This is a genomic window from Vicinamibacterales bacterium (genome assembly GCA_035699745.1).
Taxonomy (GTDB): domain Bacteria; phylum Acidobacteriota; class Vicinamibacteria; order Vicinamibacterales; family 2-12-FULL-66-21; genus JAICSD01.
The window spans coordinates 1-56,617 of record DASSPH010000050.1 but is presented as its reverse complement, the minus strand read 5'-3'; the positions used below and the strand labels follow the sequence as shown (position 1 = coordinate 56,617).

Sequence of the window (56,617 nt, the reverse complement as noted above, 5' to 3'; positions counted from 1 at the left end):
CATCGGTTACGGATTCGCCGACCCGTCGCTGGAAGGATTGAGCGGCGCGCAGAAGCAGCTGCTGCGAACCGGTCCGCGCAACGTGCGCATCATCCAGACGTCGCTGCGCGACATCGCGCTCGCGCTCGGGATTCCGGCGGAGCGGCTGCCGGCCGCGCCGCGCTGAACCGCGAGCGGCGAGGCCCGAAGGAGCAGGGTTCGCTGCGGCTACCGCTCGGGCGGGCCGATGATCTGTCCCACGAAGCCGACCGACATCCCCACGGACGGCTGGACTCCGAACTGGTCGGTCGCGAGCGCCACGCCTGCCGCCTGTACGCTGCCGTCGACGTAGATCGTGCCGTCGCCGTAATTGGCGGTCTGGTCCTTGCGGATTTCGAGCAGCAGGTTGCCGGCGTTGCGCGCGTACACGAACGGCGCGGCGAGGGGAATGCGGAACGCACCGGTGAAGAACGTGCTGAAGTCCGAGACGGTGAACTCGGCGACCAGCCGCGCGTTCGGCCCGACGTTCTGGTCCATGTCGGCGCTCAGCGTCGCGGAGGAGGCCCGGGTGGTGGACAAGTACACCTGGTAGTGCGCGGGCTCGACGAAACTCTCGGCGGACTGCGTGGCGTCGTTGAACAGCTCGAGCGCGTCGATGCGCATGCTCGACGGGAACGTGGACGCATCGAAGATCTGCTGGATGCGGGTGGCGCAGTCGAACGGTTCGCACAACCCCGAGTGGCCATCGCTCTGCGGGACGACGACTTCGTCCTCCGCCGAAGGCTGCGCCGGCGGCGCCGCGGTCAGGGCGGCGGCGCACAAGGTCATCGCCAGAGCGAAGCTGACTTTCATCATGGTTCCTCCTTCATTGATCGCGCCCACGGGTTCCGCCGGACGGCTCTCCGGCGGCGGCTGTGACGTGCAACAGCCGCACCAGCGGCAGTACAATCGGAGCCGCCATGCCAGTGGCTGCCGCGAGGAGACGCTGATGCGCACCCTGTTGCTTCGCGGGTTCACCCTCGTCGTGCTGCCTCTCACCGCCGTTTCGTTCGATGCGGCGGGCGTCTTTGCCCAGGCGGCCGGACCACGGCCGGCGCCGATGGCCCTCGAGGCGATCGTCCCGACGCGCATCGAGACGCTGCTGACCACCCCGAATCTGGTTCTCGTCGCCGACTACTACCGCATCGACATGCGCTTCGGCCCGAACATGCGGATCGACGCGCTCGTGGTGGAGGCGGTCGGCTCGCGGGCGCGGCTGAAAGGGCTGCGGGTGCAGGTGAGAGACCCGGAGACTCGCGGCCGGCAAGAGGGGACGAGTTACATCGATTTCGATGAGCTGCAGGCGCTCTCGCGCGGTCTGACCTCGATGGCGGAGCTGGCGGAGAAGTGGAACCACGACGATCGTCAGGCAACCGAATTGTCGTTCACCACGTCCGGCGGGTTCCGGCTGGCGATCCGCCAGTCCGCCCGCATTCCGCGCGCCTACCTGTCGACCGGCCTGCTGGATCCGGTGGTGACCTCGATCGAGCTCGCCGAGCTTCCGACGCTCAAGCAGGCGTTCGATCAGGCGCTCACCATCCTGAACAGCAAGTGACCGGCCGACGCCGATGGCCGAGCTCGGCGAAACGCCGGACCGCGGCCGTTGTCGCGTCCCGCGTAAACGGACCAGGCACGGCGGCTTGCATCGCCGCCGCCGGAGGTCCCAACATGCGTGTGTTCCAGGCCCTGAGAGCGGCGCCGGTGTGTGCGGTTTTACTCTGGTTGCTCCCTGCCGTTGTCCATGCAGACCCGATCCTCGTCACGGGCGGCTCGACCAGCGGGTCGCTGTCGTTCAACCCGTCCTTCGTCAGCCTGACCGGCGAAGGGCTGCGGATCGCGGGCGAGGGGTACAGTTCCACGTCGGGGGGACCCGGGCAGGTCGGCACGACCGCGACGCTCGACGGCACCTTCTCCTTCGCCACCATTTCCGGTGCGCTCGCGCAGATGGCGGACGGGTTCACCGGCCCGGCGCTGCTCGACGGCGGGCTGACGTTCACCACGCAGCCGTTCGTCGTGCAGCCACGCCCCGGTGGCAGCGGCGAGACCACGTTCACCGTGCCGTTCACGATGACAGGGGCCATCCAGGGCTACGCGCCGTCCGGTCCGACCGGACGCGACTTCGGCGCGCTCCTGTTCAGCATCGACGTCTTCGGCAATGGCACCGCGACGCAAACCAAGACGTTCAACGCCGCCACCGGCTTCTACAGCTCGGTCGAATCGCCGATCGTCTACGCGTTCGCCCCGGCGGCGCCGGCAGCGACCCCCGAGCCGGCCAGCCTCCTTCTCTTCGGCACCGGCGTCGCCGGCATGATGCTGAGGCGATACCGCCAGGGATCGAAACGGCCCACGTAGCCACCGTTGCATAGCGCCGGAGCGGAGGTCCTCGTATGTGGCAACGTGCCGTCCGATGTGTGGCGTGTACTGTCGTTCTTGGGGCGCTCGCTTCCGCTCCGGCGTTCGCCGATCCGATTCAAATCACCGGCGGGCAGCTCACCGGGTACCTGCCGGGCTCGTCGTTCACCTTCACGGGCGACGGCCTGGCGCTGGCCGGCAGCGGCGACTCGGGGAGCGTATCGACGATCTTCCTGAACTGCAGGCCCTGCAGCGACGCCAATCCGGTGACGGTCGACTTCGGCGATCGGTACACCGCTGCGGTCTACAGCGGTCAGCCGGGGACGTTCGAAGGCGTGACCTACCCGGCGACGTTCCTCAACGCCAACCTGGAATTCACTGGCCCGTCGTTCAGCACGGCGATTCTCTCCCCGTCGAACCTGATTCTCACGGCGCCGTTCTCGATGATGGGCACCATCGACAACTACGCGTCGAACCCGCTCACCGCCGTGGGACCGCCGTTGTTCACCGCCTCGGTCTTCGGCTCCGGCACGGTCACCGCGCAGTTCACCGCGGTGCCGAACGGAGATGGTCAGGGGAACACGCTGTTCGACGTGACGCGCCTCACCTACCAGTTCGAGGCGGCCGCGCCGACGCCGGAGCCGGCGTCGCTGCTGCTGCTCGGCACCGGCGCCGCCGGACTGATCGCCCGGCGCCGCCGGCAGCGCGGACGCGCGTAGCCGTTCACGCGCCGTCGTTCACGGCGCCTTCGCGGGAAACGCGATGAGCTGGACCCAGGCGACGGCGCGCTCGTTCACGAGCGGCGGGGTGAAGAAGCGGAGCCGTGCGGCCTCGAGCACCGCCCGCTCGACCTGACGCTCGCCGCGGATCATCTCCGCGTTCATGACGACGCCATCCGGCCCGATCACGATGTGTCCGAGCGGCGCCGCCGCCGGGGCATTCGCATAGACGGGATCCAGACTCCAGTAGGACACGGGGCGCGGATAGAGCCGTCTCGTATCCTCGATCGCGCGCAGCCGTCGAACTGTGTCCTTGAAGGATTCGCCGAAGATCGCCGCGCTGAGATCCGGGGCGCCCGGCGGCGCGGGAGTCTGCGGCGCCAGCCGCAGCGCAACCGCACGGCGCCACAGGTTCTCCGCCTCCTGCCTCAACGCGGCGCGTCGTCGACGATCGGTTGTACGGCGCGCCTTGATTTCGAGCAGTCGGACCCGATAGACGAGCGTCCGCTGCGACGTGGGCGCCGCAGCGGCCGCCTGATGCGACGCCGCCAGCGCTTCTTCGAGCAGGCGCGGCGGAAAACTACCCATGCCATTCTCGCGTTCGATCATCTCCGCATGCTCGACTGTCGCGGCGGCCCGCGGACGCCGGTGAACCGCAATATCGAGCTCGGCGAGAATCGCGACGGTCTTCGCGACGTTCTGCGCGAGCCGCTCCTCGTCTGCCGGCAGGAACGCCATCTCCTCGAGCGCGACGACGCGGCCGTCACGCCAGACATCCGCCGGCAGCTCCCGCACGGCGGCCCGCAGTCGCTCGGCGGGGAAGAGGCCTCCGAATCCGCCGTACTGCGGGAACAGATAGACGCCTGCCGGCCGTACCACGATCCATGGGTTCGGCCAGCGCTCTTGCGGCGGAGCAGGGCCCGGTCCAGGTGCGATGATGAGGGAGAGAACCACGAGGGCCCGCAGCATAGGCGCCGATCATAGCGCGCGCGATGGTTTACACTGGCGGCCCATGCAGTCCTCGAATGCACGCGCCGCCCGTTTCACTGCCGCCGCGTTCGGCGCCGCGATTGCCGCACTCGCCGCTCTGGAGGCGGCCCAGTCGTCCGGCGTCACACCCGCGCCATCGCTGAAGTTCCGCGAGCAGGAGATCGCCAGGGAGTTCGGCATCGGCTACGCGATCGCCGCCGCCGACATCAACGCCGACAAGCAGGTCGACATCGTCGCCATCAACGCCACCGAGCTGGTGTGGTTCGAGGCGCCGTCCTGGACGCGGACGGTCATTCTGCCCGCCGGCGCGACGACCGCCGACAACGTCGCGATTGCGCCGCACGACATCGACGGCGACGGCCGTCTCGACATCGCGCTCGCCGCGGGGTGGACGCGTCAGAACACGGGCACGCTGCAGTGGGTGAAGCAGAACCCGCCCGGGACGCAGCCGTCCTGGGAGATGTTCCCGATCGGCGCCGAGCCGACGCTGCACCGCATCCGGTGGGCCGACGTCGACGGCGACGGCCGGCGCGAGCTGATCGCGGCGCCGCTGCACGGCAAGGGGGCGAAGGGGGCAGAAGGCCCGGCCGCGCGCCTGCTCGTCTTCCGGCCGCCGGCCAATCCGCGCAGCGATCCGTGGCCGATGGAAGTCGCCGGCGAAGTGAATCACATCCAGCACAACTTCCTGGTGATGAACGCCGATGCGGATTCGCGGGAGGAGCTAGTCACCGCCGCGCACGAAGGACTCCTGCTGTGGAAGCGCGCCGGCGACGGCGCCTGGACGCGGACGGTCATCGGGGAGGGCTCGCCGGGCGAAGTGAAGCTGGGGCGCGTCGGCGGACGCCGCATGCTCGCCACGGTCGAACCGTGGCACGGCGCGGGCGTCGCGGTGTACGTCGAGACGCCGGGCGCAGCGCGCTGGTCCAGGACGACCATCGAAACCGGACTGACGGAGGGGCACGCCCTCGGCTGGGCCGACTTCGACGGCGACGGCAGCGAGGAACTGGCGGTCGGCTGGCGCCGCGGTCAACCGGGGCTCGCGATCTACGTCGTGAACCGGGACGGCAGCCTCGCGGCAAAGACGATGATCGACGCCGGCGGGATGGATACTGAAGATCTCGTCGTCGCGGATTTCAATCGGGACGGCCTCCCCGACATCGCGGCGTCGGGCCGTGCGACGCGCAACATCAAGATCTACTGGAACGAGAGCCGGAAGCCGGCCAGGTAGCGCCGCGCTCCATCCGGAGACGCTCGGCTGCCGGCGGCGTTTCGCGCTACACTGCGCACCGTACCCCGGGGAACCCCGATGTCGAGCCTGGCGTCCCTGTTCGACCCGCCGCCCGATGCAACCCAGGAGGAACTGCGCGCGCGGCTGCGCGCGCTGGCCGATCTCATCGCCCGCGCCCCGGTGCCGATCGCGATCGCGCACGATCCCGAGTGCCGGGTCATCTCCGCCAACGACGCGCTTGCCCGCCTCCTTCGGCTGCCGGCGTCGGCCAACATCTCCCTGGAGCCGCGCCCGGGCGGCGATGCCGCGCCCCCCTATCGCATCCAGCGCGACGGCCGGGACATCCCGGTCGAGGAGCTGCCGATGCAATACGCCATCGCGCACCGGACGCACGTCGCCAACGCGATCGAAATCGTTCGCGGCGACGGCTCGGTCGTCCACGTGCAGAACGACGTCGAGCCGCTCTACGATCGCCACGGGGCGGTGTGCGGCTGCGTCAGCGTCTGCGTCGATCTGACCGAACACCGGCAGGCCGAAGACGTTCTGCGCGAGGCGGACCGCCGCAAGGACGAGTTCCTGGCGACGCTGTCGCACGAGCTGCGCAACCCGCTCGCGCCGATCCGCAACGCACTCGAGCTGATGCGCCGGTCGGGCCACGATGCCTCGCTGAGCGAACGCGCCCTGGCGATCATGGAACGGCAGGTGCGTCAGCTGGTGCGGCTCACCGACGACCTGCTCGACGTGTCACGGATCACCCGCGACCGCCTCGAGCTGCGCCGCGAGCGGATCGATCTGCGCGGCGCGATCCGCAGCGCGCTGGAGACGATCGAGCCGCTGAGCGAGGCCGCCGGCCACGAGGTGGTCGTGGACCTGCCGGACGATCCGCTGTGGGTCTATGCCGATCTCACTCGACTCGCGCAGGCGTTCGCCAACCTGCTGAACAACGCCGTGAAGTACACCGATCGCGGCGGCCGCATCACTCTCACCGCCGCCGCGCACGGCGGCGAGGCGGCGGTGACGTTGACCGACACGGGCATCGGCATCGACCCGATCCATCTTCCGGTCATCTTCGACATGTTCGTGCAGATCGAGCCGACGGCGAGCCGTGCCCGGAGCGGGCTCGGCATCGGCCTCGCGCTGGCCAGGCGCCTGATCGAGCTCCACGGCGGACACATCGACGCGAGCAGCGCAGGCGCCGGGACCGGCACCACGTTCGCCGTCAGGCTGCCGCTGGTGGCGGCGGCGCGGCGCGAGCCGCGCCCGCCCGGGTTGCCGCGCGCGCTGGAGGGGTGCCGCGTGCTCGTGGCGGAAGACATCCCCGACGCCGCCGAGATGCTGCGGTTGATGATCGAATGCATGGGCCATGAGGTGGTCGTGGCCGCGGACGGCGTTCAGGCGGTGGAGCTCGCCGCCAGGGTCCGTCCGCAGATCGCCGTGCTCGATATCGGCATGCCGCGCATGGACGGCTACGAAGCGGCGCGCCGCATCCGTGCGGCGCTCGGCCGCGAAGTGGTGCTCGTCGCCTTGACCGGCTGGGGGCAGGAACAGGATCAGCAGCGGGCGTATGCCGCCGGATTCGATTACCACGTGACCAAGCCGGCGGAACCCGACGCGCTCGAATCGCTCATCGCGTCAGCCGTCGATTGCCGTTGACGGGGCGGCGTATTCCGGCTCGACGTGAGCCGCCCGGCGTGTACCAACTTGTTGACAGGACGGGGTCGACCAGCTTTCCTACGGCGAACCCGAGCCGACCGTGCCTCCGCGGTTCGACGACGCGTTCGTGGCGACGCTCGCGCCGTCGGGATTCGACCGCCGGCGTGCAGTGAATGGTGTGTGAGGGAGACTCAGCGCCGCCGGCGGAGCAGCCAGCTGCCCAGGCCGAGACCGATCGTCGCGGCCACGGCGCCCCCCTTGAGCCACTTCCGCGACGAGGGGGACTCCGGGTTCTCTTCGAGGAGCTCGCGATAGATCTCGGCGTCGGTCGAGTCGGGGCGCGGGCGGGCGCGGCGTTCCGGCGCCGGCACCCATCGGCTGATCAGCGCGAACGTCTCGGACGTGCAGCGGGGGCACGTCCGCGCGGCGTGAATCTCTTCACAGTCGAGGCAAAGCCTGGCCACACGAAGCTGCATGGCCCTAAGTGTAGCCTGCCGCCGCACGCCTCTTCACCGGGCGGCTCGAGCGCCGACGGTCCCCAGGAGGCCGCCCGCACCAGTGAACTGTCTGTCCGTCAGCGGATGACTATCCGCGCGCGGAGGTTGCGATTATCGGCATCGTCGTGATCGTGGACGCCGCAGGTGCGCACCGCCACCAGGTTCCCGGTTTCCCGCCGCTGACCCGCCCCGAGCAGGCCGACCTGATTGATCTCCGGACAGTCGTTGTGCTCGGGATGAGGATCCGAGGTCATGTTGTGCGGCTGCGAGTGATTGTTGACGAACAGCACCCGCGTGCCCGGGGAGACGACGAGCTCGGACGGGGTGAGCACGCCGGCGGGCGAGATCGTCATCTGGTTGGGGTTGTTCGGCGAGGGGCCCCCGGGATTCCCGCCGCCCCCGCCGCACGTCAGCAACGCGGGCAGCGCGCACACGATCGCCAGCGCTCCGGCCCGGCGCACGTCAGAACCTGAACCCGGCGGTGACGGTGATCGTCCGCGTCCTCAATTCGGCGTCGTCGGTGCGGTCCTTGTCGATGTCTTTCAGCCCGAGCGAGTAGCGGCCGTCGAACACGGCGCGGCCCCACTCGAAGCCGCCGCCGGCCGAGATCCCGAAGTCGAGGCGTTCGACCGCGTCGCTGACGTCGACCTCCTCGGTCGTGTCGCCGAACGTGGTGCGCGTCCGCGCCCGCAGCCGCACGGCCACGTAGGGACCGCCGGCGACGTAGAACCCGGTTCGTCCGTTGCCGCGCCGCGAGACGCGCGCCAGCATCGGCACCTCGAGATAGTCGACGAGCGCCTTCGACGTATAGGTGCGCTCGTCGATCTGGGTGCCCTTCACCGAATAGAGCGCTTCGGGCTGGAACTCGAGCCACGAGGCGACCCGGAACGTGGTGAACGCACCGGCGACGAGCGCGGTCAGGGAGCTGAACCCGGCGTCTTCCGAGCCGCCGCCGGTGCTCTTCACGGTGGCGATGTTGACGCCCGCCTTGACGCCGAGTCCGGGGATTTGCGCGAAGAGCGGGGAGGCGGAGCCGAGGACGACGAGCAGCGCGGCTGCCGCGCGGGTGATGTGTCTCTGGATCATTACAGGATGGCGGGTCCGCCGCCGAAGTTGCCGCCGAGGATCCCGTTCGCGTCGCCGCCCAGCCATCGGTCGATTACGGTCGCGTACACGGATCGGAAGTCGGTCTCGAACCGGACGTCGCGCGTCGCGTTCTCGAGGGTGGGGTTGTCGGCGGTCGGGCGGAGGTCGGGCGCGGTGCCATAGATGCCGCCGCGGACGGCGCCGCCCATCGCCAGCATGATGCCCGCGGCTCCGTGGTCGGTGCCCTGGCTGCCGTTCTCGTCGATGCGGCGGCTGAACTCGGAGAACTGGAGCACCAGTGTGTCGCCGAGCAGCCCCTGGTTGACGAGGTCGGCGTAGAACGCCGACAACGCGCCGTCGAGCGCGCCCATCAGGTTCGCATAGGTGCCGTTGGCGGCGTTGGTGCCCTGCCCGGCGTGCGTGTCGAATCCGCCGGTCTGCACCCAGAACACGCGGGTGCCGATCTGGTTCACCATCGCGCCGGCGACGGCGCGCAGCGCGAGCGCGAGGCCGTTGTTCGGATAGGTGACGGTCGGCCGGTACGCGGCGACCTGCCCGACGCGATCGAGCGTCGCGAACGCCGCCTGCGAGGTGGCGTTCACGAACGCGAGGTGCGGCTGATCGACCGGCAGGTGCGACGCGATGCGCAGCGCGCTCTGCCGCGCGAACGTGGCGTCGGCGCCGCCGTTCGGGCTGAGGAACGCGTACGACGCGGCGTCGGGAATCGCCGGCACGCCGACCGTACGCGACAGCAGCGTGCGCGGCAGTTCGCGCACCGTCGACCAGCCGGCCAGCGGGTCGACCGGCGACGGCAGGCGATCGAGGTAGCGTCCGAGCCAGCCGGTGCCTTTCGTCGACACCGGATCGGCGGTGGACCAGATGTCCGTGCCTTCGAAGTGCGATCGGCTCGAGTTCGGATAGCCGGTGCGCTGCACGATCGCGAGCCGCCCGGCGTTGAAGATCGATCGCATGCCGGCGAGGCGCGGGTGCAGGCCGAGCGGACGGCCGGCGCTGTCCGAGCCGACCTGCAGCACGTTCGCCGCCGGCACCGCGAGCGTCGGGCGCCGCGCGAAATACTGCGGATCCGTATAGGGAATCAGCGTGCTCAGCGCGTCGTTGCCGCCGCTCAGATAGAGCACGACGAGGTTGCGCCGCGACTGTCCCTGCGCGATGGCGAGATCGGAGAGGAACCGCGGCGCGGCGAATCCGACCGTGAAGGCGGCCACGCCTCCCCGAACGAAATCGCGTCTGGTCATCGACATGTTCGCGGCGTCTCCTAGATCAGCTGATACTCGCCGGACCCGATGATGAGGTGGACGACCCCCGCTCCCTTGTTGGCCACCTGCGTGTCGGACGCCGTGTACGTGCCGCCGGCATTGATGTAGTCGATGAGCGCGGAGCGCGAGGTCGCGGTGTAGGGCGCCGGCGTCAGCCGCGCCATCGCCGTCTCGAGCAGCGCGTCGGGCGATGCGGCCCGGCCGCGGAACGAGTCGCGGAGGTTGAACTTCTGGTTGGTCGCGAGCTGCGAGGCGAAGTTCATCCGCGCCAGCATCGCGCCGGTGGTGAACCAGCCGCGCCCCAGCTCCCAGCCGTTCACGTCGGGCGGCTCCAGCAGCTGCTGGCCCATGTTGACCATCGGCGTCAGCGCGGTGCCCACCGAGAACCCGCTCCACCCCGCTTCCTTGATCGCCCGGACGACGAATTCCGCCGGCCACGAGAAGCGCTTGTAGTAGTTCGCCGGATCGCGGAACTGCGACGAGAGCAGCAGCCGCCTGACCATCGGCTCGATCTCGTAGTCCCGCGCGTAGTAGATCCCCGCGATTTCGTCGATCAGCGCCTGGTCGGGCGGGTCGGTCTCGTTGATGAAGTAGTTATAGAGCTTCCGGGCGAGCCGCGGCCCGGTCGCCGGGTGCCGCGCCACGGCCTCGATCAGGTCGAGGCCGTCCTGCAGTCCGGCGGCCCCCGAGCGCGCCGGAATGACGCGATCGCCGTTGGGATAGATGGGGAAGCTGAATTCCTTCGCCGCCGTCTCGTGCTGCGCCGCGTTGTAGTTGAAGACCCACTTCGCGGCGGCGCCGCTCCCGCTGCGCAGCAGGTTCCATCCGGTGAACACACGCGCGCCGGCGTAGACGTCGTTCTCGGTGAAGGTGTCCACGCCCATCGTGAACAGCTCCATCAGCTCGCGCGCGAAGTTCTCCTGCGGCCGCGCGCGCACGTTGGTGCGCCCGTCCAGCCAGTAGAGCATCGCCGGATCCTGCGCGATGGCGACGAGCAGGTCACGGAAGTTGCCGAGCGCGTGCTCTCTCAGCAGCTCGAGGTGCCCCTTGACGCTCCCCGCGTCCTCGGACGGCTTCGCCGCCATCATCCGCGCCGCTTCCGTCGCCCCGACGTCGCCGGCGATCTTCGAATACGCGGTCGCGAAGTGGTTGTGCCAGAAGAGGGTCATCTTCTCCTGGAGCGGCCGCTTCGAGTGGACCATGCGGAACAGCCAGCGCTGCCGCGCGTCGTTGATGTTGACGGCAGGCGCGAGGCGCCCCTGCGCCGCGGTCACGCCGACGTAGCCGACCGATCCAATCGCATCGTCCACGTCGTCGGGCAGTTCCTGGTAGGTGAGAAGGTGCGCGGCGGCGCTGCTGAACCCGAGCAGCCCGCGCCGGGCATACTGGTCGATCTCGGCTTCGCTCGCGCCGAAGCCGGCGCGGCGCAGAAGGTGCTGGAGCTCCTCTTCTCTCGAGGGTGCCATGCCTGGTGGTCAGAGAGTATACTTCCGCCCCCGCTGGCGCAAGTTTTTCAATGCCGGGGGCGGCCGACCGGCCAGCCGCGACCGGGGGCGCGTGCGCGGATCAGCGCGGGCGATCGATGGTGAGCCGCCAGCAGCCGTCCCCCGTCCGCACGTGGAACACCGTGTTGCCTCGCTCCAGGAACGCGTTGATCTCCTGGCTCGTCGCGTAATCACGGTGCGTGACGTAGGCGCCGATCGACTTGTCCACCTGCTCGCCGGGAGAGGCGATCGCCTGCGCGATGTCCTGGAACAGCCCGGCGGCGAACTCCTCGCGCGCGATGCGGAATAGCGGCGACGCCGACGCGCAGTCAGCCGCGGCCGCGGCGAGGGTCGTCGTCCTCGGGTAGAGGCCGAGCCGGCTCATTTCCTTGTTCGCCGCCAGCATCGCCTGGCCTTCCGAAAGCCCCGACTGCCGGCCGCGTTCGACCAGGTCGGCGTATGTCCTCCGTACCAGTTCCGCCCGTTCGATGTCGCCGCGCCGGCTGAGGGGCGTGACGACGTCGGCGCCCAGGCCTCCCGGAAACTTCCTGGCGCACGTGCCGGTCTGGATCAGAGACCGCGGCCCGGGCTCGCCGGTGCGCAGGACGGCGATTGCGCAGGGCATGAGCTCGTCGCCCGGCACCGCGATCACCTCCAGATCGCCGTGCAGTTGCGCCGGTTCATCGCCGGTCATTGCCGGGTGGCGCTCGGTCCACCCGGAGGCGTGCGCCGCCCGCCCGGCGTCCGGCTCGTAGCCTCCCTCGAGAACCAGGGTGCGCGAGAACGGTATCTCGCTGCGCGTGACCGCCACCTCGTACTCGATGCGGCTGCCCGTCCGGCGCAGATGCGCGTGCGGCGTGCCGAAGATCGCGCCGTGATATTCGGTCAGCGATGCGCCTTCGAGCGGCGAGTGGGGCAGTTCGTCCAGCACGGACACCTGGCCGTCCGGGAGGCGCAATGCCACGAGACTGAAGCGATCGCGGTGTATCCACACGCGGGCCGGCGGCGTGAAGAACGACTGGCCGGGGCCAATCACCGTCGCCGTGACGACGCGCCGGATTGCGTAGATCGATCGGCCGTCGGCGGCGAAAACGGGCGAGAAGTAGCCCGTGCGGCGGTGGACGCCGGCGAGTCCGAGCGCCCGGACGAGCAGCGCCGCCAGCAGGAGCACGGCTGCAGCCGTTCCGACGACCCACCGCCACATGTGCCGGTTCATTCAGCGCTATCGAGGATACCGCTCAGTGAATACCGCTTGCATCCTCCCAACCCAGGAGGTCTTGCATGAACCGCAACGAATCAAGCCGACTTGGCGAGCGGCAGGCTGAAGGCAATCTCGGCAATGAACGGCAGCGCAGCTCCAAGCGCGGCAGCCGGGACGACATGCGGAACCGGTCGAGCGAGGGCAGCATGCGCGAGCGGAGCCGCGAAAGCGAGGATCGCGAGAGCAGCCAGGACTGGAGCCCGTCCGACGTCCACGACAACAACGACGCGCGGCGGGGCGGCGAGGGTTAACGCCGGGACTCGCTGGCGACTCTGAAGAGCGCCGCGACGGCGGATTTCACCTTGTCGAGGGGCGTCTGCGGACTGTCGTCCGCGGGCGCTTCCGGTACGGGGTCGACGGGCGGGGCGAACGCCGGGTAGCATTCCACGAACATTCCCACCGTGTGCTCGGGGTCGAGGCCGACGGCCTCGGCGTAGGCGCGGATGTATCCGCGGCTGTAGATGCCGCCGGGCCAGCGCGAGCAGTCGCCGGCCTCCATCGCGCGGAGCAGGCTGGCGCCGACCTTGGTCCGCGCCGCGAGGTGGTCCAGGCCGAGGCGCTTCTTCTCGCGCTCGCGGCGGAGCTTCTGACCGAACGTCTGCGGGGTCACCAGGGATGGTCCTCGCGGGAGCGTGCTTCCGCGAGCCACTGCCCGCTGACCGGTTCCGAGGTGGGGACGTGATGCGACTCGCCGCGGCGGCGGAAGCGTGCGACCAGACCGGCGCCGGCGAGGAGGACGAGAGGGAGGGCCCACAGGATGCGCATACGGATGCGGACCGCGCCAGCAAAACCGGATCCATCTCATCTGTCGAAAGTTCCGCCGGAATTTGCGCGCGCGGTTGAAATTGTCGCGTTCGCAGACGGTAAGATCTTCCGAGTCCATGACTTTTTTTCCCTATGGCCGACCCCGCCGCTGAGCCCGCGCGCGTCACGGTCACGCGCACTGAACCGAATGACGTCCGCGACCGTCAGATCGTGGTGTCGATGGACGGTGAGCGGCTGGGGACGCTGCTCTTCGGTCAGCAGGCGACGAAGAGCGTCGCGCCTGGCCGGCATCGTCTGAAGGCGCACAACACCTTGTTCTGGAAAAACATCGAGGTGGACCTCCAGCCGGGCGAGCACGCCCGGTTCGTCGTCGTGAACCGCGCCGGGAGCGGCACCCTGTCGCTGCTCGGCATTCTCGGTGTCGGTCCGCTCTACCTGACCTTCGAGCGCCGGGACCGCTAACTTGATCACGGCCGACCCCGACGGTAGACTGCGGGCTGCCCCGATGCCAATCTGCGCGCCGGTGACTCAGACCGCTTCGAGCAGGTCCGGCTTCATCCCGCGCCGAAAAGGGGACAGTCCCCTTTTTCTGCTGCTGCTGACGGCCCCGCGCCGAAAAGGGGACTGTCCCCTTTTTCTGGGCGTGCTGCTGCTGACGGCCGCGCTTGCGGCGTGCGAGGCCAGGCCGCGCGAGCAGCCGCCCGCGGCGGTTTCCGAGCCCGAGTCCTCCGCGCCGTATCAAGCCGAGGTCGAAGAGGGGCTGGGCGCCGCGGTGGCGATTCTCGTCGACACCTCCGGTTCGATGAAGGAGTACGTTCCCGGCGACTCGCGGCGCAAGCACGCGGTCGCGCGCGAGGCCCTCGAGGCGATGCTCGACGCCACCGACGCCTTCATCGCCAGGCGGCCGGATTTCCCCATCAAGATCGGCGTCTACAGCTTCTCGAGCGGGGTCCGTACGCTGCGGCCGATTCAGCCGTACGATCGCGCCGGCGTGCGCGCGGCGCTCGCCGAGCTGCCCGCGCCGGGCGGCGGCACCGCGATCGGCGACGCCATGCGCGAGGCGCGCCCGGATCTCTACCGCGCCGGCGTCTTCCGCAAGTACCTGATCGTGGTCACGGACGGCGAGAACACCAACGGCCGCAGCCCCGAGCGCGTCGCGCGCGACATCTGGAGCAAGAGCCAGCGCGGCGTGCAGGTGTACTTCGTCGCCTTCGACACGTCGCCCGACAAGTTCGGCTTCCTCAAGGAGGTCGGCGGCGACGTCATCGGCGCCAACACCGGAGCCGAGCTGCAGAAGGCGCTCGACGACATCTATCAGGGCAAGATTCTGGCGGAAGCCGTCACCGGCGCGGAAGCGCCTTTGAAGAAATAGCCGGAAGCCGGCAGCCGGAAGCTGGGAGCTGACATGATCCTGCAAAAGTTCTGGTCCGCCTTCGTCGCGCAGATCAACAAGGTCGCCAACCTGTTCTGGGAGGCGGATCCGATTGCGCAGATGCGTTACGAGTACGACCTCGCCGTCGCGCAGTTGAAGGAGGGACGCACCGGCCTGGAGCAGTACCGCGGCCTGGTGGAGCGCGTCACCCGGCAGGTGGCGGCGAACCGGTCGCACGTGCAGAAGCTCGAGGCCGAGACCAAGGCGTATCTCAAGGCCGGGGATCGCACGACCGCGGCGAAGTTCGCCCTGGAGCTGCAGAAGGCGAAGCAGGAGCTTGCCGCCAACGAGGGGCAGCTCCAGATGCACGAGACCGCCTACGGCAACAACCTGAAGAAGATCCAGCACGCCAACAGCAAGCTGATCGAGCTGCGCGAGAAGATCCAGAAATACGACGCCGAGCTGAAGATGAGCGCCGCGGAAGCGGAGATCGCCAAGCTCTCCGAGTCGTTCGACGTAAATCTCACCACCGACTTCGGCGAGATCGAGTCGGTGATCCAGCAGAAGATCGATCAGAACCGCGGCAAGGTGCGGGTCGCCGCCGATCTGTCGCAGAAAGGGATCGCCGAGATCGAGGCCGAGGAGCGCATGCAGGGCATGCTGGCGGAGCAGGCGCTCAGCGACTTCGAGGTCGAGCTGGGGCTGAAATCCCCCGACACCGCGCCGATGTCGAAGGCCGCCAAGGATCTCGGACCCGCGGTCGAGAATGCCGACGTCAAGGCTACCGACACCCAGACCAGCTAAGGAGTCGATCAGATGTCGAACGGACAGCCCAGGCCCGCGTTCTACGTCGCCGTTCTGCTCGTCGTGCTCGGCCTCGTCGGCCTCGCCCTGTGGCGCTACGGCGCGATCGGGCCGAAGCAGACGACCGGACAGTTCACGGCCGACGAACTGGCGAAGATGAAGACCGGCGCCGAGGCGCCGGACAACAGCGGCATCACGACCGTCAAGGAGTACAACTTCGTGCCCTCGGCGCGGCTGCCCGAGGTCAAGGGGATCTCGAGCTACACGCCGATGGCGGATCGCACGGTCCGCTTCGCGATCAACGTCTGGGCGGGGTGGAGCCCGATCATCTACGCCAACAACGGCTTCAAGCCGGGCAAGCTGTGGAAGACGCCCGGCGGCAGGGACTTCAAGGTCGAGCTCGTCCTCATCGACGACCCGATCGCGATGCGCGACGCCTACGCCGCCGGCAACATCCACATCGGCTGGGCGACGCTCGACATGGTGCCGCTCTTCCTCGAGGGGCTGCGCAAGGACTCGCGCGTCATGCCGCGCATCTACCAGCAGGTCGACTGGTCGAACGGCGGCGACGGCATCGTCGTCCGCGAGAACATCAAGACCATGGCGGACCTGCGCGGCAAGACCGTGGTGCTGGCGCAGAATTCGCCGTCGCATTTCTTCATCCTCAACGCGCTGATCAATGCCGGCGTGCAGCCGTCGGAGGTCAACTTCAAGTTCACCCAGGATGCGTTCCAGGCGGCCGCCGCGTTCAACGCCGACAAGAGCATCTCGGGCTGCGTGAGCTGGGCGCCGGACATCTACAACCTGGAGAAGGCGCGGGGCAACCGCATGCTGGTCACCACGTCGACGGCGAACAAGCTGATCGCCGACATCTGGTTCGCGCGCGCCGACTTCGCCAAGGACAACCCGGACGTCGTCGAGGGGATCACCCGCGGCATCTTCGACGCGATGATCGATCTCAAGACCCAGGAGGCCAAGCAGCGCGTCGCCAAGCTGATGGCCGCCGGCTACTCGATCCCGGAGACCGACACGCTGGGGATGCTCGGCGACGCCCACTCGACCAACTACGCCGAGAACCGCGACTTCTTCCTCAACCAGAACAATCCGACCAGCTTCGAGCGGACCTGGAACACGGCCTACTTCCTCTACAAGCGGATCAACGCCGTGACGCAGCAGACGCCCTTCGATCAGGTGATGGATTTCTCCGTCATCCAGAAGCTCGGCGCCGAGCCGAAGTACGCCAGCCAGAAGAACGAGTACGACATCCAGTTCGCGCCGGCGAGCGCCGGCGCGGTGAAGGGGGAGAAGGACGAGATCCTGACCAAGACGGTGGTGATCCACTTCTTCCCGAATTCCTGGGATCTGAACAAGAAGATCACCCGCAACCAGGACGGCAAGGAGGTCGAGGAGCTCTACGATCCGAACGTCGCGTTCGTGGTCGAGGAGATCGGCAAGCTCGCCGGCCAGTACGGCGCCGCGCGGATCGTCGTCGAGGGGCACACCGACGGATCGATGAAGGCCTCGGTGCCGAAGAGCCTGGTGCAGGAGCTGTCGTTGAATCGCGCCAACGCGGTGAAGGAAGCGATCCTGCGGAAGTTCCCCTCGCTGCAGCCGAACCAGTTCTCGACGGCGGGGATGGGCTGGGATCGCCCGGCGGATGCCTCGGATCCGGAGAACAACGCCAAGAACCGCCGGGTCGAGATCAAGGTGTATCCGGCGGAAGCGACGCCGGCCGCCAAGTAGATGGCGCACGCCGGGCGCTCGCTGCTGGCGCTGCGCCTTTCACCGCCGCGGATGACGCGGCGCCTGATCGGCGCCCTCGCGCTGGCCGTCGTCGTGCTCGCGTGGTGGCTGGCGACGCTCGGGGCCGACGTCGAGGACCGGCTGATCTCGCCGGTGATTCTGCCCAGCCCGATTGAAGTGCTGCGCTCGTTCCCCGTGCTGCTGAAGGAGCGCGCGCTGCTGCAGAGCATCGCGGCGACGCTGCAGCGCGTCATGGTCGGCTTCGGCCTGGCGGCGCTGATCGGCGTCCCGCTGGGCATTCTCGCCGGCGCCTGGCGCGTCATCGAGTCGGCGGGCGCGCCGCTGGCGCTGTTCGGACGCAACCTGCCGGTGGCGGCGCTGATCCCGCTCACGATCCTGTGGTTCGGCATCGACGAGACGCAGAAAGTGATGTTCATCTTCATCGCCTGCGTCCCGTTCGTCTATTCGGACACCGTCTCGGCGATCACCGGCGTGCCGGACCGCTACGTCGAGACGGCGCAGACCCTCGGCGCGCGCCCGTGGCAGGCGATCACCAAGGTGCTGGTGCCGCTCGCCCTGCCGGAGATCTACACCAGCCTGCGGCACCTGTTCGGACTGGCGTTCGGCTACATCATGCTCGCCGAGCTGATCAACGCCGAGCACGGGCTCGGCTACCTGTTGATGGCAAGCCAGCGCCGCGGACTGTCCGAGCACATCATTCTGATTCTGATCATCATCGGCCTGCTGGCATTCGCGATCGACCGCGTGCTGCTCTGGTTCCAGCGCGGGCTGTTTCCGCATCGCGTGGTCGAGGAATGACCCCCAGCATCGTCGAGTTTTCCAACGTCACCAAGCGGTTCGGCAAGCTGACGGTGATCCGCGACGTGTCCTTCAGCGTGCCGGATCTGCCGGGGGCAGGGGAGTTCATCTCGATCCTCGGGCCTTCGGGCTGCGGCAAGTCCACCGTCCTGCGCCTGATCGCCGGCCTGGCGCCGCACCACCCGCCGACGGAGGGGACGGTGCTCGTCGGCGGCAAGCCGGTGTCGGCGCCCGGATCCGACCGCAGCATGGTCTTCCAGGACTACACCTCGTTCGACAACCGCACGGTCGAGGACAACGTCGCCTTCGGCCTCGAATGCCGCGGCATGGCACGCAAGGAGCGCCGCGAGCTGGCGCGCGAGTGGATCGCGAAGGTCGGCCTCGACGTGGCGCGCGACGCGGGGAAGTTCCCGAGCGAACTGTCCGGCGGGATGCGGCAGAGAGTCGCGATCGCGCGGACGCTGATCCTGTCGCCGCGCATCATCCTGATGGACGAGCCGTTCGGGGCGCTCGATCCGGCGACGCGTCTGAACATGCAGGCGCTGCTCGTCGATCTCTGGCACGACGCGCAGGCGACGGTGTTCTTCGTCACCCACTCGATCGAGGAAGCCGTCTACCTCGGCGACCGCGTCTACATCTTCTCGGCGGCGCCCGGCACGATCCTGCGCCAGATGGAGGTGCCGAAGCCGCACCGTCCTCCGAAGGAGATGCAGCGCGAGCCCGAGTTCCTGGCCAGGGTCTTCGAGATCCGCGACATCGTCGAGGGGCTCGCTTCTTCCACGCGGGCGGGCGATGACTGAGCCGCGCGGCGCGGGATTGAAGGACTACCTGCTGGAAGCGTTTCTCTTCCGGTGGAACCTGCTGCTGTTCTTCGGCGGGACGGCGGCCGCCGCGCTCACGCCGTTCCCCGATCTGCTGTTGCCGATCGTCGGGGCGATAGAGGCGACGTATCTCGCCGGCCTCGTCTCCATCCCGCGATTCCGTGCCGCGATCGACGCCAGGGTGCACGCCCGCCGCACCGGCGCCGGCACGGCCGACGTGCCGCAGCAGCCGGCCCCCTCGCTGGTGACGATGCTCGCCGGACTGCCGGCGGCGGAGCGCGCCCGCTTCGAGCGGCTCCACGGGCGCTGCCTCGAGATGCGGAAAATCGCGGCGGGCGTGCGCGGCGCCGCCGGCGATCACCCCGGCGCGGCAGAGGACATCCGCACCCCGGGACTCGATCGTCTGCTCTGGCTGTTCCTGCGCCTGCTCGTCTCACGGACGGCGCTCGACCGGTTCCTCGCCGCCATGGACGAGAAGGATCTGAACGCCCGGCTCGCGGAGCTGCGGACCCGGCTCGCCTCGGCCCAGACCGGCGGCGACGAGCGTGTGGTCCGATCCCTCCAGGACAGCATCGCCAGCGGCGAACTGCGGCTCGACAACTTCGCCCGCGCGAAGAAGAACGCCGAGTTCGTACGCATCGAACTGGATCGCATCGAAGGCAAGATCCAGGCGCTCGCCGAGATGACGGTCAACCGGCAGGATCCCGATTTCCTCAGCAGCCAGGTGGATTCGGCCGCCGAGAGCATGCGCCAGACCGAAAAGACGGTGAGCGAGCTGCAGCATCTGACCGGGCTCGGCGATCAGTTGGAGGAGCCTCCCCCGATCCTCGAGTCCGATCTGCGCGAGGTTCTCAAGCATGGCGCCTGAGAACGGCCGGCCCCGTCCGGGCGGCGCGGGGGAGCTGCCGGTCTGGTTTCCGGTGTGGGCCTCGCAGCTCGCGGACCTGTTCTTCTCCGGGACGACGGCGGCGTTCGTCCTGCACGGCAATACCTACGATCTCTTCCGCATCGACGGCGAGGATGCCGCACCGGCGTCGCCCGGCACAGGGAGCGCCGAGCCTGACGGAGGGCGCTACGGCGTCCTGGCCGAGTTCCTGGCCGAACAGGTCTTCGGGCGATGGTCGCTGGTCCTCCACTACGACCTCGGACGGGGACTGCGTGCCTTCGCCGGCCGGGACGAGAAACGGCTGAAGCAGATGGTGACGCTGGCCAATCGTAAGGTCGGCGATCTCAGCGCGCTGCCGAAGGAGCCCGCGGCGGCGTTCGCGGTGCTCGATCGGTTCGTCCGCGCCAACATCATGGCTGCCGAGGACGATCGTCTCAGTCTCGCGGTGGTCATGGACCACGCCTCTTACGTCTTCCCGTCAGGGGAGCCGGGACGGCTGAACATGCAGGCCTCGTCGCACCTGGTGACGATGCTGAACTGGGCGATGAGTCCGCACGTAAAGCGGATGAACATGGCGTTCGTCCTGATCGACGAGAAGAAGTCCGACCTGAGCGAGCGTCTCATCGGCAATCCGCACGTCGCGGCGATCGAAGTGCCGCTGCCGGACGAGCGGGCGCGCGCATCGTTCGTCAGCGCCGCTACCGCAGGGACGCCGATCGGGGCGTTCTCCGATTTCACGGCCGCGGAGCTGGCGAAGCTCACCGCGGGCATCTCGCTCACCGACCTGAACGTGCTGCTCCAGTCGGCGCGCGAGAGCGGCCGGCGTCTCGACGCCGCCGCGTTCCGTGCGCTGAAGAAGCGGCTGCTCGAGCGCCAATGCCAGGGGCTGCTCGAGTTCATCGAGCCGAAATGGACGCTCGACACCGTCGTCGGTCACGAGGCGGCGAAGACGCGGCTGCGGGAGGACGCGGCGCTGCTCGCGCGCGGCGCGCTCGACAGCCTGCCGATGGGATATCTGCTGTGCGGCCCCGTCGGCACCGGAAAATCGTTCCTCGCGCAGTGCGTCAGCGGCGAAATCGGCGTGCCGTGCGTGATGCTGAAGAACTTCCGGTCCAAGTACGTCGGCGAGACCGAAGGGAACCTCGAGCGCGTGCTCGCGGTGCTGCGCGCGATGGGGCCGGTCGTGGTCGTCGTCGACGAGGCGGACGCGGCGCTCGGCAGCCGGGAGCAGGAGGGGGACTCCGGCACGTCGAGCCGCGTGTTCGCGATGATCGCCTCGCAGATGGGGGACTCGCGGTATCGCGGACAGATCATCTGGATGCTGCTCACCGCGCGCCCCGACCTGCTGCCGATCGATCTCAAGCGCCAGGGGCGCGCCGAAGTGCACATCCCGCTGTTCTATCCGACCGACGAGGCCGAGATCCGCCAGATGTTCGTGATCCTGGCGAAGAAGCTCGGATCGCGGATCGCCGTCGAGGACGTTCCGTCCATCCCGCAGCGCGGCCATCTCTCCGGCGCCGATATCGAAGGGATGGTCGGCCGCGCGCTGCGCGCGTCGATCCTGGCCGGCGCGGACCACGTCACGAAGGAGGCGCTCGCCACCGTCGTGGCGGAGTTCATGCCGTCCACGCAGGGATTGGAGCGGGAGCTGCAGGAGACAGCGGCCATTCTCGAGTGCACGGATCGGCAGTTCCTGCCGCCCGCCATGCTCCAGAAGACCGACGCGGCCGGCGGCCGCGCCGGGCTGCAGGAGCGGCTGACCGCACTCAAACAACTCGTCCGGAATCTGTAGGAGGACACCGGTGGCACGTACGAGCTGGTTCGACGAAAACGCGGGCTACGACGGCATTCAGGAGCGCGCGAGCAAGCTGGAATCGTTCACGAGCGCCCTCGCCGACGGCGAAGTCTCGCGCAACGAGCTGAGCGCGCAGGAGCAGCGGCTGCTGACGGCGATGCGCGGGCTGGAGGCCGCGCTGAACGACGACCAGCACGCCAAGGTGACCTCCGTGCTGGTCGAGCTCACCGCCTACAACATCATGCGGACGCTCCACGAGCTGCAGGCGGAGCGCGCCCGGATCGCGTTCGGCAAGCCGTAAGGGGCCAGACCCGGGTCTGACCCTTTACGGCCGCCGCGGACCCTTACCAGTAGAACCTCGGCGGCAGGATCGTCGCGTCGTTCTTCGCTGCGCCCGGCCGCGTCGTCCGGTACTGCTCGGATGACAGCACCACCTGGTCGACCGACACGCCGTCTTCTCGCGTCTGGATGCGCAGCCGCTGCCAGCCGCTCCTGGTGAACCGCACCGTCAGCGTGCCGATCGCGTCGCGCTGCCCCCACGCCTCGTCGCGCCAGCCCCAGCCCGAGACGCCGCAGCCGGAGCACTCTTCCAGGTTGACTTCGATGCCGGCGGAGGTCCCCGGTGCGATCGAACGGCCGGCCGAATCCACCGCATTGGTCAACTGCAGCCAGAGCGAATCGTTCGACCAGGCATTGCCGTCGGCCTTCAGCCGTACCCACAGCTTGTAGGTCTGCGTCGAGTCCGCGGCGAAGCCGACGTCGACGTAGTTCGCCGGCGCCGGGCTCGGGCTGGTGACCTTGGGCAGTCCGGCGTTCAGATCGTGCAGCGCCTTGCCGCTCGCGGCCGACGGATCGTCAACCACCCCCCAGTTGCCCCGTGCGGTCGTGTCCCATCCGGCGGCGCCGACGTGGAGGACGATCTCTTTCTCCGGCAGGATCGTGATCACGATCGATCCAGTGGCCGTGCCGCCGCGTCCGTCGCTGACCTCGACGAACACCTCGTGCTGCCCCGGCTCCATCAGATATCGCGGCCAGAAGAACGGAAACGTCCCGCTGTCGAATTCGCCGCGCGCATCGCGGAACGTGTATCTCAACTGGTGCAGATCCGGATCGTCGCCGTGCGCCCAGATCTCGTTCTGACTTCCGCCGTCGCCGAACTGTCCGCTGTACGGCAGGGTGAGGCCGGGTCCGATGTTGGCGGTCAGGCTGACCGTCGGCGCTGCGTTGTCGCTGCCTCTCTGGTTCAGGATCAACTCGACGGCGCCATGGTTGGATCCGCCAACCAGATCCGGCAGCCCGTCGCCGTTGAAGTCGGCCACCTCCCCCGGTGCGTAGAAGTCGAACCTCTCCTCGGCCTCGAACGTCCCGTCGCCGCGTCCCTTGAACAGGACGCCTGCGTGCGTCATCGCATCGAGGTGCCCGTCGGCCGTGAAATCGGCGATCGAGAGGCCCAGGCTGTATCCCGTGATCTTCAGGTAGGCGGGGGAGCCGAAGCCCGCCGGGCCGCCCAGCATCACCGCGACGTCCTCCTGGCTTTGCCAGTCGACCGATGATCCGGCGACGACGACGTCGAGGAAGCCGTCGTGATTGAGGTCGCCGAGATCGCTGTAGCTGATGCCGAGCAACGCGGGCGCGGCCGTCTCGCGAGGCGCGCTCAGGGTCCAGTTGCGATCGTTGAGACGGGTCACCACGCGCGCCGCGCGCGACGCGCCGCGATTGCCCGCGGTCACGAGATCCGGATCGCCGTCGCGGTCGACATCGCCGATCCTCAGCGTGAACGGAAACTCGTCGGCCGGATAATCCGCCGCGAGGGCGAACCCGCCGTTCCCGTCGCCGGCGAACAGGTGGATCCGCGTCGGTCCCGACCACTCCGTCTGGCCGACCAGGACGATGTCGGCGCGGCCGTCGAGATTGAGGTCCGCGGTTTCGATGCTCAGCGCGTGCAGCGAGGTCGCGACCGTGCGCCGTCCCGGGAAATTGCCGCGCCCATCGCCCATGAAGACGCCGAGGCGGCTCGGCCCGCTGATGCTCGACCCTTGCGACACGGAGACGATGTCCGGATGCCCGTCACGATTGGCGTCCAACTCCACCACATCGACGCCGTATTCCCCCAGCCGCAGGTCGCTGCCGTTGCCGAACCGGACGTGCAAGCCCTCCTCGCTCACGGCATCGAGCCGGCCGTCGTGATCGAAGTCCGCGATCGCGACGTCGTCGGCGCCCGAGGAGTTGTGGTCGCCGGGTCCCAGCCACTGCCGGCGGAACTTGAACGCCGCCTGCGGGAACGCGGTCACGTTCGACAGCACGGTGGCCGCCGCTACGTACTCGTTGGCGGTGGCGATGTCGATGCGTCCGTCGCGATCGAAATCCCCGACGGCAACCGCGCGGCTGCCGGTGCCGGCGGCCACGCTGACCGGCGCGCCAAATCGTCCGGCGCCGTCGCCAGGCGCGACCTGCACGGCGTTGGATCCGCGCGCAGCTGTCACCAGGTCCGGCGCCCCGTCGCGATTCAGATCGGCCGCCGCGATGCCGCGGGGCGAGCTGCCGCCGCTCGGGAACGTGCGGATCGAGAACCCGGCGCGCGTGTTGACGAGGGTGGTGATGTTGCTCGTTGCCGATCCGGCGGCGGCGACGTCAGGCCGTCCATCCTTGTCGAAGTCGCCGAGCGCGACGACGTTCAGCGCCGGCGTTCCCTGGACGTCCCAGCGCGTGAACGCGCCCGGGGCGGCGTCCGCGAAATGGAACGTCACGCCGATGTTGAAGGTGCCGCTCGACACCGTGACGAGGTCGGGCCGCCCGTCGAGGTTGAAGTCGGCGACGGCGACGCCCTGCGGATTGGCGGAGACGCCGAGGAAGATCACCGGACGCGGACCGCCGAACGAGCCCGCACCATCGCCGAACGCGATGCCCACGCGCGCGTTGGTGAACTCCGTGAACACCAGATCGGGATTGCCGTCCCGGTCGACGTCGGCGATCGTCACCCCCCGCGGATTCATGACGCCGCCTGCCGACAGCTTCCACTGCAACCGTCCGGTGCCATCGTTGTAGAGCAGGTCGATCGCGTCGCGGTCGGCGTTGGCCACCGCCACGTCGGGCGCGCCGTCCTTGTTGACGTCGGCGGCCGCGACGTCGAACGGGCCGCCGGGCAGCGGGATGAACGACGAGTCGTAGCCGCCGGCGCTCCCGCGGTTCATCAGCACGGAGATGCCGTCCGGATTGTTGTGCGCGGTCACGATGTCGAGCCAGCCGTCGCGATTGAAGTCCGCGCTGGCGATCCCTCGTGCGCTTGCCGTCGATGTGTGATCGTCACGCTGAAAAGTGAGCGGCTGAGCCGACGCGGTCCATGGAAGCAGCGCGAACGCGATGAAGGGAATCGAGCAACGCGCGACAGACATTGTGTAAGTCCTTCCACCCCCCGGCGGGGCGAGCGCGCGTGCTGCAATCGAGCAGCCAGCTCCGAGCGCAACCGTAAGGAGCGCAGCTGTTTACGAGCGCAGCCGTTCGAGGAGGGCGTTGAAGTCTGGGGGCAGCGGCGCTTCGAACTCGCACCGTGCGCCGTGCTGCGGATGATCGAACGCGAGCCGCCACGCGTGCAGCGCGTGACGCTCGAACTGGATCGGCCGGACGCCGTCGGGACCGAAGGTGTAGCGCTTCTCGCCGACCAGCGTGTGCCCGCGCAGCCGCGCCTGAACGCGGATCTGATTGCGGCGTCCGCTGTGCAGCCGCACTTCGATCAGCGAGGTGTCCCGATACCGCTCCCGCACCCGATAGTCGCTGACGGCTTCCTGCGCCCGCGGATCGCGCGGGTGCGTCTCTTTCTGGATCAGCGCCTTCTCGTCCCACACCAGGTGATCGCGCCAGCGCCCTTCGGCCGGCGAGGGATGGCCGTAGACGACGGCGAGGTACACGCGCTCGGCTGCGCGGCGCTTGAACTGCGCCTTGAGCCGCGCCTGCGTGCCGGCGTCCTTGGCGAACACCACCAGCCCCGACGTGTCCTGATCGATGCGGTGGACGACGAGCGGCCTGCGCTTGCCGAAGCCGCGAAGGTAACGCTCGAGCTCGCTCTGAACCGACGGGGCCGCCGCCTTCCGCTCGAGCGGGACGGTAAGCAGCCCCGCAGGTTTGTCGATCACGATCAGGACGGCGTCCTCGAAGAGGATCTCGAGATCGCCGACCGCCTGGGGTCCGCCGCGCTGCGGCTTCGCGCTGCCCGGCCGATCCATCCAGACGCGAACCGCGTCGCCGGCGCCGACGCGGCGGGCGGCATCGGCGGCGGTCATCTCGGCGCCGTTGACGAAGACCTTGCCGCGCTCCAGCGCCGCGAAGGCCCTGGCGCGCGAGCCGATCCGGTCCGCCGACGCGAGGAACTTGTCCAGGCGCAGGCCGGCATCCGCCGGTCCGACCGGCCACTCGGTATCTGCCATCAGCACCCGTACGTTACAATAGGAGGTTGCTCCTATGATTTCAGTCAGTAACGTGTCGATGCGCTTCGGTTCGAAGATCCTGTTCGAGGACGTGACCACCACGTTCTCGGCCGGGCGGCGGTACGGCCTCACCGGGCCGAACGGAGCGGGGAAGTCCACCTTCATGAAGCTGCTCACCGGCGAGCTGCCGCCGCAGCAGGGGACGGTGGTCCGGCCCGAGAAGCTGGGCGTGCTGCGGCAGGACCAGTTCGCGTTCGATCAGTACCGGGTGATCGACGCCGTCATCATGGGCAACGCGCGGCTGTGGAAAGCGCTCGACGAACGCGAGCAGCTCTACGCGATCAGCGACATGACCGACGAGCAGGGCATGCGCCTCGCCGAGCTCGAGGGGATCGTCGGCGAGGAGGACGGCTACACGGCCGAGAGCGACGCCGCGGTGCTGCTCGACGGCCTCGACATTCCCGAGCCGCTGCACGGCCGGAAGATGTCCGAGCTGCAGGGCGGACAGAAGGTCCGCGTGCTGCTGGCGCAGGCCCTCTTCGGCGGGCCGCAGGCGCTGCTGCTCGACGAGCCCACCAACCACCTCGACCTCGAATCGATCCACTGGCTGAGCGATTTCCTGAACCGCTACGCCGGCACGCTGATCGTGATCTCGCACGACCGCCATTTCCTGAACGGGATCTGCACGCACATCGCCGACATCGACTACCAGACGATCATCACTTACACCGGCGGCTACGACGACATGGTCCTGGCCAAGACGCAGATCCGCTCGCGCGTCGAGTCCGAGAACGCCCAGCGCGAGAAGAAGATCGCGCAGTTGAACGACTTCATCGCGCGGTTCTCGGCCGGCACCCGCGCCAGTCAGGTGCAGGCGCGGCGCAAGGAAGTCGAGCGGCTGCAGACGACCGAGCTGGCCCGCTCCAACATCCAGCGGCCGTACATCAACTTCAAGCAGGCGCGCCCCTCGGGCCGCATGGCGATCGAGATCAAGAACGTCAGCAAGGGGTTCGAGAACCACCCCGTGATCGACGGCTTCGACGCGATCGTCAATCGCGGCGAGAAGATCGTCATCGCCGGCCGCAACGGCGTCGGCAAGACGACGCTGCTCAAGGCGCTGCTGTCGGATGCGCCCGGCGCGATCGGTACCTCGCCGAACGACATCGACGGGGGATCGGTGCGCTGGGGCCACGAGGCGTCCGTCGGCTACTTCCCGCAGGACCACACCGGGGTGATCGAAAAGGGGATGACCGCGGTCGAGTGGCTGCACCAGTTCGATCCGGACGCGGCGCGCCAGGACATCCACGGACTGCTCGGACAGATGCTGTTCAGCGGCGAGGAAGGACTGAAGCCGACCCACGCGCTGTCCGGCGGCGAGACCGCGCGCCTGCTGTTCTGCCGCATCATGCTGCAGAAGCCGAACGTCCTGGTGTTCGACGAGCCGACCAACCACCTCGACCTCGAGTCGATCAACGCGCTGAACATCGCGCTGCAGAAGTTCGAGGGCACCGTGCTGCTGGTCACGCACGACCAGGACCTGATGGAAGAGGTCGGCACGCGCGTCTGGTACCTGGAGCCGGGCAGGATCACGGACTTCAAAGGTACCTATGAAGAATTCAGCTCGTCCGTCGTCTGAACCCCGGCTGTCCGCGAAAAAGGGGTCAGACCCGGGTCTGACCCCTTCTGTCCTCGCGGCAGGACAGGACGCAGGTTCTGCCGGGTTTGCCGGACTTGGCCTGTCGCAGGATCTGCTCGCCGCGATCACCGGTCTCGGTTACGAAGAACCCACCCCGGTGCAGCGCGAGACGATCCCGCTGCTGCTGGCGGGGACGGATCTGCTCGCGCAGGCCGCCACCGGCACGGGGAAGACGGCGGCGTTCGCGCTGCCGATGCTGCAGCGGATCGCCGAGGCCGGCGACGCGGGCCGCCGGCAGCCGTCGGGGCTGATCCTCGTGCCGACGCGCGAGCTGGCGATGCAGGTCGCGGAGGCGGTGCACAAGTACGCCCGCGGCACCGGCCTGACGGTGCTGCCGCTCTACGGCGGCGCGCCGATGCCCCAGCAGATTCGCACCCTCGACCGCGGCGCCTCCGTCGTCGTCGCCACCCCCGGACGCGCGCTCGATCACATCCGCCGCGGGACGCTCGCCCTCGATCGGCTGCGCCTGCTGGTGCTCGACGAGGCGGACGAGATGCTCGACATGGGATTCGCCGAGGATCTCGACGCCATCCTCGAAGCGACGCCGGCGGCGCGGCAGACGGCGCTCTTCTCGGCGACCATGCCGGCGCGGATCCTGGCGATTGCGAACCGGCACCTGAAGGATCCGGCGCGCGTCGCCATCGCGCGCGAGAAGCCCGCCTCCGGCGTGCCGCGCGTGCGGCAGATCGCCTACCTCGTCGCCCGCGCGCACAAGGCCGCGGCGCTCGAGCGCGTGCTCGAGACCGAGAACGCCGGGTCGGCGCTGGTCTTCTGCCGCACCCGGCTGGAGGTCGACACGCTCGTCGAGACGCTGAACGCGCACGGCCACAGCGCCGAGCCGCTCCACGGCGGGATGGAGCAGCGGCAGCGCGATCGGGTGATGACGCGGTTCCGGGAAGGGAAGACGGATCTGCTCGTGGCCACCGACGTCGCGGCGCGCGGCCTCGACATCGAGCGGCTCTCGCACGTCATCAACTACGACGTGCCGAACTCGGCGGAGACCTACCTCCACCGGATCGGCCGTACCGGCCGCGCCGGCCGTGAGGGGACGGCAATCACGCTGGTCGAGCCGCGCGAGCACCGCCTGGTGCGCAGCATGGAAGCGGTCACCAAGCAGAAGATCGAGATCGCACCGGTTCCAACCGTGGCCGATCTCCGTGCGCGGCGGCTCGAGCTGACGCGTGCGTCGCTGCGCGAGCAGCTGCTCGCCGGCGATCTCGAGCACACGCGGGTGGTGGTGGAGTCGCTCGCCGCGGAGTTCGACATCGTCGACGTGGCGGCCGCGGCGGTGAAGCTCGCGCACGCCGCCGTCGCCGGCGATCGCGAGGATCAGGAGATTCCGTCGGCCACCGCCGCACCTTCTCCGGCAGGCCGGGGCGGTGAGGCGCGGCCGCTCAAGCCGGCCCGCGGGCGGCTGCCGCGCGAACGTGGACGCGTGGAGCCCGGCGACATGGTGCGGCTGTTCGTCGGCGCCGGGCGCCGCGGCGGGATCCGTCCCGGGGATCTGGTGGGGGCCATCACCGGCGAGTCCGGACTCGACTCGCGCTCCATCGGCGCGATCGAGATCAACGACGCGTTCTCGCTGGTCGAAGTGCCGCGCGATCGCGCCGACGAGGTCATTACTGCGCTGCGGGGGACCAAGCTGCGCGGGCAGAAGGTCACCGTCCGTCACGAACGGTAGTCCGGCGGCCTGAACCGTTCGGGAACCGGTCTCGGGTGTTCCACTTGGCCGGGCGGCGACGACGGGGACTTCAATTCGGCACCCGCCACGGCCGGCGACACGGGCTCGTTCGATGGAACGCCCGCTGCCGGCGTCGTGCAGCGATCCGAGTCAGGAGTTGGCTAGATTGCCGCCGGTGCGAGACGGGCAGGGATGCGTGCGCCTCTGGACAGCCGCACGATGGGAATGTGCGCCGTCGCAGGACACGTCGATAACAGTTCCGTCGTTTCGCGCACCTGCTCCTCGCCGAGCGAGGCGGCGACGAGAATCAAATCGGGCAGATGACACGACGCCTTGACGATAGTTTCGAACACCGTCCGGGCAACGGCGACGCGAAACCCGCGATGCTGCAACTGGCGCAGTCGGCGCGACCGCGACGCGGCATCCGCATCGGCGACGAGGGCGAGCGGGAGACCAACGGCCGCCGCCTGGCGACCGCGTAAGTTTGCCGTCTCAACCGTCTGCAATTCGGACATCGATCCGCCCCTTTGCGAGTTCCGGCGCGTCGCACAGCAAAAACGGCGCCGGAAAATGCAGCCCGCCAGCGGGCCTCAGCCTCCGCCTACGACCGCAGCATGCGATTGATCCCGACCGCGACGATCGCGCCGGCGACCGCGGCAATTGCGTCGAGGTCGGTGGCCTGGTGGAACGGATCGAAAAAGGCGAGCAGCAGCATGCTGGCGACCGCGCCGCCGATGGCGCACGCCGCGATCTCGATGACAACGAGTCCGCGGCCTCGCGGACATCGGTGCCCGTCTGTAAGGTGGCCCTTGCAGCGGGGACAGGTCGCCATGTCTCAGCGTATCGGCCGGGACGGGCGCCGCAATAACAGAATCAGTCCCAGCAGCACGACTCCGAGCGAGAAGATGTGTGCAACCGTGAGCGGCCCCAGCACACGGGTGTTGACCCGCAGGAACTCCAGCAGGAAGCGGAATCCCCCGACCCCGACGAAGTAGCGCCCGAGCACCACGCGATCGTCGACCTTCACGCGCCGCCAGCGGATCAACATCCACGCGAACACGCCGAGGAAGATCGCTTCGTAGATCTGCGTCGGATGGACGCGCTCGGTGGTCGGCGGCAGCCCTTCTGGGAACGCGATACCCCACGGAAGGGAGGTCGGATGCCCATAATCGTCGCCGACCAGGAAGCAGCCAATCCGTCCGAGAAGCTGTCCGACGGCCAGCGCCGGCGTCGCGGCCGAGAGCACCGTGACGACCGGCCATCGCTTCGCCAGTATCGTCGCGTATCCAGCCAGCAGGCCGCCGGCAAAGCCGCCGAACCAGCTCATCCCGCCGCGATCGAGCAGCAGTCCGAGGAACGTGCCCTCGTCCAGATGCTCGAAGACGTAGAGCAGTTTCGCGCCGGCGAGCCCCCCCACCAGCCCGTAGATTGCCGCGTCCATCGCCGCTTCGGGCAGTCTGCTCCGGGCGATCTCGCGGCGGAACACCCACAGGCCGGCCAGCGCGCCGAGCGCAACCAGGACGCCGAAGCTGGTGACTTCGAAGGATCCGATTCGGAACAGGACGGGGAACACGCCGCTTCAGATTACCGCAGCGAGAGGACGTTCCCGCGGACGCCGCCTGCCGGGTGCCGGAGGCTCACGCACCCACCGGCTTCTGCCCGGCGAGGAAGCGATCGACGCGGCCGGCGACGTCCTTCAGGTACGCCGCATCGCCGCCGGACACCTCGGTGGTCACGTAGCCGGCGTACTTGATCTCGTCCAGCGCGCGCCGCACCTCGATCCAGTCGATGTCCCCCTCGCCAATCGGTTTCCAGGCGAACGTGCCGTTGCGGCGGTCCAGCGTGAAATCCTTCAGGTGCACTTTGACGATCCGCGAGCCCAGCGTGCGGATCCAGTCCTGGGGGAAGGCGAACAGGACGACGTTGCCGACGTCGAAGTAGGCTTTGACGAACGGCGAGTCGAACTCGTCGACGTAGCGCGCGAACTCGATCGGGCTCAGCAGGAACTTGTTCCAGACTTCCTCGACGGCGATGACGATCTTCCGGTCGCGCGCGATCGGCAGCAGCCGCTCGCGGATGACGCGCTGCGATCGCGTGTAGGCATCGCGATAGCCGGTCGTCGCATCGACGACAGCGGGGACGAGCAGGACGGCGTCCGCTCCCCACAGCGCCGCGTTCTTCAGCGAGGTTTCCATCCCGGCGACGCTCTTGGCGACCACCTCGGGATCGCCGCTCGAAAGCGGGAACCGCCAGTGATCCATGTTCATCACGGAATGAATGCGGAGGCCCGCCTTCGCGGCGGCTTCCTTGATCTCCGCCGCTTCCTCGTCGCGCGCCACCGTCTGCATCTCGATCGCGTCGAAGCCGGCGGCGCGCGCCATCGCAAAGCGCTGCGCGTAGGGGGCCTCGCGCGGGAGCATGTTGATCAGGATCGACTTGCGAATGCCCGGGCCGGGCGGTTGCGGCGGCGCCGCGGCCCCGGGCCGCGCCGCAAGCACCGGAGCCGCGGTCGCGGCCAATGCGGTCCCCAGCGTCTTCATGAATGTTCGGCGGTCGTTCATGGCAGCCTTATACTACGTTCCCCAGCCGGCGCAGCCGAATATCGCGCAGCGCCGACTTCGTCTTCCACGACGCGACGCCGAGCGGTTTCGAGTGCTCCATCTCGAGCCTGATGTCGATCCTGTTGCCCTTCAGATCCTGGTTGATGATCTGGCGATCGTCGAGCCAGACCTCGATTCTCGCGGGCGTGACGCGGAGGCGGACGTTGTACCAACGGCCGTTCTCGAACTCCATCGATTGTGACGTCTCGTTCTCCGACGCGTCCTGGCCGTTGATGCTCGACAGCCCGACGACAGACCCGCCCCAGCCGCCGAGAATCAGCGAGCAGAACGAGCCGTCGACGGGGAAGGTGACGCCGGCGAAGAAGTCGCGCCCCTCGACGCGCATCGCCTGCAGGGCGATCTCGTAGTTGGTCGTCGGCAGCGGGGCGCCGGCCCAGGTGACGCCGGTCATGTTCTTGCCGGTCTCGAGGACGATCCGGCCGTCCTCTACCTTTACGGCCCCTCCGCCGCTGAATTTGCCGGGCTGCCAGTTGGTCAGCGTCCGCCCGTCGAAGAGCGGCTGCCACTGCGCCTCCGGTTGAGCCAGCGCCAACGCGGCCAGTACTGCCAGTACAGGAATCCTCATGCCGCGATTCTAGTTTGGTATCATCCGCCTTTATGGCGACCACACCGAAGAAAGACGCGAACAAGATCGAACGGCGCGATTTCCTCAAGCAGACGGGCACGGTCGCGGGCGTCCTTGCCGCCGGGTTCCCCGGCATCATCTCCGGCCAGACGGTCACCAATGCCGTCAAGGTCGGCCTGATCGGCGCCGGCGGGCGCGGCAGCGGTGCGGCTGGTCAGGCGCTGACCGCCGACCCGAACAACGAACTGACCGCCATCGCGGATATCGACGATCAGATCGTCGAAGCGGCGGCGACGCGGCTGAAGGGCAGCCAGCGGTTCGGAGACCGCGTCAAGATCGAGCGGACCTACGCCGGGCTCGACGCCTACGAGAAGGTGATCAACAGCGGGGTCGACGTCGTGCTGCTGGCGACGCCTCCCGGATTCCGGCCGCAGCATCTGACGGCGGCGGTGAACGCGAACAAGCACGTCTTCTGCGAGAAGCCGTGCGCGACCGACTCGCCCGGCGTGCGCGCCGTCATGGCGGCGCAGAAGCTGGCGCAGACCAGGAACCTGGCGCTGGTCTCGGGATTCTGCTGGCGCTACAGCAACATGATCCAGGAAGCGGTCCAGCAGATCCGCAGCGGCGCCATCGGCCGGCTGGTGTCGCATCATTCGACCTACTACACGAATCCGGTGAAACCCATGCCGCCCGAGAGCGCACGCCCCACCGGGATGAGCGACATCGAGTGGCAGATTCGCAACTGGTACAACTTCACGTGGCTCTGCGGCGACAGCCTGGTCGAACAGGCCGTGCACAACGCCGACAAGATCATGTGGATCATGAACGATCAGCCGCCGGTGAGCGCCGTCGCGGTGGGCGGGCGTGCCGTTCCGGCGAACGGCGGCAACATCTACGATCACTTCAGCGTGAGCTACGCGTTCCCGAACAACTACCGCGTGTCGCTCGTCAACCGCCAGGCGACCGGCTGCTTCAACGGGACGCTGGACTACGTCATGGGCACCGAGGGCACGCTGCTGCTCGGCTCCGGACCGCCGCGCATCGAAGGGCCCGACGGCCAGATCAAGTGGCAGTTCCAGGGCGAGGCGAACGACATGTATCAGCAGGAACATGACGTCCTCTTCGCCTCCATCCGCGCCGGCAAGCCGAAGAACGACGACCTGAACCTGGCGACCAGCACGCTGCTCGCCATCATGGGGCGTCAGGCCGCGTACACCGGGCAGCAGGTCACCTGGGAGCAGGCGCTGAATTCGCAGGTGAGCCTCGTGCCGGATCCGATCGACTGGAAGGGGAAGCACGAGGTGCCTGGCCTGGCGATTCCGGGCCGCTCGACTGTCGTTTAGATCCGAGGGGCTTTGCCCCTCGGACTCCCCTGCACGCTCTCTCGCGCGCCGCTTCGCCGGCGCGCTCCGTTCGCGTGGCTTCGTTCGCTACGCTCACTCGCAACGCGGGAACCACGTCCGCTTCATGAGATAGATTCTAGTGAAACCAGCCCTCGGTACCGCATTCCTGCTGAGTCTCTCGATGGCGGCCTTGACGCTCGCTAAAGCTGCAGCGGACACGCCGGCATTTCAGCCAGCCGAGAAGCCGGCCGATGCGAAGGAGCTGGCGGTCGTCCAGAAGATCCGCGCGCGGATCGAAGAGAAGGCGGCGAAGGCTGGCGCGGGACGCGCAGCCGCCTATAAGGTCACCATCCCGAACACGACAGTCAGCTACGGCATGGCCCCGATCCCCGCTGGCGAGTTCCTCATGGGATCCGCGGGGCCGGATGCGGCGCCCGACGAGCAGCCGCAGCACACGGTGAAGCTCGATGCGTTCTGGATGCAGACGCACGAGGTCACGTGGGACTCGTATCTGATGTTCATGTTCGCCGACCAGGCGAAGGAGACCGATCGACCGGATGCGATCGTGGACGCGCTCAGCCGTCCGACCGCACCGCATCTCGAGATGAGCTTCGGGCGCGGCAACAACGGATTTCCGGCCATCAGCATGACGCAGCACGCCGCGAACAAGTACGCGCAGTGGCTCAGTGCGAGGACAGGCGAGTACTACCGGCTGCCGACCGAGGCGGAGTGGGAGTACGCCTGCCGCGCGGGCGGTCCCGGGATTCCCACGGCACAGCTCGGTGACTACGCCTGGTTCCTCACGAACTCGCCGACGGCGAATTTCTCCGGCGGGACCTATCATCCGATCGGCACGAAGAAGCCGAACGCGTGGGGCCTCTACGACATGCTCGGCAACGTGATGGAGTGGACGCTCGATCAATACAAGCCGTACGCGAACGCCGCGGCAGAGAATCCCTGGGTCAGATCGACCACCTCGTACCCGCATGCCGTTCGCGGCGGATCGTGGAACGATCCGGCCGCGAAGGTGAGCTGCACCGCGCGGGTCGCGTCGCAGGCGGCGTGGAAGATGCTCGATCCTCAGCTGCCCAAGAGCGTCTGGTACATGACCAACGCGCAGTGGCTCGGGTTTCGTCTCGTCCGCCCCGCGAAACTCCCGACCGCGGAAGACATGTACCGCGCGTGGAACAACGGCGTAGAGGTGGATCCGTACTAGATGACCCGCGTGGTTCCGGCGCTGTGCCTGTCGGTCGCCGTGCTGGCCGGCGCACCGCGGGAGCTGCACCGGTACGAGGCGGTCGAGCCCCTGATGGGCACCCTCGTGCGCGTCACCGTCTATACGCCGGACGAGCAGACCGCGAAGACCGCCTTCCGCGCCGCCTTCGATCGTCTCCGCGATCTCGACGGCATCCTCTCCGACTACGAACCGGGCAGCGAGCTGAATCGGATCGCGAAGACGGCTGCGGGCCGCGCCGCGCGGGTGAGCGAGGACCTGTTCACGGTGCTCCGTGCCTCTCAGGACCTTGCGGCCGCGACGGGCGGCGCCTTCGACGTCACGCAGGCGCCGGTCATTCGACTGTGGCGCGAGGCGCGACGGACCGGACGGATGCCCGATGCTGGCGCGTTGCGGGACGCAGCCGCGCGCACCGGTTTCCGCAAGCTCCGCCTGGACGGGGAGCGGCGCACGGTCCGGTTCGACACGGCCGGCATGGCGCTGGACGTCGGCGGCATCGGCAAGGGGTACGCGGCGAGCGAGGCGATCGCGGCGCTCGGCGCGCGCGGCGTCCGCAGCGCGCTGGTGGCGGTGAGCGGCGATTTGGCATTCAGCGACGCGCCGCCAGGCGAGCGAGGCTGGCGCATCGGCGTCCACTCCGGTGATCCGGCCGTGCTCGGTGTTCCCGCCGTGCTGGAGTTGACCAACGGCGCGGTGTCGACGGCCGGGAGCAGCGAGCAGTACGTCGACATCGGCGGGCGCCGCTACTCCCACATCATCGACCCGTCGTCCGGCATGGGGCTGCCCGGCGGCGTCACGGTCACCGTCGTCGCACCGCACGGTCTCGAGGCGGACGGACTCGACACCGCGGCGAGCGTTCTCGGCGTCGAGCGCGGCCTCGCCCTCGTCGAGTCGCACTCGGATGCCGCGGCCCTGTTCCTCGAGCAGACGAGCACGGGGATCCGCGTCCGGCAGTCCTCGGCCTTCGTGAGACTTGCCGCGGCGAGACGCCCCGTTCCCGATCGCTGATTCCCCGTCCTCGATCGCCGGTTGAGGTGCCGGCGCCGTATACTGCCGCGCATGACACCATCGCGCGCGCAGACAGCGACGGTGCCGCTCGGCCTGATCCTCGCGGCGGCGATCGCGGTGCTGACGAGCGATCGTCCCCTCGCGCAGCGGCAGCCGCTCGCCCCCGCGGATTTCGACGGCGACGGCCGGACGGACGTCGCCGTGTTCCGCCCGTCGACCAGCGTCTGGCACATCCTGCGCAGCTCCGACGGCGGCGAGACGCAGGCGTACTGGGGCACGCCGTTCACCGATCAACCCGCACCGGGCGACTACGACGGCGACCGGCGCGCCGACTTCGCGTTCTTCTGTCCCCCGGACGGCTACTGGTACATCACGCACAGCGCGACGGGCCAGCCGCATTACGTGCTCTGGGGCAACTTCACGCACACGCAGGTGGCCGCCGACTACGACGGCGACGGCCGGACCGACATCGCGTTCTTCAATCCGGGCGACGGCTTCTGGTACATCATCGAGAGCGCCACCGGCGCGGCGCGCTACGTCTACTGGGGCACCGTCGCGGATCGCGCCACGCCCGGCGACTACGACGGCGACGGCAAAGCGGATCCGGCGTTCTACCGTCCGCGCACCGGCATGTGGCATCTCACGCTGAGCGCGAGCGGCCTCACGAGAGAGATCCTGTGGGGGCAGCCCGGCGGCACGGACGAACCGGTGCCGGGCGACTACGACGGCGACCGCATCACGGATGTCGCGTTCTTCCGCCGCGCCGACGGCTTCTGGTACATCCTGCTGTCGAACGCAGGGCAGTACCGCCCGCACTACATCTCGTGGGGCGGCGGCCCGGCGGACCTGCCCGTCATCGGCGACTACAACGGCGACGGCCGGACGGACCCGGCGTTCTTCCGTCCGTCGGACGGGTACTGGTACATCCTGCCGAGCGGCAGCGGACCGCAGTACGTCCGGTGGGGTGCGACCGGCGATCAACCGGTGCCGCAGAATTCGCCGCCGGGGCTCCAGTGCGGCACGATCGAGATCCCGTGCTGATCGGGGACCGGGAAGCGGCAAGCGGGCCGCGCATTTTCGATCGTGCTACGATCGCAGGCTGCGTGACCTGGTAGCTCAGTGGTAGAGCATGTGACTTTTAATCACAGGGTCGTGGGTTCGATCCCCACCCGGGTCACCACGATTTTCTGAGGAATCTCGCAGTTTCCACTCTCCACGACAAAGCGCCGCGCCGCCGATTTGCAACGGATTTGCAACGGCGGCCGGCGCTGTCCTTCCTGCCCCTCCTTCTCGGTCCTCGCGATGCTTTCCTGCCGGAGAGGGGCGCGCATGCCAGTAGTTGGCACGTTCGTCAGGGCGGACCGTCCGCTGCGCTGGCCGGCATCCTGCGAGTGCTGCCATCGCGATATCACGCCCCCGTACTACTTCCTGGCGCCGCCGGTCTGACCCGGGCGCCGGGGTCGAGGTACTGCCGCTCCATCCGGCGCCCGACTTCGATTCCCATCAGAAACGCGGCGGCCTCACGGCCGACCGCCTGCAGGTCGTAGATCGTCCTGGCGTCCGTCAGCAGCGGCCGGAAGTGGGGCGGCAGCTGGTCGGCAATCCCTGACGTTCTCACGGTCTGACCATCTGTAGGAGAAAAGGCGACTTGACGGGTTCCGTGACGACGCCCAGAGTGATGCGGGTTGCAAAGGAGGCGTTCGATGATCACTTGGTTTGTGGTGGCCGTATCGAGGACAGGCCTGTTGTCTCGAGTCGTAGGGGCCGTCGCGATCATGCTCCTTCTGGCTCCAATGGTGAACGCGCGCCAGACGTGCGTCACGGTTGGCAACGTGTCGGATGAGTCGACTCCCCGCAATTTGCGAGTTCAAGCTAGTACCACGGCGCAATCGAGCTGCAACGGCCGTACAGTCCAAGTCTTCGCTCGGATTTCGGGCGGCGTCTCGTATACCTGTGCGACGCAAAACTATCAGTCATACTGTTATGACATCCAGACAGATTCCAATGCGATCACGCAGGCGTATAGGTCGTCGTACGGGACCGCGGGGTATTCCACCGTCCACAAATTCCGGGACGGTGACGTCGAGTACCAAGACATCGCGCCGACAGATCCACCAGCCCTGTTGAACGCGGGTGAGCCGGATCCCGAAGAGGCCTGCGAAGCGGCGTACAATAACTGGATTGAACCTGATGGTCCCTGCGAGTACAACCCTGACGGTGAGGGGTCGCCGATCGTTATCGCGACTGGAGGCGACAGCGCCTACAAACTGACCTCTGCAGCGCAGGGTGTATTGTTCGACCTGAACTCAGACGGCGCGCTTGAATGGACGGGATGGACGGAAGCAGATAGCGAGGTGGCTTTTCTCGCGCTAGATCGCGACGGCGATGGCCGGATTACCAGCGGTCGCGAGCTGTTTGGCAACTTCACGCTGCCGGGGGTCGGGAATGGGTTTGCGGCGCTGCGGCGAATGAATCTTGCAGAGAACGGCGGGCGGGAGCGTGCATCGGTGTCGTCTGAGGACCCGTTGTTCGCCCGGCTCCTTCTGTGGACCGATCGCAATCACAACGGCATCAGCGAACCCAATGAGCTTCGTCCAGTTGGCGAAAAGATAACGGACATAGGGCTGTCGTACAGCGACCACAAGCGTCGAGACGGGCACGGTAACGAGTTCCGCTATATGGGTTGGGTTCACGTGCGGACGGCGCCCGGTCGGAATAAAGCCAAGGGACCCGAAGAAGAACAGTTGCGGTATCGCCAAGTGTACGACGTCTTTTTTACCCGCAAGTAGCGTCGAGGGTGGCCGCTGAGCGGACTACCGGCGGCGTAGGGTCCCCCGCAGATCGCGCGCCGCGACAGGCCATCGGATTGTGAGGTCCTGTTTTGACGATCGAGGAATCGTCGTCATGAGGCGGTCGATCTGCCTCACCTACCGTTGACGACTATCCAGGCGTGGCTCGGTCATGCGAACCTTTCGCAGACCTCGACATACCTGCAGGCGCACACGATCGGCCAGGGCGACATCATGCGTAAGCACGACGAGCGGCGAGCCGCTTTGCAACGGCTTGCAACGGCCGCCGTGAAACGCGGGAAAAATCGGGCACAGGATGGCACGGCGCGGGAAGTTCGACCGCGTAAAACCGAGGGAACATCAGGTGCAATGAGTTCGGTGAGACTTTTAATCACAGGGTCGTGGGTTCGATCCCCACCCGGGTCATTTCTTGCCGCTCCGTTGCGCTCGCGCTTTGCTGGCCGATGCGCGATTCGGGATCCGCGATCCGCGATTCGGGATTCGGGATTCGGGATCAGCGATCAGGGATTAGGGATTCGCGTCTGCCTCAGAGTATTCGCTGTCCGAGCGCCGAAGACGCCAGTTCCGCGCCGAGGATTGCCGTCATGTTGCGGTCGTCGAGCACGGGGTTCACTTCGACCAGGTCGAGCGCCCGCAGCAGGCCGGAGTCGGCGACCATTTCCATGACCATGTGCGCCTCGCGATAGTCGAGGCCTCCCTTCACCGGCGTGCCGACGCCCGGCGCGATCGCCGGATCGCACACGTCGAGATCGAACGACACGTGGAGCCCTCCTGCGTCGCGGCCGGCGATGGCGATCGCCTGTTCGACCGTCTGCGCGATGCCGTGGCGATCGATGTCCTTCATGGTGAACACGTGGACGCCGGACTCGCGGATCCGGCCCTTCTCGCGCTCGTCGAGGTTGCGGATGCCGATGAGCACGGTGCGGTCGGGCGTCACCTTGGGGGAGAAGCCGCCGATGCGGGCGAGCTCCGCCGGCTCGGAGCCGAGCAGCGCGGCGAGCGGCATGCCGTGGACGTTGCCGCTGCCCGACGTCGCCGGCGTGTTCATGTCGCCGTGCGCGTCGACCCAGATCAGTCCCAGCGGCTTGTCGTACCGGCGGATGAAGTCGGCCGTGGCCGCCACCGAGCCGGCCGCCAGGGAGTGATCTCCGCCGAGCACGAGCGGGATCCCGCCCTTCTCGAGCACCGCGAGCGACGTCTTATAGAGCCGCTCGCAGACGCGCGCGATCTCGCGGATGTATTTCTTGCTCGGATCGCCGAACGCCTTCGTCTCGGGGATGGGGGCGACGAGATCGCCGGCGTCGGCGACCGTCATCCCCAGACCGGTGAGACGCTCGCCCAGACCGGCGATGCGGAACGCGGAGGGTCCCATGTCGACGCCGCGGCGGTTGCCGCCAAGATCGAGCGAGACGCCGATGATGTGTACGGGCCGGGCCATGGCCTCCTAGGATACGGTATTTGACGTGTCCCCTAAGATACTGATAATCTGGAGTTTGCGGTGGCGAGCCCGTCCGTATGGGGCGGTCCGGACGCTGCCGGAGTGAAGGAGTCGAGGATGAAGCGCTTCGAGGTCGGGGCTCGTGTCGTGGAACCGACCTACGGACTCGGGTCCGTCATTGCCGTCGAAGACGCGTATACGCGCGTGCAGTTCGACGAGCATGGTGTCAAGAAGTTCATGACGAGCATGTCGAAGCTCGAGCCCAGCAACGAGCCGGTCCCGCCGGGACTGCGCAGCGGCAAGCCGCGCAAGAAGCGCACCGTCAAGGCGAAGGCTGCCGTGCCTGTGGCGGCCGCCGCCGAAGAGTAGTCGCGCCCGCCGCTCCTAGCGCTTCAACGACAGCGAAATCCCTTCGCCTGACGGCGCCACGATCGTCGTCCAGAGCGACGGGTTCCGCTGGATGGCATCCAGGAAGTCGCCCATCTCGCTGCGCTTGTTCACCACGTTGTGCGCGGTGAAGATCCCTCCCTTGTCCAGCCGCGGATAGACCGTGTCGAAGAACTTCTTGTAGTCGCGCTTCCAGGCGTCGAGGAAGACGAAATCGAACGTGCCCTGCAGCTTGGGGATCTCCGCGAACGCGTCGCCCGCGACCACCTGGACGATGTCGCTGAAGCCGGCGCGCTTGACGTTGTCGGCGAGCTCCCGGGCGCGCACCGGATCGTACTCGATTGTCACCAGCCGCCCGCCGGTGGCGCGCAGCCCCTGCGCCATCCAGATCGCGCTGTAGCCGCTGGCGCCGCCGATCTCCAGCACGCGCTTGCGGTTCGTCGACGCGATCATCAGCCGCAGGAACCGTCCGTCCTCTTCCGACACGGCGAGCTGTCCCTTGTCCTTCGCGCGGATGTCCGCGAGGATCCTGTTGACGTCCGGCGCCTGCGCCAGGGCCGAGCCGCACAGCAGCACCGCGACGGTGACGATCGAGCACGCGAGTTTCATCAGCCCAGTCTACAGCCTGCGCCTCTCCGTGAGTGCGTCCGTGACCGCCGCCGCGACCCGCCGTCCATCAGCCACGCAATCCGGGATGCCGACGGCGCGGAAGCCGCTGCCGGCGACGAAGACACGGTGCGGCGCGAGGCGGCGCTCGATCTCCGCCACGCGATCCAGGTGGCCGACAACGTGCTGGGCGCCGGCGCGAGGCCAGCGATAGGCGCGGGCGAGCGACGGCGCGGCGGTGATGCCCATGACGTCGCGCAGATCGCGGCGCACGATCGCGATCAGGTCGTCGTCGGGAAGCTCTGCGACCGCCGGGTCGTGGGCGCCGCCGACGAACGCGCGCAGCAGCGCGGTGCCGTCAGGGGCGCGGTCTTCCCACTTCGACGACACCCACGTGCACGCCGTGATGCGGACGGCGGAGTAGCGGCGCGAGACGACGAAGCCGGTGCCGTCGAGCGGATGCGGCACGCTGGCGCGCGGCCACGCCAGCGCCACCGATGCGGTCGAGACGTACGGCACCGTCGCGGCGAGCGCCGCGGCGTCCGCGTCCAGCGGCGCGATCAGCGGCGCCGCCGCGTGCGCCGGCAGCGCCAGGATGGTGCATCCGGCGTCGATGTCGGCAAGCGAGCGGACGGAGGCGTTGAATTCGATGGTGCCCGGCGGCAGCGAGCGTACGAGCGCGTCCACGAGCGTCGACATGCCGCCGCGAAGCGAGGAGAATCCGGCGTCGCCGCCGCGCGGCGCGGCCGGGATCGTCACACGTCCGTGCTCGCGCTCGCGTGCGACCAGCGACGGAAACAGCGACCGCATCGAGAGCTGTTCGATATCGCCCGCGTGAATGCCGCCGAGCAGCGGCTGCGCGATCAGATCGACCGCCTCGTCGCCGAAGCGGCGCCGGAAGAACGCGCCAACCGCCTCGTCGTCATCGCCGCGGCGCGGCGGGATTGTCGGCTCGATGGCGATCCGTTCGCGCCCGGCAGGGGACAGCAGGTCGTAGCGGGCGAGCGCCTCGGCGGTGAGCGGAATGCCGAGCAGCGACGGCTGCGGCAGCGCATGCAGCACCGTCCCCTTGAGCACGAACGCGCGCGCCCCCGGCCGCACCGTCTGCAGCGCCGAGGCAATTCCGAGCTCGCGGATCAGCGTGAGCGCGGCGGGCTTCGCATTCAGGATCGAATCCGGACCGGCCTCGATCGTGAACCCGCCGGTGTGCTCGGTGTGAATCAGGCCGCCGGCGCGGCGCGACGCCTCGAGGACGCGCACGCCGCGTCCGCGCCGCGTGAGCTCGTAGGCCGCCGAAAGACCGGCGATGCCCGCCCCGACGATCACCACGTCCGTCCGCAAAGCGTGACTCCGAAAGCGAGCTTACAGCCGGTGGCTGTGCACGTGCCGCGCGAGCGCCTGCACCCGTTCGAGCGGCGTGTCGGGCAGGATGCCGTGCCCCAGGTTGAAGATGTGGCCGGGACGGCCGGCGGCGCGGAGCAGCACTTCGTCGGCGGCCGCGAACAGGCCGTGCTCGGGACCGAGCAGGCGGATCGGATCCAGGTTGCCTTGAATGCCGCGATCGCGGCCGACGAGCGTCCACGCCTCGTCGAGCGGCAGGCGCCAGTCCACGCCGATGACGTCGCCGCCGGCGGCTCTCATTTCCCCGAGAATCGCGCCGGTGTTGACGCCGAAGTGGATCGTCGGCACGCCCGTGCCGGCGAGCTCGTCGAAAATCCGCCGCGTGTGCGGCAGCGCGTACTCCCGGTAATCGGATCGCGACAGTTGTCCGACCCACGAGTCGAACACCTGGATCGCCTGGGCGCCGGCTCTGACCTGCGCGACCAGGTAGTCCGCCATGACGGTGGCGAAGCGGTCGCAGAGCGTGTGCCACGCCGCCGGCTGCGCGTACATGAACGCCTTCGTCGTGGCGTAACTGGTCGACGGGCCGCCTTCGATCGCGTAGGCCGCCATGGTGAACGGCGCGCCGCCGAAGCCGATCAACGGCACCTTGTGCTCCAGCTCGCGGCGCAGGAGGGTGATCGTTTCGAGCACATGCCCGAGCCCCTCGCGCAGATCGACGACGCGCACGCGCTCGACGTCGGCGGCGCTGCGAATCGGGTGTTCAACCGAAGGCCCTTCCCCCTTCACGAAATCGAACGTCAGCCCCATCGGCGTGAAGGGCAGCAGCAGATCCGAGAACAGGATCGCGGCGTCGACGTCGATCACGTCGACCGGCTGCAGCGTCACCGCCACGGCCAGCTCGGGGTGCGCACAGATTTCCAGCAGGGAATACCGCTGACGCAGCGCGCGGTAGTCGGCCATGTAGCGGCCCGCCTGACGCATGAACCAGACGGGCGTGGCGTCGACGGGCTGGCGGCGGCAGGCCCGCAGGAACCGATCGGTCACTAGGCGACGAGCGTCTTCGCGAGAGCGATCAAGTCTTCGAGCCACAAGGGCTTGAAGCGGATCGAAGCGCCGAGGGATTTCAGCTCCTGCTGAACCGGATCCGGCAGGAAGTAATCGCCGGTGACGATGGCGACGGGGGTTTCGAGGAGGTGAGGCTTCGAGCGGACCGTGCGCAAAAACTGCAAGCCGTTGGTTATCGGCATGCGCATATCGAGGATAATCGCGCTCGGCCGGACGTTGTCGGCAAGCTCGAGACCCGACTCCGCGTTGATCGCGGTCGCGACTTCGAACCCCTCGAGCTTGAGCATCCGGGCGAACGTGTCGGCTACGGATCGGTCGTCGTCCACGATCAGGATGGTTTTCGTGGCGGACTCGGCGGGCAGGCTCTCGGCCGCGGCAATCACCGCATCATAATGAAGCCAAAAGAGATCCCCGTCAAGCGGCTGAGTAAGTTACCATTGCGGGTTCGCCGGAGGTTACTTGAGTCCGATACTGGTTCGCCCCGTCCGAGAGCAGCTCGAGCATGACCGGGTCATCCGGCTGCTCCAGGCAAAGCTCAAGCGCAAGCATGATGTAGCGATCAACATCGGCGACGAGCAGGGAGCAGGCGTGAAGATCGGGGCGGGGCAGATGTATCCCGACCTCGTCCTGACGTCCCCGGACAAAGGGCATCGTCTCGAAGGGCTGATCGAAGTCGAGACGGGGGAATCGGTCAATCACCTGGAAGCGATGGCGCAGTGGGCGCACTTCGGCCGTGCCCGGGCGCCGTTTTTCTTGTACGTGCCCGCCGCCGCGGTCGATATCGCGCGCCGGCTGTGCACCGAGAACCACGTCGACGTGACGGAGATCTGGAGCTACCACACGTTGGGCGATCAGACCCGCTTCACGCTCGTCGCGAAGCTGGCGCAGCGGCCTGCGCCCGCCGAGCCGGCCCGCGCCAGGGCCACCGCTTCGGCGGCGAAGAACGGCAATCCGAAGAGCTCGAAGGCGGCGGCCAAAGCGCCGGCGCGCAGCGCGAAGCCGAAGAGCAAGGCGAAGCCCGCGGCCACCCGGAACGCGAACGGAAAGAAGAAAAGGAAGTAACCTCTGCCGCAACTGCGTTTCACCCGCGACAAGCGCGGCTACGAAACCACCGCGGTGACCGACGGCGGATCGCGCCGGCGCGGCCGCGGGCACGGTCAGCGTCTTCTCTACTGGTTCCGCACGCCGCCCGGCGTGCGGGTGGGCCGCGCGCCCATCGACGAGCACGCGATGCGCCTGCTCGAGGAGCACAATCCCGACATCCAGTTCGACTGGGCGCGCCTGCTGAAAGAGGTTCCGCAGGAACAGGGCGCACGCCGCGATCGCGATCGCGACCCGCGGGACCGCGACCGCCGGCGCGACGGCCGCGATCAGCGCCCGCCCGAACGCTCGCGCCCGTCCCAGACCACCGCCGCCGCCGTTCCCCCCGCCCCGCCCGCGATCGTCCACGACGCGAGCGCGGAACTCGCCGAGGAGCGCGCCGCCGCGCACGCCGACCTCATTCTCGAAGAGTTCGGTGCGACGGCAGAACCCGGAGAACCCGTAGAACCCGTAGAACCCGTAGAACCCGGAGAACCCGGAGAACCCGAACCCGGAGAACCCGTAGAACCCGTAGAACCCGAAGAACCCGAATCCGTCGCCGTGAGGCATGGCGAACCGCTCGCCGCCGATCACGCCGAATACGTCGAGTACGCCGAAGCGTCCCACGCGCGCGTGCCGACCGACGCGCAGCCTGGTCCGCAGACCGCCCCATCCGCCGCGGCCGCGCGGCTCGGCGCCGACGCCGTGACGCGGCTCCGCGCCCGCTACGCGCAGCTCGTGGCGCGCATCGCCGAAAGGGAGATGGACGACGCCGCCAGGGCAGAGCTGAACGCGCGGGTCGAACGTCTTAACCCCGACGCGTGGCTCACCGCGGACGAGGTGGCGGCGGCGCTCGAGCAATACGAGAGCGTCTTCGACAGCCTTCGCGCCGAGGTCGGCCACCAGCGCCGCCGATAGCCGCGCCCGGGGGAGGGGGCACGCTATAATGACGAACATGCGGAAGTACCTCGTGGCGGCAGCTCTCCTGGGCGCGGCCGCCAGCCTCTCGGCGCAGGATCCACAGAAGCCGGAAGGCATCCTGGCTCCGGTCCAGCAGTCTCGCGACGTGATCCGCCGCAGCGTGGATCTCGTGACGACCGACGTGATCGTCCGGGACGAGAAAGGGCAGTTCGTCGCCAATCTCGCGAAGGGGGACTTCGAAGTCTTCGAGGACGGCGTCAAGCAGGATGTCGTGACGTTCGTGCTGACGCACGGCGGGCGCGTGATCAACGACATCGGCGCGCCGCCGCCTCCAGTGCAGGAAGGCATCCTGCTCCCGCCGCCGCGTCCGACCAACGACGCCTCGGGCCGCATCTTCCTGATCTTCGTGGACGACCTCCACATGGATTTCCGGAACACCGGCCGCATCCGCGAGCTGTTCAAGAAGATCCGCCGCGAGCTGATTCACGACGGCGACATGTTCGGCATCGTCTCGACCGGGCCGTCCTCGATCTCGGTCGACATGACCTACGACGTGAAGCGGCTCGACGAGGCGATCAACAAGATCGCCGGCAGCGGTCTCAAGCCGCAGGAGATCATCGAGACGCCCGAGGGCGCGCAGGGGCCGCCCGAAGTGCGGTACCGCGCGCACGTGGCGTTCTCGACCGCCTACGAGCTGCTCAACAACCTGTCGCAGGTGCACAACCGGCGCAAGGCGTTCATCTACGTCAGCAACGGCTACGATTTCGACCCGTTCTCGAAGTCCCGCGCCAAGGAAGCGAACGAGCGCTACTCCTCGATGATGGGGCGCGGCAACTCCGACGACAGCGACAGCAGCAACAACTCGAGCAACGAGGTCAACCCGTTCTCGAAACAGGGGAACCAGTTCGCGGCGGCGGATCTCGCGGCGGAGCTGTCGGAGCTGACGCGTCAGGCCAACCGCTCCAACGTGACGATCTACACCATCGACCCGCGCGGGCTGGTCGGCGGACCGGATCTCGACGAGACGAAGCTCGACGTCATGGACTGGCAGGATCACGTGCGTGAGACGCAGAGCAGCCTGCGGGTCATCGCCGACCTGACCGGCGGCTACGCGGTCGTCAACTCGAACGATTTCGACACGGCGCTCAAGCGCATCGACGCCGAGACGAGCGACTACTACGTGCTCGGCTACTACTCGAGCAATCCCGATCCGCTGAAGAAGCGCCGGGCGATCGAGATCAAGGTCGCCAAAGCGGGCCGCTACGACCTCAAGTACAAGACGTCGTACACCCTGCGCCCGCCGCCCGCGGTGAAGTCCGCCGCCTCCAAGTAACGCGCTATCCATCGTTTACGGAATATGAAAGGCCGCCCGCCGGCGGCCTTTTTTCACCGGCGTCACGTCGCTGCTGCTATAATTCTCGACGCCTTTTCCCCTAAGTTCGAAGACAACTGGACGTGGAGAACACTTTGATGAAATTGCGTACGAAGGCTGTCTGGAGCCTTGCGGTCGCGTTCTGCTGGGCGCTGCTCTGCGCGGCCCCGCTCGCGGCCCAGACCGTGACGACGGGCAACATCGCCGGCACGGTGACAGACGCGCAGGGAGGCGTGCTTCCTGGCGCCACCGTGGTGGCGGTTCACACCGATACCGGCACGACCTATGAAGCGGTCACGGGCACCGACGGCCGTTACAACATCCTGAACGTGAGGGTGGGCTCCTACACCATCACCGTCAACATGCAGGGCTTCCGCGAGCAGAAGCAGGAACGGCTCGCGGTGGAGCTCGGCGCCGAGCGCACGGCCGACTTCAAGCTGCAGCTCGCGACCGTGAGCGAGACCGTCGACGTCATCGCCACGTCGCCGCTGATCGACCTTTCGCGCGCCGGCACCGCCGACAACATCCCGAACGAGGTGAAGGAGAACCTGCCGACGATTTCGCGCAGCCTCACCGATATCGTGCGGATCAGCCCGATGTTCAATACCTTCGGCGGCGGATCGGGCGCGGACCAGGGCTCGGTCGTGTCGGTCGCCGGCAACAGCTATCGCTACAACAGCCTGCAGATCGACGGCGCGGTGAACAACGACCTGTTCGGGCTCGCCAGCTCCGCCGGCGTCCCCGGCGGCACGGCGGAAACGCAGCCGGTGAGTCTCGACGCCATCCAGGAAATCCAGCTCGTCGTCTCGCCGTACGACGTCCGCCAGGGGGGCTTCTCCGGCGGCGGCATCAACGCGATCACGAAGAGCGGCACCAACAGCGTGCGCGGCACCGCGTTCTATTTCGGCCGCAACGAGGACTGGGTCGGCAAGGGGCTGACCAACACCAGGATCTCGACCTTCAAGCACAACCAGTTCGGCGGCAGCATCGGCGGGCCGGTGGTGCGGAACAGGGCGTTCTTCTTCGGCACGCTCGACTACGAGCGCAAGGAGCGGCCGACCGGCTTCGCGGTCGGCGGGGCGGTCCAGCAGTTCCGCGATCCGGTGCTGTTCGAGCGCGTCATCACCGCGCTGAAGTCCCGGTATGGCTACGATCCGGGCGCGGATCCCGGCAGCGAGTTCGTCCGCGCCACCGACAACAACAAGTACTTCTTCCGCGGCGATTTCAACGTCGCCAAGGGCCACCAGCTGGTGGTGCGCCACAACTACATCGACGCGTTCAACGACATCGGCACGCCGTCGACCACGTTCTTCAAGACGCCGGACAATTACTACCGGTACGCGAGCAACACCAACTCCACCGTCGCGCAGCTGAACTCGCAGGTGGGGAAGGGGGTCAACGAGCTCCGCTTCACCTACACGCGGGTGCGCGATCACCGCGAGAACCCGATCGGCAACCCGCCGTTCCCGCAGGTCACCATCCAGGGCACCGGCGGCACCATCTCGGTGCAGGCCGGGACCGAGCAGTTCTCGGCGCGCAACGCCATCGATCAGGACATCATCGAGCTGAACGAGGCGTTCACCTGGATCAGCGGCCGCCACACGTGGACCTTCGGCAGCCACAACGAGTTCCTCGACCTGGCGAACCTGTTCATCCGCGACAATTTCGGCAGCTACACGTTCACCAGCATCGAGAACTTCGAGGCCGGGCTCGCGCAGGGCTTCAACCACAGCTTCTCGGCGACGAGCGACCCGCAGCAGCGCGCCGCCTTCAAGGTGCGGCAGTGGGGCTTCTACGCCGGCGATCAGTGGCGCCTCAGCCCCAGCGTGACGCTCACCTACGGCGTGCGTGCGGATGCGCCGACGTTCCCGGAGAAGCCGACCGCCAACCCCGTCGCGGTCGCGACCTTCGGCTACGCCACCGACGTCGTCCCGAGCCATCTGCAGTGGTCGCCGCGCGTGGGGATCAACTATGACCTGAGCGGCAACGGCACCAGCCAGCTCCGCGGCGGCATGGGCCTCTTCTCGGGCCGCCCCGCCTACGTGTGGATCTCGAACCAGTTCGGCAACACCGGCATCGACTTCACCCGGATCGGCGCGAACACCAACGCCAACAACCGCATCCCGTTCGTGAGCGACCCGCTCAATCAGCCGAAGACGGTCACCGGCGCGACCGCGGGGTCGTTCACCAACGAGATCGACGTCATCGATCCGGACTTCAAGTACCCATCGGTGCTGCGCGGCAACGTGGGGTACGACCATCAGCTGTGGGGCGGGTTCTACGGCACGGCCGACTTCGTGTGGTCGAAGACCGTCAAGGACATCAAGTACCGGAACCTGAACTACGCGCCGAACGGCGCGACCGGCATCGGCGGCCGGCCGATGTTCTCGCGGCAGGTGACGTCGCTGAGCGACGTGATCCTGCTCGAGAACACGACCAAGGGGCGCACGTGGAACGTGTCGTACGAGGCGCGCCGTCCGTTCACCAACGGCCTCTTCATCCAGGGCGCGTATTCCTACGGCCAGGCGAAGAGCATCATGGACGGCACGTCCGACCAGGCGGCGTCGAACTGGGGCTTCGTCTACGTGCCGGGCGACCCGAACAACGCGCCGCTGTCGCGGTCGAACTTCGATCCGGGCCACCGCGTCACCGCGACGGCCAGCTACGACTTCCCGTTCCTGCGGACGGTGAAGCCGGGCGTCTCGGTGTTCTATGCCGGGCAGTCGGGCCGCCCGTACACGATGGTCTACAGCAGCAGCGACGTGAACGGCGACGGCCGCAACGCCAACGATCTGGTGTATCTGCCGACCGCGTCGGATCCGCTGAACTACACCGGCGGGACCTATAACGACCTGCTGAACTTCCTCACCGGCGGCGACGGCTGTCTCGCCGAGTACGTCGGCCAGATCATTCCGCGCAACGCGTGCCGCGCGCCGTGGACCAACACGCTCGACGCGAAGTTCAAGGTCGAACTGCCGTATCGCCGCTTCCGCACGGAAGTCACGCTCGACCTGCTGAACCTGATCAACGTGTTCGACCGCACCAAGGGGCTGATTCGCTACCAGTCGAACAACAACCTGGTGCAGCCGTCCACGAGCCCGGCGAGCCCGACGCCGACCAACCCGGTCACGGCCTACAACATCACGACGCTGGTGTCGCCGACGTTCAACCGCTTCCTGCGCGACGACCTCCGCTCGCGCTGGCAGATGCAGCTCGGCGCCAGGGTGCGCTTCTAGTTCATCGCCGGCGGCTGGTTCAGGCCCGGGCTGCTTCGGCAGCCCGGGCTTTTTTTTCGCCAGCCAGGCCGCTCAGGCGCGGGTGCGGACTTTGAGACTTCTCTCGAACCACAGCAGCGAGAACCCGAACAAGACGCTGCCGAGGATGGCGATGCCGGCGATGTCCCGGGCCAGCACGGACGCGCCGTTGCCTTTCAGGATGACGCCGAACCCGAAGTCGAGGAAGTAGCGGAGCGGCGAGACGAGGCTGATCCCGCGCAGCCACGGGCTCATCGCCTCGGGCGGATTCCAGGCGCCCGACAGGAAGATCATGGGCTGCAGGATCAGGATCATGATGAGAACGCCCTGCGCCATGTTGCGCGCCACCAGCGCGATGGCGATGCCCATGCTCGTCATGGCGAAGACGTAGAGCGCGGTGACGCTGAAGAAGAGCAGCAGGCTGCCGCGAATCGGCAGCCCGAATACCGGCACGAGCACGAGCAGGAAGCTCAGCGCGCACAGGGCGAGGACCACGACGACGGTGGGAATGATCTTGGCGAGAAAGATCTCGCAGGGCTTGGCCGGACTGACCAGCAGCCGCTCGATCGTCCCGCGCTCCTTCTCGCGCACGAGGTTTGCCGCCGTCAGCAGCAGCGACACCATGGTGCACATGTTGAGCAGCTCGAGAAGCGCCGAGAACCACGAGCTCAGCATGTTGGGATTGAACGTGACCCGTAATCGCTCGTCGAGCGCCGGTCCCCGGACGAGAGCGCCCGAGATGCCGGCCCGGCGCTCGAGCACCGTCACCGAGTAGGTCGCCGAAATGGCTGCGATGTAAGCGCCGGCGACCGTCGCCGGCATCGCCAGTGCGCCGTCGGACAGCACCTGGATCTGGGCCTGCCGGGTTCCGTCGACCCTGCGCTGAAAGTCCGGCGGGATGATGACGACGATCGCCGCCTTGCCGCGATCGAGCCACGTCGTGATCTCGGACTCCCGCTGGAGGTGGGCGACGATCTTGAAATACGGCGGCTGCAGGTGACTGACGAATTCGCGGCTCGCGGAGCCCTGGCTCAGATCGTACACCGCCGTCGCGACATTCATCGCTTCGGTGGCCCCGCCCCGCCCGGCTGAATAGATCGCCGCGGTGAACGCCCACAGCAGGATGATCACGAGCGGCCGATCGCGTCCGATCTGGGCGAACTCCTTGCGGATCAGGCCCGCCACTCTCCTGCGCCACGGTGCACCCGCCGCCAGCCTGCGCCGCACGTCAGCCCGCTCGCTTTCTGAAGCCGAGGATCGCGATGCCGTAGACGACGGCGGCGAACACGGCGAGCGTCACCAGGTCGCTGGCGAAATGGCGGAACCCGAGCCCCTTGAGGAAGACGCCGCGCACCATCGCGATGAAATAGGAGGCGGGAATCAGGCGGCTGATGAACTGCGCCGTCGGCGCCATGCTCGAGACCGGCGTCAGCAGGCCCGAGAAGAGAATCGAGGGGGTCATCAGCGCGATGAAGGTGACGAGCATCGCCGCGACCTGGGTCGAGCAGAAGACCGAGACGAGGAGGCCGAGTCCCACGCTGGCGGTGATGTACAGGAGAGCGGCGGCGGTGAGCACGAAGGGGCTGCCGACGAACCTGACGCCGAACACGTACAGGTTCAGCGCGAACAGCAGAACGTACACGACGAAAGCGAGCGCGATGTACGGCACCGCTTTGCCGACGATGACTTCCCATCGCGACACCGGCGAGCAGTACAGGTTGAACACCGTGCCGCGTTCCTTTTCGCGAGCGAGAACCAGCGCCGCGAGCAGTGCCGGGTAGAACATCAGACTGATGACCATCAGCCCCGGCACGAGCGAGTGCTTCGTCTCGAGCGAGGGGTTGTACCAGACCCGCCCCTCGACGGACACCGGCACGAGGTTGGTGCGCACCCGGCCCTGCCGGGCCAGATAGCGAGCGCGAAGCGCGGCGGTGAACTGCGCGTCGATGGCGGCGACGTACCCGCTGGCGACGAGGGCGCGTATCGGGAACGTGCCGTCCACCAGCACCTGCACGCTCACCGCCTCTCCCGCGTCCAGGCGGCGCGAGAAGTCCGGCGGTATCAGCACGGCGGCACGCACCTCCGCGGACTCGATCAGGCGATCGATCTCGGCGGGGCTGCTGGCCATCGTGACCAGCCGGAAGTACTCCGAATTCGTGAACGCGTACATGTAGTCGCGGCTGAGGGGGGAACGATCCTCGTCGTAGAGCGCGAGCGGAAGATGCTTGACGTCGAGCACGAAGCCGAGCGCGAGCAGCGTCGTGACGGCGAGCGGCACCACGATCGCCAGCACGAGGTAGATCGGATCGCGCAGCACCTCGCGTGATTCCTTGCGGACGACGGCGAGGAGCCGGCTAGGCACGGAGCGCCTCCGCGCGCCGGACGAAATCGATGAACGCTTCGTCCATGGAGATCGGCACCGTCTCGATGCGGACCCGGTCGATGCCTTCGTCCGCCAGCGCGCCGGCGAGCGCCGCCCGATCGCTGTCGGGCTGAAACGTACGGACGCGGATGTGGTCTCCATACACGACCGCCTGTGGCCGGACTCGGGAGAGCAGCTGCCAGGCCCGGCGCGGATCCGCGGTTCGAATGGCGAGCAGGCCGCCCGATCGCTCTTCGGACTGTTGCCTGAGCTCGGCCGGCGAGCCCTCGGCGATCAGCCGCCCCTGGTGCATCAGCCCGAGCCGGTCGCAATGGGCCGCTTCGTCCATGTAATGCGTCGACACCAGCACCGTGATGCCGGCATCGCGGGAGAGCGCGTAGATGAGATCCCAGAACAGCCGGCGCGCGTGCGGATCGACGCCGGATGTCGGTTCGTCCAGAAAGACCGTCGACGGATGGTGCAGGACCGCACAGAGCAGCGACACGCGCTGCCGCACGCCGATCGGCAGGTCCCCGGTCAGCCGTGAGGCGAACGGGTCGAGGCCGAGCCGCGCGACGAGATCGGCGTACGCGGAGCGCTGCAGGCCGTACAGATCGGCGTACAACTGCAGATTCTGGTTCACCGTGAGATCCTGATAGAGCGAGAACCGCTGGGACATGTATCCGATCGCCGTCCAGACGCGCTCGCGCTCGGAACGGACGTCGATGCCGCCAATCTCGATGCTTCCCGCCCCGGGCTCGAGCAGCCCGCACATCATCTTGATGAGCGTGGTCTTGCCCGCGCCGTTCGGTCCGAGAAGTCCGAAGATCTCGCCCCGCCGTACCGCCAGGTTCACCGCCTCGACCGCGGTGAACGCCCCGAAGCGGCGCGTCACGGCGCGGCACTGAACCGGGACCCCGCCCCGATCGGTTGGCGGCATCCCGGGATCGACGAGCGGGCGCTCGCGTTCCGCGTCTCGCCGCATCGAGATTCCCGCCGGGCTCGGTTCAGTGGGCTGGACCGACAGCAGTTGCAGGAAGACGTCCTCGAGTCCGGGTTCCTGGAGCGCCACCTCGCCGAGCGTGACGCCGCCGCCGAGCAGCGCGCGTTCGATGTCGCGCAGCTCCCCGTGGAAGTTGACGTGAAGCTCGTCGCCGAAGACTTCGGTCGACTGCACGTCGCGGCGCTCTCTCAGGAGCCGCAGTGCTGTCGCCTGCGGCACGGCCGCAAGCCGGACGAAATGTCCCCGCGCGCGGCGCCTCACGTCTTCCGGCGTGCCCTCGGCGACGATCGCGCCGGCGTACAGCAGCGCGATCCGGTGGCAGCGCTCCGCTTCGTCCATGTACGACGTGCTCACCAGCACCGTCGCACGGCGGATCTCGACGAGCCGGCCGATGATCTGCCAGAACTCCTGCCGCGAAATCGGGTCGACGCCGGTCGTCGGCTCGTCGAGCAGGAGGATGTCGGGCAGATGAATCAGCGTGCAGATGAGCGCCAGTTTCTGGCGCATGCCGCCGGACAGGTTCGCCGCGCGTCGGTCGAGAAACGGCGCGAGCCGCGTGGCGGCGAGCAGCTCGGCGCGGTTCCTGCGGTAGACGTCGTCGGGCAGCTTGCGGAGATCCCTGAAGAACTCGATGTTCTCGTGAACCGTCAGGCTGTCGTACAGGTTGCTCCCGAGCCCTTGCGGCATGTAGCCGATGCGCCGCTTCACCGCTTCGCCCGCACGCACGACGTCCAGCCCTTCGACCGACGCCGCGCCGCCGTGCGGCCGCAGGACGCCTGCCAGCATCTGAATGATGCTGGTCTTGCCGGCTCCATCAGGGCCGATCAGACCGAAGATCTCTCCGCGACGCGCGGTGAACGATACGCCGCGCACCGCCTCGACCGGGGCAAGACGACCGTAGCGGCGACGGAGGTCGCGGACCTCGAGGATGGACGCCAGATCAGGATCCATGGCGCGGGCGCGCTCCGGCGGCTTTCACACCATCGACCCCCGCTCGGTCGTCTTCGCGCGGCGCGTCGAAATGGATGACCGTATCGGCCGGCATTCCGGGCTTCAAGAGGCCCTCGGGATTGACGAGCGCCAGCTCGACGCCGAACACCAGCTTGAGGCGCTCTTCGGCGGTTTCGACGTTCTTCGGCGTGAACTCCGCCTGGTCGTGGATCTTCGAGATCCGCGCCGCGAAGCTGCGGCCCGGAAAGGCGTCGACGAACACCTCCGCGGGATCGCCGAGGCGGAGTTTCGCGATGTCGGGCTCCGGGATGTACACCTTCACGTACAGCCGCCCCATGTCGACGACCTGAAAGATGGGGGAGCCGGGGTTGACGACGTCGCCGACCTCTGCCGGACGGGAGATGATCGTGCCGGCCTCCGGGGCGACGATCAGGCGCTCTGCCAGGTTGGCTTGCGCCTCGTCGAGCCGCGCCGCCGCGGAGCGCCGGCTCTGCTGCAGCGCCGCCAGCTGCTGGCGTTTCAGCTCGATCGTGTCGCTCGACGCCTGGGCGAGCGCCAGGTTCGCTTCCGCGCGCGTCACGTCCTTTTCGGCGGCGGCCACATCCGCGCGGCTGGTGCGCAGCGCCATCTCCGCCGCGTCGAGCTCGTGCTTCGAGATCGCGCCGCCTCTGAACAGGGCGTCGGCGCGTTCGTGCGCGGCTGCCGCATTGACCATTACGGCGTTCGCACGGACGACATGCGCCTGGGCGCTGCTGAGCGTGGCGCGCGCCGCGGCGATCGAGGCCTCGCTGTTCTTCGCCGTGTAGGCGACGTCGAGCGCCGCCTGACGCACCTGCGCCTCGAGCGTCGCCACGCCCGCGGCGGCGGCGTTGACCTGTGCCTCGACCTGCGCGGCGTCGAGCTCCGCCAGCAGTTGTCCGGCTTTCACCGTCTGCCCTTCGTCGGCCAGCAGCCGCTTGACCCGTCCCTGGATCGTCTTGGCGGCAAGCGTCACCTCGCGCCCTTCGATGCGGCCGCTGGCTCGCAGGACCTGCGGCGACGGGGCAGGGAACAGCGCCGGCCAGGACACGACAATGACGAGCGCCGCCGCGGCGAGCACGACGCCGGCGAGAACGGCACGCATGCGCCAGCGTGGGGGCGGCGGCACGGCCGCGGGCGAGCCCGGTTCTCTCGCCACGACCTGCTGAGGGGGGTCGAGCGTGGTATTCATCGAAGCTCCAGCGTGCTGCGCACGATTGCTGCGCATGACGAGGGCAACTCATATGCCGCAGTGGCCGCTGCGGATCGACGAAATCCTTGAGGAGAGTGGGAGTTCAGGGCTGCCGCGGGGCGGCGATCGGGGAGTTTCTCGATCGCCTCGCGGGAATTTCCCCGGCGGGAGTCAGCGGTCGATCGCCGCGTTCACGCGCGAGATGGCCTCGTCGAGATAGTGGCGGTCGATCTCGATGCCGACGAAGTCGATCCCGAGGTTCGCGGCGGCGATGGCGGAGTTGCCGAGGCCGAGAAACGGATCGAGCATCAGCCGGGTCCGCGCCACGCCGTGAAGCCGGACGCAGTACTCGGGCACGCGCGGCGGAAAGGTCGCCGGATGGGGGCGGTCCTTGTCGCGGCTCTGGATCGTTTCGTAGGGAATGAACCAGGTGTTGCCGCGGCAGCGGCGATCGGCGCCGCCGCTCGCCCAGCGGGTGACGTTCGACGCGTCCTGGTACTTCACGCCGATGGCGCGGCGATCGAGGCGGGTGCGCCCGCCGGGCGTGAAGTGGAAGATGAATTCGTGGCAGTCGTTGACGAACCTCGGGCTGTTGATCGGCTTGTAGTGCCCGACGTTCAGGTCGCGGGTGAGTCCGGCGCCGGCGCCGGCGGCATCGCGAGCGATCGCGATCGA

The 56,617-nt window shown here is 68.1% G+C and carries 56 protein-coding genes and 1 tRNA gene (1 of these 57 cut by a window edge); 29 read left to right on the top strand and 28 right to left on the bottom strand.

The features are described from left to right. Window positions 1-166: the 3' portion of a DUF3014 domain-containing protein gene (locus tag VFK57_11245; protein HET7696275.1), read on the top strand. It extends 674 nt beyond the left edge of the window; only the last 166 of its 840 coding nucleotides appear in the window; its start codon lies beyond the left edge, outside the window; it ends in the stop codon at window positions 164-166. 41 nt (window positions 167-207) lie between these two features. Here the strand turns inward: VFK57_11245 and VFK57_11240 are convergent, their stop codons facing one another. Next, the gene (locus tag VFK57_11240) at window positions 208-831 is read right to left on the bottom strand and encodes a hypothetical protein (GenBank protein ID HET7696274.1); all 624 of its coding nucleotides are present in this window, start codon (window positions 829-831) and stop codon (window positions 208-210) included. Window positions 832-967: 136 nt separating this feature from the next. Between VFK57_11240 and VFK57_11235 the strand changes: the two genes are divergently transcribed. The 3 genes from VFK57_11235 to VFK57_11225 all read left to right on the top strand — a co-directional run bounded on the left by VFK57_11235 (window position 968) and on the right by VFK57_11225 (window position 3,089). Continuing rightward, window positions 968-1,573 (top strand): hypothetical protein, encoded by a 606-nt coding sequence (locus VFK57_11235; GenBank protein HET7696273.1) that lies wholly within the window; start codon window positions 968-970, stop codon window positions 1,571-1,573. 167 nt (window positions 1,574-1,740) lie between these two features. Next, on the top strand, window positions 1,741-2,370 hold the full coding sequence (locus VFK57_11230; GenBank protein ID HET7696272.1) for a PEP-CTERM sorting domain-containing protein: 630 nt from the start codon (window positions 1,741-1,743) through the stop codon (window positions 2,368-2,370). Between the two features lie 59 nt (window positions 2,371-2,429). After that, window positions 2,430-3,089, top strand: coding sequence for a PEP-CTERM sorting domain-containing protein (locus VFK57_11225; protein ID HET7696271.1), 660 nt, complete (start codon window positions 2,430-2,432; stop codon window positions 3,087-3,089). Window positions 3,090-3,107: 18 nt separating this feature from the next. Here the strand turns inward: VFK57_11225 and VFK57_11220 are convergent, their stop codons facing one another. After that, complete coding sequence (locus VFK57_11220) at window positions 3,108-4,058, bottom strand: hypothetical protein (protein HET7696270.1); 951 nt, start codon at window positions 4,056-4,058, stop codon at window positions 3,108-3,110. A 43-nt stretch (window positions 4,059-4,101) separates the two neighbouring features. On the opposite strand from VFK57_11220, the gene VFK57_11215 reads away from it, so the two are divergent. Together VFK57_11215 and VFK57_11210 are read left to right on the top strand one after the other, a co-directional pair. Further along, a complete protein-coding gene (locus VFK57_11215) occupies window positions 4,102-5,307 on the top strand; it encodes a VCBS repeat-containing protein (GenBank protein HET7696269.1) in 1,206 nt (401 codons plus the stop codon). A gap of 78 nt (window positions 5,308-5,385) precedes the next feature. Next, window positions 5,386-6,960 carry an ATP-binding protein gene (locus VFK57_11210; GenBank protein ID HET7696268.1) on the top strand — a complete coding sequence of 525 codons (1,575 nt, stop codon included), beginning with the start codon at window positions 5,386-5,388 and terminating at the stop codon, window positions 6,958-6,960. A gap of 191 nt (window positions 6,961-7,151) precedes the next feature. Here VFK57_11210 and VFK57_11205 read toward each other — a convergent pair whose 3' ends face one another. From VFK57_11205 to VFK57_11180, 6 genes are all read right to left on the bottom strand, one after another. Beyond that, window positions 7,152-7,436 carry a hypothetical protein gene (locus VFK57_11205; GenBank protein HET7696267.1) on the bottom strand — a complete coding sequence of 95 codons (285 nt, stop codon included), beginning with the start codon at window positions 7,434-7,436 and terminating at the stop codon, window positions 7,152-7,154. A 98-nt stretch (window positions 7,437-7,534) separates the two neighbouring features. Next, window positions 7,535-7,918 (bottom strand): hypothetical protein, encoded by a 384-nt coding sequence (locus VFK57_11200; protein HET7696266.1) that lies wholly within the window; start codon window positions 7,916-7,918, stop codon window positions 7,535-7,537. Between the two features lies 1 nt (window position 7,919). Beyond that, window positions 7,920-8,543, bottom strand: coding sequence for a porin family protein (locus tag VFK57_11195; GenBank protein ID HET7696265.1), 624 nt, complete (start codon window positions 8,541-8,543; stop codon window positions 7,920-7,922). Then, window positions 8,543-9,799 (bottom strand): DUF1501 domain-containing protein, encoded by a 1,257-nt coding sequence (locus VFK57_11190; GenBank protein ID HET7696264.1) that lies wholly within the window; start codon window positions 9,797-9,799, stop codon window positions 8,543-8,545. The genes VFK57_11195 and VFK57_11190 overlap by 1 nt, the downstream gene beginning before the upstream one ends. 20 nt (window positions 9,800-9,819) lie before the next feature. Then, entirely contained in the window at window positions 9,820-11,286 is a 1,467-nt protein-coding gene (locus VFK57_11185) for a DUF1800 domain-containing protein (protein ID HET7696263.1), read from the bottom strand. A gap of 100 nt (window positions 11,287-11,386) precedes the next feature. Continuing rightward, window positions 11,387-12,520, bottom strand: coding sequence for a hypothetical protein (locus VFK57_11180; protein ID HET7696262.1), 1,134 nt, complete (start codon window positions 12,518-12,520; stop codon window positions 11,387-11,389). A 65-nt stretch (window positions 12,521-12,585) separates the two neighbouring features. Between VFK57_11180 and VFK57_11175 the strand changes: the two genes are divergently transcribed. Beyond that, window positions 12,586-12,816 carry a hypothetical protein gene (locus tag VFK57_11175; protein HET7696261.1) on the top strand — a complete coding sequence of 77 codons (231 nt, stop codon included), beginning with the start codon at window positions 12,586-12,588 and terminating at the stop codon, window positions 12,814-12,816. Here VFK57_11175 and VFK57_11170 read toward each other — a convergent pair. Both VFK57_11170 and VFK57_11165 read right to left on the bottom strand, forming a co-directional pair. Continuing rightward, window positions 12,813-13,175: a helix-turn-helix transcriptional regulator gene (locus tag VFK57_11170; GenBank protein HET7696260.1), complete on the bottom strand. Its 363-nt coding sequence runs from the start codon at window positions 13,173-13,175 to the stop codon at window positions 12,813-12,815. The genes VFK57_11175 and VFK57_11170 overlap by 4 nt on opposite strands. Beyond that, window positions 13,172-13,330, bottom strand: a complete 159-nt coding sequence (locus VFK57_11165) for a hypothetical protein (protein HET7696259.1) — start codon at window positions 13,328-13,330, stop codon at window positions 13,172-13,174. The genes VFK57_11170 and VFK57_11165 overlap by 4 nt, the downstream gene beginning before the upstream one ends. Before the next feature lie 132 nt (window positions 13,331-13,462). Between VFK57_11165 and VFK57_11160 the strand changes: the two genes are divergently transcribed. From VFK57_11160 to VFK57_11120, 9 genes are all read left to right on the top strand, one after another. Further along, window positions 13,463-13,792: a hypothetical protein gene (locus tag VFK57_11160; GenBank protein ID HET7696258.1), complete on the top strand. Its 330-nt coding sequence runs from the start codon at window positions 13,463-13,465 to the stop codon at window positions 13,790-13,792. A gap of 181 nt (window positions 13,793-13,973) precedes the next feature. Further along, on the top strand, window positions 13,974-14,702 hold the full coding sequence (locus VFK57_11155; GenBank protein HET7696257.1) for a vWA domain-containing protein: 729 nt from the start codon (window positions 13,974-13,976) through the stop codon (window positions 14,700-14,702). Window positions 14,703-14,735: 33 nt separating this feature from the next. Further along, the gene (locus VFK57_11150) at window positions 14,736-15,506 is read left to right on the top strand and encodes a PspA/IM30 family protein (GenBank protein HET7696256.1); all 771 of its coding nucleotides are present in this window, start codon (window positions 14,736-14,738) and stop codon (window positions 15,504-15,506) included. A 12-nt stretch (window positions 15,507-15,518) separates the two neighbouring features. After that, window positions 15,519-17,249 (top strand): phosphate ABC transporter substrate-binding/OmpA family protein, encoded by a 1,731-nt coding sequence (locus VFK57_11145; protein HET7696255.1) that lies wholly within the window; start codon window positions 15,519-15,521, stop codon window positions 17,247-17,249. Continuing rightward, complete coding sequence (locus VFK57_11140; GenBank protein HET7696254.1) at window positions 17,250-18,068, top strand: ABC transporter permease; 819 nt, start codon at window positions 17,250-17,252, stop codon at window positions 18,066-18,068. It begins immediately after the preceding gene. Continuing rightward, window positions 18,065-18,868, top strand: coding sequence for an ABC transporter ATP-binding protein (locus VFK57_11135; protein ID HET7696253.1), 804 nt, complete (start codon window positions 18,065-18,067; stop codon window positions 18,866-18,868). The genes VFK57_11140 and VFK57_11135 overlap by 4 nt, the downstream gene beginning before the upstream one ends. After that, complete coding sequence (locus VFK57_11130; protein ID HET7696252.1) at window positions 18,861-19,757, top strand: hypothetical protein; 897 nt, start codon at window positions 18,861-18,863, stop codon at window positions 19,755-19,757. Before VFK57_11135 ends, VFK57_11130 begins: the two co-directional genes overlap by 8 nt. Then, window positions 19,747-21,567, top strand: coding sequence for an AAA family ATPase (locus VFK57_11125; GenBank protein HET7696251.1), 1,821 nt, complete (start codon window positions 19,747-19,749; stop codon window positions 21,565-21,567). Before VFK57_11130 ends, VFK57_11125 begins: the two co-directional genes overlap by 11 nt. A 10-nt stretch (window positions 21,568-21,577) precedes the next feature. Then, window positions 21,578-21,871, top strand: coding sequence for a hypothetical protein (locus tag VFK57_11120; GenBank protein ID HET7696250.1), 294 nt, complete (start codon window positions 21,578-21,580; stop codon window positions 21,869-21,871). A 43-nt stretch (window positions 21,872-21,914) separates the two neighbouring features. On the opposite strand, the gene VFK57_11115 is transcribed toward VFK57_11120, so the two are convergent. Beyond that, window positions 21,915-24,962, bottom strand: a complete 3,048-nt coding sequence (locus VFK57_11115; GenBank protein HET7696249.1) for a VCBS repeat-containing protein — start codon at window positions 24,960-24,962, stop codon at window positions 21,915-21,917. A gap of 90 nt (window positions 24,963-25,052) precedes the next feature. Continuing rightward, window positions 25,053-25,991, bottom strand: a complete 939-nt coding sequence (locus VFK57_11110; GenBank protein ID HET7696248.1) for an RluA family pseudouridine synthase — start codon at window positions 25,989-25,991, stop codon at window positions 25,053-25,055. A gap of 34 nt (window positions 25,992-26,025) precedes the next feature. On the opposite strand from VFK57_11110, the gene VFK57_11105 reads away from it, so the two are divergent. Continuing rightward, the gene (locus tag VFK57_11105; protein HET7696247.1) at window positions 26,026-27,627 is read left to right on the top strand and encodes an ATP-binding cassette domain-containing protein; all 1,602 of its coding nucleotides are present in this window, start codon (window positions 26,026-26,028) and stop codon (window positions 27,625-27,627) included. After that, complete coding sequence (locus VFK57_11100) at window positions 27,599-29,368, top strand: DEAD/DEAH box helicase (protein ID HET7696246.1); 1,770 nt, start codon at window positions 27,599-27,601, stop codon at window positions 29,366-29,368. The genes VFK57_11105 and VFK57_11100 overlap by 29 nt, the downstream gene beginning before the upstream one ends. 161 nt (window positions 29,369-29,529) lie before the next feature. Here VFK57_11100 and VFK57_11095 read toward each other — a convergent pair whose 3' ends face one another. The 5 genes from VFK57_11095 to VFK57_11075 form a co-directional block, all read right to left on the bottom strand. Next, the gene (locus VFK57_11095) at window positions 29,530-29,883 is read right to left on the bottom strand and encodes a hypothetical protein (protein ID HET7696245.1); all 354 of its coding nucleotides are present in this window, start codon (window positions 29,881-29,883) and stop codon (window positions 29,530-29,532) included. 86 nt (window positions 29,884-29,969) lie between these two features. Next, a complete protein-coding gene (locus VFK57_11090) occupies window positions 29,970-30,200 on the bottom strand; it encodes a hypothetical protein (protein HET7696244.1) in 231 nt (76 codons plus the stop codon). 3 nt (window positions 30,201-30,203) lie between these two features. Further along, window positions 30,204-30,941 (bottom strand): prolipoprotein diacylglyceryl transferase family protein, encoded by a 738-nt coding sequence (locus tag VFK57_11085; GenBank protein HET7696243.1) that lies wholly within the window; start codon window positions 30,939-30,941, stop codon window positions 30,204-30,206. A 64-nt stretch (window positions 30,942-31,005) separates the two neighbouring features. Continuing rightward, a complete protein-coding gene (locus VFK57_11080) occupies window positions 31,006-31,929 on the bottom strand; it encodes a sugar phosphate isomerase/epimerase family protein (GenBank protein HET7696242.1) in 924 nt (307 codons plus the stop codon). A 7-nt stretch (window positions 31,930-31,936) separates the two neighbouring features. Further along, window positions 31,937-32,554, bottom strand: coding sequence for a DUF1080 domain-containing protein (locus VFK57_11075; protein HET7696241.1), 618 nt, complete (start codon window positions 32,552-32,554; stop codon window positions 31,937-31,939). 32 nt (window positions 32,555-32,586) lie between these two features. Here VFK57_11075 and VFK57_11070 point away from each other — a divergent pair, with 32 nt between their 5' ends. The 5 genes from VFK57_11070 (at window position 32,587) to VFK57_11050 (ending at window position 37,319) form a co-directional block, all read left to right on the top strand. Next, complete coding sequence (locus VFK57_11070; GenBank protein ID HET7696240.1) at window positions 32,587-33,897, top strand: Gfo/Idh/MocA family oxidoreductase; 1,311 nt, start codon at window positions 32,587-32,589, stop codon at window positions 33,895-33,897. Window positions 33,898-34,036: 139 nt separating this feature from the next. Continuing rightward, the gene (locus VFK57_11065; GenBank protein HET7696239.1) at window positions 34,037-35,113 is read left to right on the top strand and encodes an SUMF1/EgtB/PvdO family nonheme iron enzyme; all 1,077 of its coding nucleotides are present in this window, start codon (window positions 34,037-34,039) and stop codon (window positions 35,111-35,113) included. Then, entirely contained in the window at window positions 35,114-36,139 is a 1,026-nt protein-coding gene (locus VFK57_11060) for an FAD:protein FMN transferase (GenBank protein HET7696238.1), read from the top strand. A gap of 51 nt (window positions 36,140-36,190) precedes the next feature. After that, window positions 36,191-37,180, top strand: a complete 990-nt coding sequence (locus tag VFK57_11055) for a VCBS repeat-containing protein (GenBank protein ID HET7696237.1) — start codon at window positions 36,191-36,193, stop codon at window positions 37,178-37,180. Between the two features lie 64 nt (window positions 37,181-37,244). Then, a tRNA-Lys gene (locus VFK57_11050) sits at window positions 37,245-37,319 on the top strand. A gap of 228 nt (window positions 37,320-37,547) precedes the next feature. Here VFK57_11050 and VFK57_11045 read toward each other — a convergent pair. After that, window positions 37,548-37,757 carry a hypothetical protein gene (locus VFK57_11045; protein ID HET7696236.1) on the bottom strand — a complete coding sequence of 70 codons (210 nt, stop codon included), beginning with the start codon at window positions 37,755-37,757 and terminating at the stop codon, window positions 37,548-37,550. A gap of 85 nt (window positions 37,758-37,842) precedes the next feature. Here VFK57_11045 and VFK57_11040 point away from each other — a divergent pair, with 85 nt between their 5' ends. Then, window positions 37,843-38,928 (top strand): hypothetical protein, encoded by a 1,086-nt coding sequence (locus VFK57_11040; GenBank protein HET7696235.1) that lies wholly within the window; start codon window positions 37,843-37,845, stop codon window positions 38,926-38,928. Between the two features lie 547 nt (window positions 38,929-39,475). On the opposite strand, the gene rocF is transcribed toward VFK57_11040, so the two are convergent. Beyond that, on the bottom strand, window positions 39,476-40,387 hold the full coding sequence (gene rocF / locus VFK57_11035) for an arginase (protein HET7696234.1): 912 nt from the start codon (window positions 40,385-40,387) through the stop codon (window positions 39,476-39,478). A 117-nt stretch (window positions 40,388-40,504) separates the two neighbouring features. On the opposite strand from rocF, the gene VFK57_11030 reads away from it, so the two are divergent. After that, window positions 40,505-40,756 carry a hypothetical protein gene (locus VFK57_11030; protein ID HET7696233.1) on the top strand — a complete coding sequence of 84 codons (252 nt, stop codon included), beginning with the start codon at window positions 40,505-40,507 and terminating at the stop codon, window positions 40,754-40,756. Between the two features lie 15 nt (window positions 40,757-40,771). Here the strand turns inward: VFK57_11030 and VFK57_11025 are convergent, their stop codons facing one another. Genes VFK57_11025 through VFK57_11010 form a run of 4 tightly spaced genes read right to left on the bottom strand, consistent with a single transcriptional unit; the run spans window position 40,772 to window position 44,172 of the window. Continuing rightward, window positions 40,772-41,383 (bottom strand): O-methyltransferase, encoded by a 612-nt coding sequence (locus VFK57_11025; protein HET7696232.1) that lies wholly within the window; start codon window positions 41,381-41,383, stop codon window positions 40,772-40,774. 9 nt (window positions 41,384-41,392) lie between these two features. Next, window positions 41,393-42,721 (bottom strand): protoporphyrinogen oxidase, encoded by a 1,329-nt coding sequence (gene hemG / locus VFK57_11020; protein HET7696231.1) that lies wholly within the window; start codon window positions 42,719-42,721, stop codon window positions 41,393-41,395. A 21-nt stretch (window positions 42,722-42,742) separates the two neighbouring features. Continuing rightward, window positions 42,743-43,768: a uroporphyrinogen decarboxylase gene (gene hemE / locus VFK57_11015; GenBank protein ID HET7696230.1), complete on the bottom strand. Its 1,026-nt coding sequence runs from the start codon at window positions 43,766-43,768 to the stop codon at window positions 42,743-42,745. Beyond that, window positions 43,768-44,172, bottom strand: coding sequence for a response regulator (locus VFK57_11010; GenBank protein HET7696229.1), 405 nt, complete (start codon window positions 44,170-44,172; stop codon window positions 43,768-43,770). Before VFK57_11010 ends, hemE begins: the two co-directional genes overlap by 1 nt. Window positions 44,173-44,248: 76 nt before the next feature. On the opposite strand from VFK57_11010, the gene VFK57_11005 reads away from it, so the two are divergent. The 4 genes from VFK57_11005 (at window position 44,249) to VFK57_10990 (ending at window position 50,398) form a co-directional block, all read left to right on the top strand. Continuing rightward, the gene (locus VFK57_11005) at window positions 44,249-44,851 is read left to right on the top strand and encodes a hypothetical protein (protein HET7696228.1); all 603 of its coding nucleotides are present in this window, start codon (window positions 44,249-44,251) and stop codon (window positions 44,849-44,851) included. Between the two features lie 54 nt (window positions 44,852-44,905). Continuing rightward, window positions 44,906-45,787, top strand: a complete 882-nt coding sequence (locus VFK57_11000) for a hypothetical protein (protein HET7696227.1) — start codon at window positions 44,906-44,908, stop codon at window positions 45,785-45,787. A gap of 37 nt (window positions 45,788-45,824) precedes the next feature. Then, complete coding sequence (locus VFK57_10995) at window positions 45,825-47,123, top strand: VWA domain-containing protein (GenBank protein HET7696226.1); 1,299 nt, start codon at window positions 45,825-45,827, stop codon at window positions 47,121-47,123. Between the two features lie 137 nt (window positions 47,124-47,260). Further along, a complete protein-coding gene (locus VFK57_10990; GenBank protein HET7696225.1) occupies window positions 47,261-50,398 on the top strand; it encodes a carboxypeptidase regulatory-like domain-containing protein in 3,138 nt (1,045 codons plus the stop codon). A gap of 72 nt (window positions 50,399-50,470) precedes the next feature. On the opposite strand, the gene VFK57_10985 is transcribed toward VFK57_10990, so the two are convergent. From VFK57_10985 to VFK57_10965, 5 genes are all read right to left on the bottom strand, one after another. Beyond that, on the bottom strand, window positions 50,471-51,643 hold the full coding sequence (locus VFK57_10985) for an ABC transporter permease (protein ID HET7696224.1): 1,173 nt from the start codon (window positions 51,641-51,643) through the stop codon (window positions 50,471-50,473). A 1-nt stretch (window position 51,644) separates the two neighbouring features. Continuing rightward, the gene (locus tag VFK57_10980; protein HET7696223.1) at window positions 51,645-52,778 is read right to left on the bottom strand and encodes an ABC transporter permease; all 1,134 of its coding nucleotides are present in this window, start codon (window positions 52,776-52,778) and stop codon (window positions 51,645-51,647) included. Beyond that, window positions 52,771-54,732 (bottom strand): ATP-binding cassette domain-containing protein, encoded by a 1,962-nt coding sequence (locus VFK57_10975; GenBank protein ID HET7696222.1) that lies wholly within the window; start codon window positions 54,730-54,732, stop codon window positions 52,771-52,773. Before VFK57_10975 ends, VFK57_10980 begins: the two co-directional genes overlap by 8 nt. Beyond that, on the bottom strand, window positions 54,722-55,942 hold the full coding sequence (locus tag VFK57_10970; GenBank protein HET7696221.1) for an efflux RND transporter periplasmic adaptor subunit: 1,221 nt from the start codon (window positions 55,940-55,942) through the stop codon (window positions 54,722-54,724). The genes VFK57_10975 and VFK57_10970 overlap by 11 nt, the downstream gene beginning before the upstream one ends. Window positions 55,943-56,113: 171 nt before the next feature. Continuing rightward, on the bottom strand, window positions 56,114-56,617 hold a 504-nt coding region (locus VFK57_10965), incomplete at its 5' end, for a site-specific DNA-methyltransferase (protein ID HET7696220.1).

Coding starts and splice junctions, on each gene's coding strand:
- VFK57_11240 (HET7696274.1), bottom strand. CDS start 831: ATGAAAGTCAGCTTCGCTCTGGCGATGACCTTGTGCGCCGCCGCCCTG.
- VFK57_11235 (HET7696273.1), top strand. CDS start 968: ATGCGCACCCTGTTGCTTCGCGGGTTCACCCTCGTCGTGCTGCCTCTC.
- VFK57_11220 (HET7696270.1), bottom strand. CDS start 4,058: ATGCTGCGGGCCCTCGTGGTTCTCTCCCTCATCATCGCACCTGGACCG.
- VFK57_11215 (HET7696269.1), top strand. CDS start 4,102: ATGCAGTCCTCGAATGCACGCGCCGCCCGTTTCACTGCCGCCGCGTTC.
- VFK57_11210 (HET7696268.1), top strand. CDS start 5,386: ATGTCGAGCCTGGCGTCCCTGTTCGACCCGCCGCCCGATGCAACCCAG.
- VFK57_11205 (HET7696267.1), bottom strand. CDS start 7,436: ATGCAGCTTCGTGTGGCCAGGCTTTGCCTCGACTGTGAAGAGATTCAC.
- VFK57_11195 (HET7696265.1), bottom strand. CDS start 8,543: ATGATCCAGAGACACATCACCCGCGCGGCAGCCGCGCTGCTCGTCGTC.
- VFK57_11190 (HET7696264.1), bottom strand. CDS start 9,799: ATGACCAGACGCGATTTCGTTCGGGGAGGCGTGGCCGCCTTCACGGTC.
- VFK57_11185 (HET7696263.1), bottom strand. CDS start 11,286: ATGGCACCCTCGAGAGAAGAGGAGCTCCAGCACCTTCTGCGCCGCGCC.
- VFK57_11180 (HET7696262.1), bottom strand. CDS start 12,520: ATGAACCGGCACATGTGGCGGTGGGTCGTCGGAACGGCTGCAGCCGTG.
- VFK57_11175 (HET7696261.1), top strand. CDS start 12,586: ATGAACCGCAACGAATCAAGCCGACTTGGCGAGCGGCAGGCTGAAGGC.
- VFK57_11165 (HET7696259.1), bottom strand. CDS start 13,330: ATGCGCATCCTGTGGGCCCTCCCTCTCGTCCTCCTCGCCGGCGCCGGT.
- VFK57_11160 (HET7696258.1), top strand. CDS start 13,463: ATGGCCGACCCCGCCGCTGAGCCCGCGCGCGTCACGGTCACGCGCACT.
- VFK57_11150 (HET7696256.1), top strand. CDS start 14,736: ATGATCCTGCAAAAGTTCTGGTCCGCCTTCGTCGCGCAGATCAACAAG.
- VFK57_11145 (HET7696255.1), top strand. CDS start 15,519: ATGTCGAACGGACAGCCCAGGCCCGCGTTCTACGTCGCCGTTCTGCTC.
- VFK57_11140 (HET7696254.1), top strand. CDS start 17,250: ATGGCGCACGCCGGGCGCTCGCTGCTGGCGCTGCGCCTTTCACCGCCG.
- VFK57_11135 (HET7696253.1), top strand. CDS start 18,065: ATGACCCCCAGCATCGTCGAGTTTTCCAACGTCACCAAGCGGTTCGGC.
- VFK57_11130 (HET7696252.1), top strand. CDS start 18,861: ATGACTGAGCCGCGCGGCGCGGGATTGAAGGACTACCTGCTGGAAGCG.
- VFK57_11125 (HET7696251.1), top strand. CDS start 19,747: ATGGCGCCTGAGAACGGCCGGCCCCGTCCGGGCGGCGCGGGGGAGCTG.
- VFK57_11115 (HET7696249.1), bottom strand. CDS start 24,962: ATGTCTGTCGCGCGTTGCTCGATTCCCTTCATCGCGTTCGCGCTGCTT.
- VFK57_11110 (HET7696248.1), bottom strand. CDS start 25,991: ATGGCAGATACCGAGTGGCCGGTCGGACCGGCGGATGCCGGCCTGCGC.
- VFK57_11105 (HET7696247.1), top strand. CDS start 26,026: ATGATTTCAGTCAGTAACGTGTCGATGCGCTTCGGTTCGAAGATCCTG.
- VFK57_11100 (HET7696246.1), top strand. CDS start 27,599: ATGAAGAATTCAGCTCGTCCGTCGTCTGAACCCCGGCTGTCCGCGAAA.
- VFK57_11095 (HET7696245.1), bottom strand. CDS start 29,883: ATGTCCGAATTGCAGACGGTTGAGACGGCAAACTTACGCGGTCGCCAG.
- VFK57_11090 (HET7696244.1), bottom strand. CDS start 30,200: ATGGCGACCTGTCCCCGCTGCAAGGGCCACCTTACAGACGGGCACCGA.
- VFK57_11080 (HET7696242.1), bottom strand. CDS start 31,929: ATGAACGACCGCCGAACATTCATGAAGACGCTGGGGACCGCATTGGCC.
- VFK57_11075 (HET7696241.1), bottom strand. CDS start 32,554: ATGAGGATTCCTGTACTGGCAGTACTGGCCGCGTTGGCGCTGGCTCAA.
- VFK57_11070 (HET7696240.1), top strand. CDS start 32,587: ATGGCGACCACACCGAAGAAAGACGCGAACAAGATCGAACGGCGCGAT.
- VFK57_11060 (HET7696238.1), top strand. CDS start 35,114: ATGACCCGCGTGGTTCCGGCGCTGTGCCTGTCGGTCGCCGTGCTGGCC.
- VFK57_11055 (HET7696237.1), top strand. CDS start 36,191: ATGACACCATCGCGCGCGCAGACAGCGACGGTGCCGCTCGGCCTGATC.
- VFK57_11040 (HET7696235.1), top strand. CDS start 37,843: ATGATCACTTGGTTTGTGGTGGCCGTATCGAGGACAGGCCTGTTGTCT.
- rocF (HET7696234.1), bottom strand. CDS start 40,387: ATGGCCCGGCCCGTACACATCATCGGCGTCTCGCTCGATCTTGGCGGC.
- VFK57_11030 (HET7696233.1), top strand. CDS start 40,505: ATGAAGCGCTTCGAGGTCGGGGCTCGTGTCGTGGAACCGACCTACGGA.
- VFK57_11025 (HET7696232.1), bottom strand. CDS start 41,383: ATGAAACTCGCGTGCTCGATCGTCACCGTCGCGGTGCTGCTGTGCGGC.
- VFK57_10995 (HET7696226.1), top strand. CDS start 45,825: ATGCGGAAGTACCTCGTGGCGGCAGCTCTCCTGGGCGCGGCCGCCAGC.
- VFK57_10990 (HET7696225.1), top strand. CDS start 47,261: ATGAAATTGCGTACGAAGGCTGTCTGGAGCCTTGCGGTCGCGTTCTGC.
- VFK57_10975 (HET7696222.1), bottom strand. CDS start 54,732: ATGGATCCTGATCTGGCGTCCATCCTCGAGGTCCGCGACCTCCGTCGC.
- VFK57_10970 (HET7696221.1), bottom strand. CDS start 55,942: ATGAATACCACGCTCGACCCCCCTCAGCAGGTCGTGGCGAGAGAACCG.